Source organism: Providencia sp. PROV130, assembly GCF_028482225.1.
Taxonomy (GTDB): domain Bacteria; phylum Pseudomonadota; class Gammaproteobacteria; order Enterobacterales; family Enterobacteriaceae; genus Providencia; species Providencia rettgeri.
Map to the genome: position 1 here is coordinate 288,358 of NZ_JAMPQC010000005.1, position 57,671 is coordinate 346,028.

Annotated in this window: 50 protein-coding genes and 1 other annotated feature (2 of these 51 only partly in view); of the genes, 18 read left to right on the forward strand and 32 right to left on the reverse strand. The window is 39.9% G+C overall.

The window, feature by feature from the left end:
• On the forward strand, positions 1 to 199 hold the final stretch of the coding sequence (locus PSF28_RS05230) for a GNAT family N-acetyltransferase (RefSeq protein WP_004914659.1). 317 nt of this gene lie to the left of the window's left edge; the window shows 199 of its 516 coding nt (coding positions 318-516); its start codon lies beyond the left edge, outside the window; the stop codon is at positions 197 to 199.
• 322 nt (positions 200 to 521) lie between these two features.
• Here PSF28_RS05230 and yedF read toward each other — a convergent pair whose 3' ends face one another.
• From yedF to exbB, 4 genes are all read right to left on the reverse strand, one after another.
• Positions 522 to 761: a sulfurtransferase-like selenium metabolism protein YedF gene (gene yedF, locus PSF28_RS05235; RefSeq protein WP_004914660.1), complete on the reverse strand. Its 240-nt coding sequence runs from the start codon at positions 759 to 761 to the stop codon at positions 522 to 524.
• A complete protein-coding gene (gene yedE, locus PSF28_RS05240; RefSeq protein ID WP_109911866.1) occupies positions 758 to 1,972 on the reverse strand; it encodes a selenium metabolism membrane protein YedE/FdhT in 1,215 nt (404 codons plus the stop codon). The genes yedF and yedE overlap by 4 nt, the downstream gene beginning before the upstream one ends.
• Before the next feature lie 1,529 nt (positions 1,973 to 3,501).
• Positions 3,502 to 3,927 carry a TonB system transport protein ExbD gene (gene exbD / locus PSF28_RS05245; protein WP_210836655.1) on the reverse strand — a complete coding sequence of 142 codons (426 nt, stop codon included), beginning with the start codon at positions 3,925 to 3,927 and terminating at the stop codon, positions 3,502 to 3,504.
• 5 nt (positions 3,928 to 3,932) lie between these two features.
• Entirely contained in the window at positions 3,933 to 4,874 is a 942-nt protein-coding gene (gene exbB / locus PSF28_RS05250) for a tonB-system energizer ExbB (protein WP_210836653.1), read from the reverse strand.
• Between the two features lie 414 nt (positions 4,875 to 5,288).
• Between exbB and metC the strand changes: the two genes are divergently transcribed.
• Together metC and PSF28_RS05260 are read left to right on the forward strand one after the other, a co-directional pair.
• Positions 5,289 to 6,473 carry a cystathionine beta-lyase gene (gene metC, locus PSF28_RS05255; protein ID WP_272684743.1) on the forward strand — a complete coding sequence of 395 codons (1,185 nt, stop codon included), beginning with the start codon at positions 5,289 to 5,291 and terminating at the stop codon, positions 6,471 to 6,473.
• Between the two features lie 163 nt (positions 6,474 to 6,636).
• Positions 6,637 to 7,314 carry a DedA family protein gene (locus PSF28_RS05260; protein ID WP_210836649.1) on the forward strand — a complete coding sequence of 226 codons (678 nt, stop codon included), beginning with the start codon at positions 6,637 to 6,639 and terminating at the stop codon, positions 7,312 to 7,314.
• A gap of 39 nt (positions 7,315 to 7,353) precedes the next feature.
• On the opposite strand, the gene PSF28_RS05265 is transcribed toward PSF28_RS05260, so the two are convergent.
• From PSF28_RS05265 to ribF, 9 genes are all read right to left on the reverse strand, one after another.
• A complete protein-coding gene (locus tag PSF28_RS05265) occupies positions 7,354 to 8,379 on the reverse strand; it encodes a MerR family transcriptional regulator (protein WP_210836647.1) in 1,026 nt (341 codons plus the stop codon).
• 202 nt (positions 8,380 to 8,581) lie between these two features.
• Complete coding sequence (gene carB / locus PSF28_RS05270) at positions 8,582 to 11,803, reverse strand: carbamoyl-phosphate synthase large subunit (protein WP_210836645.1); 3,222 nt, start codon at positions 11,801 to 11,803, stop codon at positions 8,582 to 8,584.
• A 15-nt stretch (positions 11,804 to 11,818) separates the two neighbouring features.
• On the reverse strand, positions 11,819 to 12,982 hold the full coding sequence (carA, locus tag PSF28_RS05275) for a glutamine-hydrolyzing carbamoyl-phosphate synthase small subunit (RefSeq protein WP_210836643.1): 1,164 nt from the start codon (positions 12,980 to 12,982) through the stop codon (positions 11,819 to 11,821).
• A gap of 445 nt (positions 12,983 to 13,427) precedes the next feature.
• Complete coding sequence (dapB, locus tag PSF28_RS05280) at positions 13,428 to 14,249, reverse strand: 4-hydroxy-tetrahydrodipicolinate reductase (protein WP_272684744.1); 822 nt, start codon at positions 14,247 to 14,249, stop codon at positions 13,428 to 13,430.
• Between the two features lie 290 nt (positions 14,250 to 14,539).
• Positions 14,540 to 15,493 (reverse strand): 4-hydroxy-3-methylbut-2-enyl diphosphate reductase, encoded by a 954-nt coding sequence (ispH, locus tag PSF28_RS05285; protein ID WP_210836637.1) that lies wholly within the window; start codon positions 15,491 to 15,493, stop codon positions 14,540 to 14,542.
• Complete coding sequence (gene fkpB, locus PSF28_RS05290) at positions 15,474 to 15,944, reverse strand: FKBP-type peptidyl-prolyl cis-trans isomerase (protein WP_004905629.1); 471 nt, start codon at positions 15,942 to 15,944, stop codon at positions 15,474 to 15,476. Before fkpB ends, ispH begins: the two co-directional genes overlap by 20 nt.
• Positions 15,945 to 16,026: 82 nt before the next feature.
• Complete coding sequence (lspA, locus tag PSF28_RS05295) at positions 16,027 to 16,530, reverse strand: signal peptidase II (RefSeq protein ID WP_109911860.1); 504 nt, start codon at positions 16,528 to 16,530, stop codon at positions 16,027 to 16,029.
• Positions 16,530 to 19,340, reverse strand: a complete 2,811-nt coding sequence (gene ileS, locus PSF28_RS05300; RefSeq protein WP_272684745.1) for an isoleucine--tRNA ligase — start codon at positions 19,338 to 19,340, stop codon at positions 16,530 to 16,532. Before ileS ends, lspA begins: the two co-directional genes overlap by 1 nt.
• 28 nt (positions 19,341 to 19,368) lie before the next feature.
• Positions 19,369 to 20,307 carry a bifunctional riboflavin kinase/FAD synthetase gene (gene ribF, locus PSF28_RS05305; protein WP_272684746.1) on the reverse strand — a complete coding sequence of 313 codons (939 nt, stop codon included), beginning with the start codon at positions 20,305 to 20,307 and terminating at the stop codon, positions 19,369 to 19,371.
• A 589-nt stretch (positions 20,308 to 20,896) separates the two neighbouring features.
• Between ribF and rpsT the strand changes: the two genes are divergently transcribed.
• A complete protein-coding gene (rpsT, locus tag PSF28_RS05310; RefSeq protein WP_004914688.1) occupies positions 20,897 to 21,157 on the forward strand; it encodes a 30S ribosomal protein S20 in 261 nt (86 codons plus the stop codon).
• Positions 21,158 to 21,211: 54 nt separating this feature from the next.
• On the opposite strand, the gene nhaR is transcribed toward rpsT, so the two are convergent.
• Positions 21,212 to 22,132, reverse strand: a complete 921-nt coding sequence (nhaR, locus tag PSF28_RS05315; RefSeq protein ID WP_004914690.1) for a transcriptional activator NhaR — start codon at positions 22,130 to 22,132, stop codon at positions 21,212 to 21,214.
• A gap of 190 nt (positions 22,133 to 22,322) precedes the next feature.
• Positions 22,323 to 23,498, reverse strand: coding sequence for a Na+/H+ antiporter NhaA (gene nhaA, locus PSF28_RS05320; protein WP_210836629.1), 1,176 nt, complete (start codon positions 23,496 to 23,498; stop codon positions 22,323 to 22,325).
• Between the two features lie 391 nt (positions 23,499 to 23,889).
• On the opposite strand from nhaA, the gene PSF28_RS05325 reads away from it, so the two are divergent.
• A complete protein-coding gene (locus PSF28_RS05325; protein WP_210836626.1) occupies positions 23,890 to 24,738 on the forward strand; it encodes an EamA family transporter in 849 nt (282 codons plus the stop codon).
• Between the two features lie 122 nt (positions 24,739 to 24,860).
• Positions 24,861 to 26,261: an amidohydrolase gene (locus PSF28_RS05330; RefSeq protein WP_210836623.1), complete on the forward strand. Its 1,401-nt coding sequence runs from the start codon at positions 24,861 to 24,863 to the stop codon at positions 26,259 to 26,261.
• A gap of 63 nt (positions 26,262 to 26,324) precedes the next feature.
• Here PSF28_RS05330 and dnaJ read toward each other — a convergent pair whose 3' ends face one another.
• Positions 26,325 to 27,461: a molecular chaperone DnaJ gene (gene dnaJ, locus PSF28_RS05335; protein WP_109911858.1), complete on the reverse strand. Its 1,137-nt coding sequence runs from the start codon at positions 27,459 to 27,461 to the stop codon at positions 26,325 to 26,327.
• Positions 27,462 to 27,571: 110 nt separating this feature from the next.
• Positions 27,572 to 29,488: a molecular chaperone DnaK gene (gene dnaK, locus PSF28_RS05340; protein WP_004914699.1), complete on the reverse strand. Its 1,917-nt coding sequence runs from the start codon at positions 29,486 to 29,488 to the stop codon at positions 27,572 to 27,574.
• Positions 29,489 to 29,823: 335 nt separating this feature from the next.
• Between dnaK and satP the strand changes: the two genes are divergently transcribed.
• Complete coding sequence (satP, locus tag PSF28_RS05345) at positions 29,824 to 30,390, forward strand: acetate uptake transporter (protein WP_004905651.1); 567 nt, start codon at positions 29,824 to 29,826, stop codon at positions 30,388 to 30,390.
• A 79-nt stretch (positions 30,391 to 30,469) separates the two neighbouring features.
• Here satP and mog read toward each other — a convergent pair whose 3' ends face one another.
• On the reverse strand, positions 30,470 to 31,051 hold the full coding sequence (gene mog, locus PSF28_RS05350; protein WP_004914701.1) for a molybdopterin adenylyltransferase: 582 nt from the start codon (positions 31,049 to 31,051) through the stop codon (positions 30,470 to 30,472).
• A 191-nt stretch (positions 31,052 to 31,242) separates the two neighbouring features.
• Positions 31,243 to 32,196, reverse strand: coding sequence for a transaldolase (gene tal, locus PSF28_RS05355; RefSeq protein WP_210836618.1), 954 nt, complete (start codon positions 32,194 to 32,196; stop codon positions 31,243 to 31,245).
• A 384-nt stretch (positions 32,197 to 32,580) separates the two neighbouring features.
• Between tal and yaaA the strand changes: the two genes are divergently transcribed.
• Together yaaA and PSF28_RS05365 are read left to right on the forward strand one after the other, a co-directional pair.
• The gene (gene yaaA / locus PSF28_RS05360; RefSeq protein WP_272684747.1) at positions 32,581 to 33,357 is read left to right on the forward strand and encodes a peroxide stress protein YaaA; all 777 of its coding nucleotides are present in this window, start codon (positions 32,581 to 32,583) and stop codon (positions 33,355 to 33,357) included.
• A gap of 191 nt (positions 33,358 to 33,548) precedes the next feature.
• The gene (locus tag PSF28_RS05365; RefSeq protein ID WP_272684748.1) at positions 33,549 to 34,538 is read left to right on the forward strand and encodes an aldo/keto reductase; all 990 of its coding nucleotides are present in this window, start codon (positions 33,549 to 33,551) and stop codon (positions 34,536 to 34,538) included.
• A gap of 51 nt (positions 34,539 to 34,589) precedes the next feature.
• On the opposite strand, the gene PSF28_RS05370 is transcribed toward PSF28_RS05365, so the two are convergent.
• From PSF28_RS05370 to PSF28_RS05390, 5 genes are read right to left on the reverse strand one after another with little or no spacing between them, the layout of a single operon-like run.
• Positions 34,590 to 35,012, reverse strand: coding sequence for a DUF411 domain-containing protein (locus PSF28_RS05370; RefSeq protein ID WP_210836613.1), 423 nt, complete (start codon positions 35,010 to 35,012; stop codon positions 34,590 to 34,592).
• Between the two features lie 41 nt (positions 35,013 to 35,053).
• Positions 35,054 to 38,191, reverse strand: a complete 3,138-nt coding sequence (locus PSF28_RS05375; protein ID WP_210836612.1) for an efflux RND transporter permease subunit — start codon at positions 38,189 to 38,191, stop codon at positions 35,054 to 35,056.
• 3 nt (positions 38,192 to 38,194) lie between these two features.
• Positions 38,195 to 39,463 carry an efflux RND transporter periplasmic adaptor subunit gene (locus tag PSF28_RS05380; protein ID WP_272684749.1) on the reverse strand — a complete coding sequence of 423 codons (1,269 nt, stop codon included), beginning with the start codon at positions 39,461 to 39,463 and terminating at the stop codon, positions 38,195 to 38,197.
• Between the two features lie 17 nt (positions 39,464 to 39,480).
• Positions 39,481 to 39,822 (reverse strand): copper-binding protein, encoded by a 342-nt coding sequence (locus PSF28_RS05385; RefSeq protein WP_272665630.1) that lies wholly within the window; start codon positions 39,820 to 39,822, stop codon positions 39,481 to 39,483.
• A gap of 8 nt (positions 39,823 to 39,830) precedes the next feature.
• Positions 39,831 to 41,225 (reverse strand): efflux transporter outer membrane subunit, encoded by a 1,395-nt coding sequence (locus tag PSF28_RS05390; RefSeq protein ID WP_210836603.1) that lies wholly within the window; start codon positions 41,223 to 41,225, stop codon positions 39,831 to 39,833.
• A gap of 154 nt (positions 41,226 to 41,379) precedes the next feature.
• Here PSF28_RS05390 and PSF28_RS05395 point away from each other — a divergent pair, with 154 nt between their 5' ends.
• The 5 genes from PSF28_RS05395 to PSF28_RS05415 all read left to right on the forward strand — a co-directional run bounded on the left by PSF28_RS05395 (position 41,380) and on the right by PSF28_RS05415 (position 45,177).
• A complete protein-coding gene (locus PSF28_RS05395; RefSeq protein WP_210836600.1) occupies positions 41,380 to 42,063 on the forward strand; it encodes a heavy metal response regulator transcription factor in 684 nt (227 codons plus the stop codon).
• The gene (locus PSF28_RS05400; RefSeq protein WP_210836596.1) at positions 42,056 to 43,441 is read left to right on the forward strand and encodes a Cu(+)/Ag(+) sensor histidine kinase; all 1,386 of its coding nucleotides are present in this window, start codon (positions 42,056 to 42,058) and stop codon (positions 43,439 to 43,441) included. Before PSF28_RS05395 ends, PSF28_RS05400 begins: the two co-directional genes overlap by 8 nt.
• A gap of 143 nt (positions 43,442 to 43,584) precedes the next feature.
• Positions 43,585 to 44,052: a hypothetical protein gene (locus PSF28_RS05405; RefSeq protein ID WP_272684750.1), complete on the forward strand. Its 468-nt coding sequence runs from the start codon at positions 43,585 to 43,587 to the stop codon at positions 44,050 to 44,052.
• Positions 44,053 to 44,266: 214 nt separating this feature from the next.
• Positions 44,267 to 44,485 carry a hypothetical protein gene (locus PSF28_RS05410; protein WP_272665634.1) on the forward strand — a complete coding sequence of 73 codons (219 nt, stop codon included), beginning with the start codon at positions 44,267 to 44,269 and terminating at the stop codon, positions 44,483 to 44,485.
• 56 nt (positions 44,486 to 44,541) lie between these two features.
• Positions 44,542 to 45,177, forward strand: a complete 636-nt coding sequence (locus PSF28_RS05415) for a hypothetical protein (RefSeq protein ID WP_210840278.1) — start codon at positions 44,542 to 44,544, stop codon at positions 45,175 to 45,177.
• A gap of 126 nt (positions 45,178 to 45,303) precedes the next feature.
• Here the strand turns inward: PSF28_RS05415 and thrC are convergent, their stop codons facing one another.
• The 4 genes from thrC to thrL all read right to left on the reverse strand — a co-directional run bounded on the left by thrC (position 45,304) and on the right by thrL (position 50,148).
• Positions 45,304 to 46,599, reverse strand: a complete 1,296-nt coding sequence (gene thrC / locus PSF28_RS05420) for a threonine synthase (protein WP_210840277.1) — start codon at positions 46,597 to 46,599, stop codon at positions 45,304 to 45,306.
• A gap of 3 nt (positions 46,600 to 46,602) precedes the next feature.
• Entirely contained in the window at positions 46,603 to 47,532 is a 930-nt protein-coding gene (gene thrB / locus PSF28_RS05425; RefSeq protein WP_210840276.1) for a homoserine kinase, read from the reverse strand.
• A 3-nt stretch (positions 47,533 to 47,535) separates the two neighbouring features.
• Positions 47,536 to 49,995: a bifunctional aspartate kinase/homoserine dehydrogenase I gene (gene thrA / locus PSF28_RS05430; RefSeq protein WP_210840275.1), complete on the reverse strand. Its 2,460-nt coding sequence runs from the start codon at positions 49,993 to 49,995 to the stop codon at positions 47,536 to 47,538.
• 24 nt (positions 49,996 to 50,019) lie between these two features.
• Positions 50,020 to 50,141 (reverse strand) — a sequence feature (Thr leader region).
• Positions 50,080 to 50,148 carry a thr operon leader peptide gene (gene thrL, locus PSF28_RS23640; protein ID WP_071548816.1) on the reverse strand — a complete coding sequence of 23 codons (69 nt, stop codon included), beginning with the start codon at positions 50,146 to 50,148 and terminating at the stop codon, positions 50,080 to 50,082. It overlaps the preceding feature by 62 nt.
• A gap of 1,090 nt (positions 50,149 to 51,238) precedes the next feature.
• On the opposite strand from thrL, the gene arcA reads away from it, so the two are divergent.
• A complete protein-coding gene (arcA, locus tag PSF28_RS05435; RefSeq protein WP_004905684.1) occupies positions 51,239 to 51,955 on the forward strand; it encodes a two-component system response regulator ArcA in 717 nt (238 codons plus the stop codon).
• A 159-nt stretch (positions 51,956 to 52,114) separates the two neighbouring features.
• The gene (locus tag PSF28_RS05440; protein ID WP_272684751.1) at positions 52,115 to 52,906 is read left to right on the forward strand and encodes an LEM-3-like GIY-YIG domain-containing protein; all 792 of its coding nucleotides are present in this window, start codon (positions 52,115 to 52,117) and stop codon (positions 52,904 to 52,906) included.
• Positions 52,907 to 52,994: 88 nt separating this feature from the next.
• Here the strand turns inward: PSF28_RS05440 and creA are convergent, their stop codons facing one another.
• A complete protein-coding gene (creA, locus tag PSF28_RS05445; RefSeq protein WP_210838181.1) occupies positions 52,995 to 53,471 on the reverse strand; it encodes a protein CreA in 477 nt (158 codons plus the stop codon).
• A gap of 186 nt (positions 53,472 to 53,657) precedes the next feature.
• On the opposite strand from creA, the gene robA reads away from it, so the two are divergent.
• A complete protein-coding gene (gene robA / locus PSF28_RS05450; protein ID WP_004914738.1) occupies positions 53,658 to 54,572 on the forward strand; it encodes an MDR efflux pump AcrAB transcriptional activator RobA in 915 nt (304 codons plus the stop codon).
• Between the two features lie 42 nt (positions 54,573 to 54,614).
• On the opposite strand, the gene gpmB is transcribed toward robA, so the two are convergent.
• On the reverse strand, positions 54,615 to 55,262 hold the full coding sequence (gpmB, locus tag PSF28_RS05455; RefSeq protein ID WP_102138956.1) for a 2,3-diphosphoglycerate-dependent phosphoglycerate mutase GpmB: 648 nt from the start codon (positions 55,260 to 55,262) through the stop codon (positions 54,615 to 54,617).
• A gap of 52 nt (positions 55,263 to 55,314) precedes the next feature.
• Here gpmB and yjjX point away from each other — a divergent pair, with 52 nt between their 5' ends.
• Positions 55,315 to 55,851 (forward strand): inosine/xanthosine triphosphatase, encoded by a 537-nt coding sequence (gene yjjX, locus PSF28_RS05460; protein ID WP_004914743.1) that lies wholly within the window; start codon positions 55,315 to 55,317, stop codon positions 55,849 to 55,851.
• A 335-nt stretch (positions 55,852 to 56,186) separates the two neighbouring features.
• Here yjjX and trpR read toward each other — a convergent pair whose 3' ends face one another.
• Both trpR and sltY read right to left on the reverse strand, forming a co-directional pair.
• Positions 56,187 to 56,504, reverse strand: coding sequence for a trp operon repressor (gene trpR / locus PSF28_RS05465; protein ID WP_004914745.1), 318 nt, complete (start codon positions 56,502 to 56,504; stop codon positions 56,187 to 56,189).
• A 325-nt stretch (positions 56,505 to 56,829) separates the two neighbouring features.
• Positions 56,830 to 57,671 carry the 3' portion of a murein transglycosylase gene (gene sltY / locus PSF28_RS05470; protein ID WP_210838178.1) on the reverse strand. Its footprint extends 1,072 nt past the window's final position, so 842 of the gene's 1,914 nt are visible here — the last part of the coding sequence; the start codon falls outside the window, past its right edge — the gene reads right to left on this strand; the stop codon is at positions 56,830 to 56,832.

The following is a 57,671-nucleotide window of genomic DNA, read 5'->3' on the forward strand; positions in this document are numbered from 1 at the left end:
TGGCCGAGAAGCTTTAGTTCAAGTCATCCAGTATTTAAAGAGAAAAGGTTATCCTCGCCTTTATAATAGCTGTGGTGAAGGGGAAGAAAGCCCATTTGAGTTCTACAAAAAGCTTGGTTTTGTTCCAACAGGCGCTTATATGGATGACGAATGTGAGTTGGTTCTAGATATTACTAATTGGCAAGAACAAGAAGAGTAACCGAACTACTACCTATACTAACCGTGTTCAATTTCCCGATTTACCGACCGCTTTAATATATGTAGGGTATCACCAAGATACCCTACATTATTTGGGGTGTAGCTAGGCGACAATTGAATAAGCTCTGGGTATCGTGTGACTAGAGCTTGTGAGAGCAGTCAACAACGCTACAGCACGAAGCATGACCAATACCAATACGCTAAATAGTTTGTGCTGTCGCAAGGCGGCAAATGCGTTAGACCCTAGGAGCATACACAAGTATGTGACTAGGGCTAACGCATGAAGCCAACGCCGCGACAGTGCAAAATATGACGCGTATTCGTTATTTTTGGATAAGATAACGAATAGTCGGCCCATCTTGCTGAATATCCAACACAGTATAACCGTAGTTTTTCGCATCCAGAGGAATATTATTGATCGACTGCGGGCAATCACTGACTACCTCTAATATTTCGCCTTTTTTCAGCGATGGCATTGCTTCTAATGTTGCCACCGCTGGGTATGGACAAGGTTCCCCGACCATATCTAACCGGTAATCAGGGATAATGTCTTTCTTACTCATACTACCTCCACGGATACATTAGATGCTTTTTGAGAACGTTTACGAAAAAAATGTTTTTCCCAGACCAACATCAGTACAAATGCGACCGCTAATAACCCATAAGTGACTAGTAATCCACCTTCTGGACCAAAAGTTTCGAGTAGATTAACTTTGTCAAAATCAGTCGCTAGCCAAGGGCCTAAGTCATCCCAGTAGTAAGCCAGTACTGTAGCACCAATAATATTACCAAAGCCTACCCACCAATAATGAACCTGGCCTTCTACGGCACGGTACATCCAGCCCGTTTCACAGCCACCAGCGAGTACAATACCGAAGCCAAACAGCAATCCACCAATAACAGCATTCGGCCCAGCCCATAAAATTTTTGGCGTTGCACCTAACTGCACATAGCTGAAAATACCAATCGCACTGACCGCCATACCAATAATGATAGCTTTCGCCATATGGGTGCGTCCGGTGATCCACAGGTCACGAAATGCAGAGGTAAAACAAATTTGTGCTCTTTCTATCAGTAACCCGAAGCCAATACCACATAAAATGGCAAACCCCATTACTGGGGAGTCTAATAAGGTATAAAAGCCCCAAGCCAGTGCTAAAGTGAAAATCACCATTCCCAGTTTAAAGCGTCTTTTCGCCACATTATGATTTTGTGTTAGCGGCGATGCGGTACTGACTTTTTTCAGTTTCACAGGAATGCGAAACATTGGCATTAGTGTGAATTTCGCACCAAAGTATGACCCTGCCGCAGTAGCAACAGCAAAATACCATGCGTGTAATGAAAATTGAGGGATGCCAGTAAAGAATGCAGCTAAATTACACCCCATCGCCAAACGAGCACCAAATCCAGCGATAATACCGCCTAAAATAGCTTGAAAAATACGTATCCGATGCTGAGGCATTCGTAATTTAATATTATTGGCCCATAATGCAGCGGCAAAACACCCGGCAAACATACCAATAATCATGACACCATCAATGCGATCCAGTGGTGTACCCTCAAAGCCAATAACTTTGAAATAGCCCCATGTCTCTGGCTCAGCACCAAACAACTGCATGATGTGCCCGCCCCAACGCGTAAACTCACCCGTGACAGCCCAGAATGTGCCCGTCAAGCCAAAGTAATAGGTTGATAAGATACCTGCTGCAATAACTGCAGGTAATGGTTTCCAAAAACCGATGAGATAGCGAGATTTAAAATCAGACCAAGTCATTGTTACTTCCAATTCATTCACGCCAGACCTTGGCAGAGAAATTCGCCGTTGTATAATTATCGTTATAAGTATTTATATCGACCCCCACAGCGAAGTGGCAACATCATACTCCGATAAATTTTTTCGTGAAGTTATTTCATCATAAAACGAGAGACAGATTGATCTTGAGCACACTCAGATTTGAAGAAATAGACTGAAATAAAAAAAAAGCGCTATCTTAATGATAACGCTGGAAGTGTAGTCTTATTTTATCTATAGAAGAGTATAATATGAAATTGCCGTATTACGGCGACGCTTGCTATGCGTAGTCTGTAGTCAGCCCATTTGACTCCAGTAATAACACTTATCTCACGGTATAAATACGTTCACTTAGCTGACCTACCTGTTAAGTAATTATATCTATTTTTAATGCAAAGGCCTAAACGTTCACTAACTTTATATTATTCCCAAATTAGCATTGGCCTTATTGATTCCCTAGCATAAGTAAATTATAAAAATAGATAACGCAGTATAATAAAGTATTTAAAAGTGTTTCTAAATGTTATTGATTGCATTATAGCGCAACACTTTTGTTGCGCAAGTGTTTTTTTATTTTCATGATAAGATACAAAAAAATCAAATAAAACAATTAGAATCAAATGGATACATTAAAAAAGTCAAAATAGGGCAAAATATTTAACCTATAGTTAAGATATTACAAACAATTTACATTTTTTATAGAAAATAATTTATTTAAAATTTAAAAGTAAATTTAATATTAATTAATATATATCACATAGCTTTACAAATATATTTTCTGGAATAATAAAATCTTTTGAACATTAATAAAATTTACATATTTTTCAATTATAAATATTAATGATATTTACGTAATTAAAATTTATTAAACTACGAATTAAATATAAAAACAATCAGGGTCATGATAAATAATCACTTTTCTGATGAATCCTTCCCTTACAAAATAACCACCAACTTAATAAGGAATTAGGCCAAATAGGTTAAAAATGATCTCTATACAAACCCTTACTTATAATATGGTTTATTTTTCATTAAGTTTTACATCGCTATTGCATTACTTTTGATAAAATAATCAGCATTAATATGCTATTTAACTCGCATTTAAAAATTAAAAAACCAAGAAAATGAATCAATGTAACTAATAGATAAATAGTAAAAAAGGTAAAATCAATAGACATTACTGTGATAAGAAAAAAAAACAAACAATGATTCATTATAAAAATTAATAAGATGCTTCATTGCTTATAGAAAATACAAGCAAAAATATCCTAAATAGAGTGAAACAATGAGTACAATAGCTACCCCAGCCTACCAAATTACAAATATAAAACGTCAATTAAGAATAAAATTCTTAAAAAGAAATTTAATTAGCAAAATAAATGTGATGAGATAGACAAAAACGGAGTTAACGGGAAATTAGAACGCTACAGACTTACCTTAAGGCACAGTTAGATAATAAAAAAACGCGTTTTACCCTTAATGATAAAACGCGTTTATACGATGTAATTCGCTTATTTTGAGGATGTTGCTTCCATACCCACTAAACCAATCTTCAAGTACCCTGATTGACGCAATGCATTCATTACATCCATCATAGTTTCATAATCAACACTCTTGTCCGCTTGGAAAAAGATTGTCGTTTCCTTATTAGAACTTGTTGCTTGGTCAAGTGTAGAAGCAAGCTGTTCTTTTGTCACAGCTTGGTCACCAATAAAAAGCTGGTTGTCCGATTTCACCGTTAGAAATACGGGTTTTTCTGGACGCGGCTGCGGCTTCGCTGTCGAAGCTGGTAGGTCGACTTTAATATCAACTGTTGCCAATGGTGCCGCAACCATAAAGATAATCAATAAAACCAACATAACATCAATAAAAGGTGTTACGTTAATTTCATGCATTTCACCGCTATCGTCTTGTTCGTCACCTAAACGCATTGCCATAATAATTACCTTGCTTTGCTATTTGCCAGATCAAGATCACGCCCCAGTAACAATGCGGACTGAGCAGCGGCATCCCCTACTTGACCACGATAGTTGTTGATCATACGAGCAAAAATATTATAAATCACAACCGCAGGGATAGCGGCAATAAGACCAATTGCTGTCGCTAATAGTGCTTCTGCAATGCCTGGCGCAACAACAGCAAGGTTAGTTGTTTGTGAGTGGGCAATCCCGATAAAGCTATTCATGATCCCCCAAACAGTTCCAAATAAACCGACGAATGGAGAAATCGCACCAATAGTAGCCAAATAACCATTGCCACGGCCCATATAACGGCTAATAGCAGCAACTGCCCTTTCTAGACGGAATGCAGTACGCTCTTTTGTTCCTGATAAATCAGAGCTATTGGCTGATAACGCCCGCTCAGTAACGGCTTCATTTAATAACATACGAGTAATGCTATTTGCTTTGAAGCCTTCTGCGATACTGACTGCTTCATCGAGTGATTTCACCTCAGCAATCGCTTTCGCTTCTTCTTTTAAGCGACGGCGAGCAACTAAAATCTCTAAACCTTTTGAGAAAAACAGTGCCCATGTAATAACAGAAGCAATCACCAAACCAATCATAACGGTTTTAACCACGTTATCTGCATTTTGGTACATTCCCCAAACAGATAAGTCTTGATCAAAGCCCCCTGTTGGTGCTTCTGTTGCAATTTCAATATTTTCATTAACAACTGTTGTGTTCACTGTTTCACCTTGTACAGGCACAGCGGGTACTGATGCAACTTCAGCACTTGGTGTTGTTGGTGGTGCAGCCGGATTTACTGCCGGTTGTGTTGATGGTGTATTTTGAGACGCAGCTGGTGTTGTTGCAGGTGTGGTTTCAGCTACTGCCGTACCCATCAAGCCGAACGCCAATAGAATAGAAGCTGTTAGTTTACGCATCAGTTGGCCTTTACTCTCTTTTTAGTGTTGTATAATAAAATTCATATCGATGATTGTGCCATTCATCGACTAACCTTTAAAAGCGAAATTTGACTCGCGCTGTCCGTCTCTTTTCAAAAAGACGGTGCTGATGATATCAAACACAGCGCGAATTGATAGTAATTATCATTAGTATTCGCGATTTTTTTATATTTTTTTGCGTTTAGACAAACATGCCCTTCTCTATTATGCGGTTATTTTCCTTAATAATTCATCGCTCAATTAAGTGATCATACGCAACCTGACAAAATGAAACTTACCTATGATTTGAAAGTTGAAGAATACTCAAGTTACATTTCTATCAGGATCATTTAACGTCTTAGTATAAATCACCTCTAAATTTAACCAGCTCACATTCTGTGTAGGGAAAAAATCATGGCAGACATAAAACCTGAAACACAATTAGTCCATATTGGGCGGAACCCTAAGTACACACAAAAAGGGGTAAACCCCGTTATTCAGCGAGCTTCTTCTATTATTTTTGATACGCTTGAAGAGAAACGTCATGCAACTCGCCATCGTGCAAATAACGTACTATTTTATGGACGCCGTGGTACGCAAACACATTTTGCTTTTCAAGAAGCCATGACAGAATTAGAAGCGGGTGCCGGTTGTGTCCTTTACCCTTCTGGCGCTGCCGCAATTACCAATGCCATTTTGTCCTTTATTTCTGCAGGCGAACATATCCTTGTTACCGGTTCAGCTTATGATCCAACCCAAAATTTTTGTGACAATATTCTCACTAAGTTAAATGTTCAAACCACGTATTTTAATCCCCTAATCGGAACGGGAATTGCTGATTTAATCCAATCCAATACGCGTATTGTATTCTTAGAATCCCCTGGCTCCATCACCATGGAAATTCATGATTTACCTGCAATCGTAAAAGCTATACGTGCTAAATCGCCTGAAATTGTAATTATGATTGATAACACTTGGGCTGCCGGCGTCTTACTTAAACCATTATTATTTGATGTTGACGTTTCAATCCAATCAGCAACTAAATATATCAATGGCCATTCCGACGGAATGCTCGGCCTTGCTGTGGCTAACCAACGCTGTATTGAAACATTACGTGAAAATTCCTATCTCTTAGGCCAAACAGCTGACCCAGACACTGTTTATATGGCTAATCGTGGCCTGCATACATTGCCGACTCGATTAAAACAGCATCAAATTAATAGCTTACAAGTTGCTAATTGGCTACAACAACGCCCTGAAGTTGAACAGGTTTTTCACCCAGCACTTGAGAGTTCGCCAGGTCATGAATTCTTTATTCGTGATTTTACAGGCTCAAATGGTCTGTTCTCTTTCCAACTAAAATCACGCTTAACTACGGAGCAATTTACCGCTTTTCTTGATAATTTTAATCAATTTAAAATAGGCTATTCATGGGGCGGTTTTGAATCGCTGATTTTGGGATACCAAAAAGAAGATTTGCTCAGTATGCGGCAGTATGATTTTTCACCAAAAGAAGGCACCTTTTTCCGAGTGCACATCGGTTTAGAGCACACCGATGATTTAATTCACGACTTACAATTAGCTTTTGAGCGAATTTAATTTGTAGCTTAAATCAACATGTTAATTGCAGGATAATCATTAAATATTTCCTGCAATTTATCCACTCAATGATTAATTCATCAAACAAATCAAACTTGAGCCCTTTTTTTCCTGTAATATAGATGATAAAGAAATTCGCTTTTACGCAGATACAGGAATGATTATGGAAGTCCTACGCGAAATCGTACTGGCACTTTGGCACCACGATTTCCTTAAACTCTCCAACCCTGAAGTGCTTTGGGTTATTTATACCGTACTTTTTGTTGTCATTGTTTTAGAAAATGGCGTTCTTCCCGCCGCTTTCCTACCCGGTGATACCTTGTTGATCCTTTCAGGTGCATTAATTGCCAAAGGGGTCCTGCACTTTGTTCCCACAATACTATTGCTGACAACAGCAGCCAGTTTAGGTTGCTGGCTAGGCTTTCTACAAGGCCGATGGTTAAGTGAAACCAAGGTTGTGAAACGCTGGTTAGCGCAAATTCCTGAGGAATATCACACCAAAGCAAATAATATGTTTAATAAGCAAGGATTATACGCCCTACTTATCGGCCGCTTCCTTGCATTTGTCAGAACAATATTACCTTTGCTCGCTGGGTTATCTGAATTAAGTCACCGCCGTTTCCAATTTTTTAACTGGCTAAGTGGCTTGTTATGGGTTGGCTTAATAGTCACCTTGGGGTATGCCTTAAACCAAATTCCTTTTGTGAAAGAACATGAGCAAATTGTCATTAGTGCGCTGATGATTATCCCTGTCATCTTACTAATTAGTGGGCTAATTGGTTCAATTGTAATGTATTGGAAACACCGAAAGGCACTCTCTGGTAACAAAGAAAAACCATAGTATGACCGAGTAATGGCCGCTAATTAGCGGCCATTTGGCTTATTTGTCCATCAAGATACTAATAGCAGAAAACAAGTACTGGCCAATTTCTGCTGTCATCCATGTTCCTTGCGAAATCTTGGGTTCCTCTCGATAAATTGCCCGAATTCTCTCTTGTAGCTCAGGATCTCCCCCCGTAAACTGGTTGAACATCGTTAACCATGTTTTCGCTAATTGTTGTACTTCGGGTGAATCTGGGGATTTATGTGCTTTTAATGCATTATATAAACCCGCAATGAGTTCTGGCCACACCTGGCCTGAAGCAAAATAATGTTGCTGAACAAAAGCAAATTGCTCCGCGGTTAAATGAGGTTTAAACAGTGATAATTGGTACTCACTAAAACCCTCTGCAACAAATTGGATCATTGCAACAGAAATGCCCGATGAATAGGCTAATGTGTTATCCGATAAATGTATTTGATTCAGCCGTGCAAAGAAATCCGGATTGCCCCCAGTATCTCGCTCTAACGCCGTCATCCATTCATGTGCAATTTTTTGCGCCTCGGTAGATTGAGGTATAGCGCCTTGTTCCATCAGCTTGTTTACCGTTGCTACCCGCTGTTGCCACTCTTGATTTTTCAGCGTGTGCGCCGTATAGAGTGGCAATTGTTCCAATTCTTGAGGGGTAAAATATTTATCAAACATCGACATCATCTCCAATACAGAAAACCAATCAGCCTGAGTTAAAGTAGTGCCTGTTTGCATTTGCTTGTGTAATTGCTCTAATCGATAACGCAATGTTGCCATTCGCTCCATTTGTTCCGTTAATAATGCAATTCGTTCTTGCAACAAACTCGTCATATCCCCACTCTGGCCATCTAGTAATTCACCGATGTTTTTTAGTTTGACTCCAACCTGCCGTAGCAATTGAATTTGCGTTAAACGCTCTATGCATTGCATGTTGTAAAGCCGATAACCCGCATCGGTTCTTGCAGTTGGTACCAATAAGCCAATTTCTTCATAATGATGTAGTGTACGGATGGTTAATCCTGTTTTTTCCGCAATCTCACCAACTTGAAATAGCATAGGTTCCTCCTGTAATTGCGACCAAGGTTAGTGCCTCACGTTACGTGAGAGTCAATCTCAATTTTGCATTTTTTATTGGAATTATATTTTACCCACAATATCACCAGACAATTATTTTCTCGCTAGCGATAATTTAAAAGTAGCCATAAAAAAGCCCCAGTAAATTGAATACTGAGGCTTATATAAGTAATTTATTAAATAATTACTTTATTAATGCATGCATTTCTTGTACGGAGATTACCGTATCTGTTGGATCCGCACTGAGCGACATCGTGGTCGCAAAACCGCCATTCAACGTCGTGTCATAGTGAACCTTGTAACGCAATGCACTGCGGCGAATTAATTTTGAATCTTCAATGGCTTGACGACCTGCGGTGGTATTCACAATGTAATCATATTCACCATTCTTAATTCTATCTTGAATGTGTGGACGACCTTCATGAACTTTGTTGACAAGGCGCGGGTTAATCCCAGCCTCTCCTAACACAATCGCCGTACCGTGAGTGGCATCTAATTCAAAGCCGTGTTTTAACAGCTTAGCGGCTAAATCAACCACACGTGTTTTATCCCCTTCACGCACGGATAACAGTGCACGGCCTGATTTTTTCATCGTCGAGCTACTGCCTAACATCGCTTTAGCAAATGCTTCTGCAAATGTCCGGCCGACTCCCATTACTTCACCTGTTGAGCGCATTTCAGGTCCAAGAATTGGGTCAACCCCAGGGAATTTATTAAATGGTAATACGACCTCTTTTACAGAGTAGTATGGTGGAATAACTTCTTCCGTTACTCCTTGCTGTGTCAAAGTTTGCCCCACCATCACTCGCGCTGCAACTTTCGCTAATGGCACCCCGGTTGCTTTAGAGACAAAAGGCACAGTCCTTGCGGCACGTGGATTGACTTCAATTAAATAAACTTCGTTATTTTTGACGGCAAACTGCACGTTCATCAAGCCACGTACACGTAACTCGAAGGCAAGGTTGCGGACTTGTTCGCGCATCACATCTTGGATTTCTTGGCTAAGTGTATATGCAGGTAGTGAACATGCAGAGTCACCAGAGTGCACACCAGCTTGCTCAATATGCTCCATGATACCGCCAATCAGCACCATCTCACCGTCACAAATCGCATCTACGTCAACTTCAACTGCGTCGTCTAAGAAACGGTCAAGTAGCACTGGCGCATCGTTAGAAACGCTCACCGCAGTTTGGAAATAGCGACGCAAATCGATTTCGTCATACACGATTTCCATTGCTCGACCACCTAACACATAGGATGGGCGAACAACCAGTGGATAACCAATAACAGCTGCTTTTTCAACTGCTTGCTCAATAGCAGTGACAGTTGCATTCTGTGGCTGCTTTAAGTTCAAGCGATTAACGGCCTGTTGGAAACGTTCACGATCTTCTGCGCGGTCAATGGCATCAGGACTCGTACCAATAACAGGAACACCTGCAGCTTCCAACGCTCTAGCTAATTTTAATGGTGTTTGACCACCATACTGCACAATCACACCTTTTGGCTGCTCGATACGTACAATTTCCAGCACATCTTCAAGAGTGACAGGTTCGAAATAGAGGCGGTCTGACGTGTCGTAATCGGTTGAAACAGTTTCTGGGTTACAATTCACCATAATGGTTTCATAGCCGTCTTCACGTAACGCTAAAGATGCATGTACACAGCAATAGTCAAATTCAATCCCTTGCCCAATTCGGTTTGGCCCACCGCCTAACACCATCACCTTCGGTTTAGCATTATTTGGGTTGGACTCACACTCATCTTCATAAGTGGAATACATATAAGCCGTATCTGTTGCAAACTCTGCCGCACAAGTATCAACACGTTTATAAACAGGATGTAAATCATAGCTTTGACGTAGTTTGCGTAGCTCTGCTTCAGAAACACCGACTAAACTTGCCAGACGTGCATCTGCAAAACCTTTACGCTTAAGTACGCGTAAGAAGTCCTTAGTTAGGCCATTGATGCCTAATTCAGCCACTTCTTCTTCTAAACGTACCAGTTCTTCGATTTGCACTAAGAACCAGCGGTCAATATTGGTTAAATTGAAAACACCATCAACAGAAAGACCGGCACGGAATGCATCCGCGATAAACCAGATACGTTCTCCACCTGCATCTTTTAATTCACGACGGATGCGAGTTAGTGCTTCAGGGTCTTCTTGGGCCACTTTCGGGTCGAAGCCTGTTGCGCCTACTTCTAAGCCACGTAATGCTTTTTGCATTGATTCTTGGAATGTGCGACCAATAGCCATCACTTCGCCGACAGATTTCATTTGCGTTGTTAGTCGGTCATTCGTGCCCGCAAATTTTTCAAAGTTAAAACGTGGAATTTTTGTCACAACATAGTCAATGGAAGGCTCAAATGATGCCGGAGTACGGCCACCAGTGATGTCATTCATTAACTCATCAAGGGTATAACCCACCGCTAATTTTGCCGCAATTTTTGCAATTGGGAAGCCAGTCGCTTTAGAAGCAAGTGCTGATGAGCGCGAAACCCGCGGGTTCATTTCAATAACAATTAAACGCCCATCTTTAGGGTTTACCGCAAATTGAACGTTAGAGCCGCCCGTTTCAACACCGATTTCACGCAATACTGCCATCGATGCATCACGCATGATTTGATATTCTTTATCGGTCAATGTCTGAGCAGGAGCTACAGTGATAGAATCACCCGTGTGGATCCCCATGGCATCGAAATTTTCAATTGAACAAACAATAATACAGTTGTCTTTTTTATCGCGGACAACTTCCATTTCGTATTCTTTCCAGCCAATTAACGATTCATCAATCAATAATTCATTAGTGGGGGACAAATCTAAACCGCGAGTACAGATTTCTTCAAACTCTTCACGGTTATAGGCAATACCACCACCGGTGCCTCCCATCGTAAATGATGGGCGAATAATACAGGGAAAGCCGACCGCATCTGCAACGGCATATGCCTCTTCCATATTATGTGCAATACCTGAGCGTGCAGTGCCCAAGCCGATTTTTTTCATTGCTTTATCAAAACGTTGGCGATCTTCTGCTTTATCTATTGCATCTGCCGTTGCCCCAATCATAGTGACACCGAACTCGGCTAAAACGCCTTTACGCTCTAATTCAAGCGCACAGTTCAGTGCGGTTTGGCCACCCATGGTTGGTAATACTGCATCTGGGCGCTCTTTTTCAATGATTTTACGCACAACTTCCCAGTGAATCGGCTCGATGTAAGTTGCATCTGCCATTTCTGGGTCAGTCATTATTGTCGCAGGGTTCGAGTTAACTAAGATTACGCGGTAGCCTTCTTCACGCAGTGCTTTACATGCTTGAGCACCTGAGTAGTCAAATTCACATGCTTGGCCAATCACAATCGGGCCGGCACCTAAAATCAGAATGCTTTTTATATCAGTACGTTTTGCCATTTCTTTTGCTCCCGATTATTGTGCGTTTTGACGAGGTGTGTTCTGACGGTATTCATTAATTAATTCAATAAAATGGTCGAATAAATTTGCCGCATCATGTGGCCCTGAACTTGCTTCTGGGTGGCCTTGAAAACTGAATGCTGGTTTATCCGTACGGTGAATACCTTGCAATGTTCCATCAAACAGCGACTTGTGAGTCACTCGCAGTGTGTCGGGAAGTGTCGATTCGTCAACAGCAAAACCATGGTTTTGCGCCGTGATCATCACCACATCTTTATCTAAATCTTTAACTGGATGGTTAGCACCATGATGGCCAAACTTCATTTTTATGGTATTAGCGCCACTTGCCAGGGCAAGTAACTGGTGCCCTAAACAGATACCAAATACTGGAATTTCTGTGGTTAAAAATGTTTCAATGGCCTTGATGGCGTAATCGCATGGGGCTGGGTCACCAGGGCCATTTGATAAGAAAATACCATCAGGATTCATCGCCAATACAGTTTCTGCGGGTGTTGTTGCTGGTACCACGGTTAAACGGCAGCCACGGTCAACTAACATACGTAAGATATTGCGCTTCGCACCGAAGTCATAAGCGACAACATGTAAAGGGAGTTCATCCGCAGTTTTTGCGCCTTGCTGGCCATTTTCCAGCGTCCATGAACCTTGGGACCAGTTATAAATCTCTTTAGTGCAGACTTCTTTTGCTAAATCCAACCCATTCAAACCTGAAAAACTACGCGCTTTTTCCAATGCCAGTGCAACATCCGGGTTATCACCCGCAATGATACAACCGTTTTGAGCGCCTTTTTCTCTCAGTAAACGTGTCAATTTACGTGTATCGATATCTGCAATCGCCACCACATTATGGCGTTTTAGATATTCAGATAACCCTTCTTGCCCGCGGAAGTTACTGTATACCAATGGTAAGTCACGAATGATTAAGCCTTGTGCATGAACATTTGGAGATTCTTCGTCATCAGCATTAGTGCCGACATTACCAATATGGGGATAAGTGAGAGTAACAATTTGGCGGGAATAGGAAGGGTCTGTAATTATTTCTTGATATCCGGTCATCGACGTGTTGAAAACGACTTCTCCAACAGCAGCGCCTTCTGCACCGATAGCACGCCCGTGGAATTGGGTTCCGTCTTCCAGAACCAATATAGCTGACTTAATCAAAACACCCTCCGGAGAATAATAAATCACGTTTTTTGCATATTAATTCAGATTTTGCGATCTAAATCAATGCCAAAATGAGTTTTTAAGCAAATTTTTGGCAAATTGCGCGCATTCTAATGATGAGATAGGGTCTTGTCTAGAAAAAAATGCATTTTTTTCACTTTTATCTTACTTTTTTACTCAACTACCTCACTTTTAGTTGGATGAGTAGTATAAATCATAGTAAAAATGAATTAGTAAACGGTTGCAAAGCAAGATAACTAGTTTATTGATAATAACCCAGCTAAAAGAAGGAGGAAAGGATAATTAACGAGCAAAATTAGAGGTAAAAACAACGAAAATATAAATTAATGTTGATTTGAATATAAATATTTCAAATCAACATCAAATAAATATTTATTGAATGTAACCAGATAATTTATAATAAAAAAAACAAATAAAAACACTACAAATCATCAAGACTTAATACATCTTTCATATCATATAACCCACTATTTCTAGCACAAACCCAACCTGATGCCTTAATTGCACCATTTGCAAAGGTCATGCGGCTAGAGGCTTTGTGAGTAATTTCAACTCGCTCCCCGATATCCGCAAACATGGCGGTATGTTCACCCACAATATCCCCAGCTCGGATAGTTGCAAAACCAATGGTTCCAGGTTCTCGCTCTCCAGTGTAGCCTTCACGGGTGTATACGGCACACTCTTTTAAATTTTTGCCCAGCGCGCTAGCAATAGATTCCCCCATGGCTAAAGCAGTACCTGATGGCGCATCCACTTTATGGCGGTGATGAGCTTCAACAATTTCAATATCTGTGTAATTTCCCATTACTTTTGCTGCTTTTTCCAGTAATTTCAGTACTACATTGACGCCAACACTGAAATTTGCTGCAAAGACAATAGGAATAGATTTCGCAGCTTCAGCAATGGCTCCCTTCCCTTGCTCATCAAACCCTGTCGTACCAATGACCATGGCTTTTTGGTTGGCTTTACAAAATGCTAAGTAATGCAATGTGCCTTCTGGACGCGTAAAATCAATAACCACATCAAAATCATTAACAACCTGGTCAAGTGAATCAACAATAGAGATACCTAACTTACCGATACCTGCGAGTTCACCTGCATCGGTTCCGATAAGTGACGAGCCTTCACGCTCAATCGCTGCCCCCAGTTGAATTCCATCTTGTTGTTGTGCGGCTTGGATTAGCTGGCGTCCCATACGTCCACCTGCACCAACTATTGCGACACGTACCACTGAATTTGCCATGGTTTATCCTTTTTTAATTAATGCAAATATATAAATTTGAACTGTTGTTTAGGATAAAAAGGCTATTTTTACCCACAGTTTAGAAATGATTGTGATACAGATTAACTATCCTGACTGTATTCTGCTAGCAAAAATGCAGAGTTATTAACAAAAGCGTAGAAAGCATAAAGATTATCAGTAAAAGTTTTAATTGAGAGAAAATGCGAAGGGAACAACTTGAATAAAAAGGTTAAAACAGCCGCAAAGATAGGAATGATAAAGCGGCTGTTCCTGTAATTAAAACCAAATGATTAATTAATCTCTTTGACCTCAACTCTTAATTCTTTAGGGACTTCAAAGACGATATTTTCTTCACGCCCTTGCAATTCAACAACCGAGTCGGCTCCTAACTCTTTAAGTCGATCAATGACTTGCCTAACTAAGATGTCTGGTGCTGATGCCCCCGCAGTTAAGCCAATAATATTTTTATCTGCTAACCATTCCGTTTTAATATCTTCTGCACCATCAATTAAAAATGCAGGTTTTTGCATGCGCGAAGCTAATTCCGCTAGACGATTTGAGTTTGATGAGTTTTTAGAACCGACGACTAAAACAATATCAGCGCGTTCTGCAAGTTCTCTCGCTGCCTCTTGGCGGTTAGTCGTTGCATAGCAAATATCGTCTTTACGAGGCCCTACAATGCTTGGAAAGCGAGAGGTCAGTGCATCAATAACATCAGAGGTATCATCAACAGAAAGCGTTGTTTGTGTCATGAAAGAGAGATTATTTTCATCTTTCACTTTTAATTTCCAAACATCTTCAGGGCTTTCAACAAGATACATCCCGCCTTCAGGGTTACTGTATTGACCCATCGTGCCTTCGACTTCTGGATGCCCTGCATGCCCAATTAAAATGGCTTCTTTGCCTTTACGGCTCGCTCGTGCAACTTCCATATGAACTTTCGTCACCAAAGGACAAGTGGCATCAAATAACATCGTTAGATCGCGAGAACGCGCTTCTTGGCGAATGGCTTGAGAAACGCCATGCGCAGAAAAAATCAAGATTGACCCATCAGGTACTTCTGAGATTTCTTCAATAAAAATAGCACCACGTTGACGTAAATCATCAACAACATAACGGTTATGAACCACTTCGTGACGAACGTAAATCGGAGCACCATATAGTTCTAATGCCCTTTCTACGATGCTAATTGCGCGGTCTACGCCAGCACAAAACCCACGAGGGTTAGCCATTAATATTTGCATTGTGATTCTCCAATTGCGGATCTACTTCAAGCACTTCGATATCAAAACTAATCTGCTGCTCAGCGAGAGGGTGGTTAAAATCAATAGTAATCGACTCACCTTCAATTGATTTTACTACACCTGGCATTTCACTGCCATTCATCGCGGTAAATAGCATTATCGTACCAATTTCAGGAATGCCTGTTTCTATAAAGTCACGCAATGAAAAATATTGAACTAAGTCAGGATTATGTTTCCCAAAAACAGTGTCTCCGGGCAGCGAAAAACTTTTCTTTTCACCTTCATTAAGGCCAATCAATTGAGCTTCAAGTTCTGGCGATAAGGAGTCATTCCCTAAAACAAACAACGCAGGCTTTCCTTGTGCATGCGAGGAATCAGCCGTAGAGCCATCTTCCAATTTCAGTGTGAAATGCAGTAAAACAGAGCTCTGCGCCTGTATTTGAGTAGACATAAACCAAACCTATTTATCATAAAATTCAGCCCAGAAAATCTGGGCTGTGAGTTATTATATTCTAACCTAGTGCGCTGCCATTTTATTTGGCTTTTTCTTGCTTTGATTTATCTGGTAGGAAACCTTCTAAAATCACAAGAGCTGCACCAATACATATCGCCATATCCGCTAGGTTAAATGTCGGCCAATGCCAATTACCAACGTAAAAATCAAGGTAATCGATAACGAAGCCATGGACTAAACGGTCGCTTAAATTACCGATAGCACCACCAATAATCAATGCATATGCAATGTTAGATAGGCGTTTTTGTGCACTTTGGCGATACATCATAACCATTAAGATAACGGAGATCCCAATTGCAATACCTGCAAAGAACCAACGTTGCCACCCGCCTTCATCAGCCAAGAAACTAAATGCCGCGCCAAAATTTTGCGCATACATTATGTTAAAAAATGGCATTATCGGATGCGGTTCATACAAATTTAGGTCACTAAGCACTAATTGCTTAATGCCTAAATCCGCAACGATGATCACAATGGTTAACCATAACCAACGCAAACCGGTAGAACAAACTGGCGTCTTCATTAAGCAAACTTACGTGTTTCGCCGTTACCGGCTACGTTAGTGACACAGCGACCACAGATTTCTGGTTGCTCGCTTGAAGAACCGATATCACTTGCATAATGCCAGCAACGTGGGCATTTTTCACCCGCTGCTTTACTGAAAGCAATTTTCAGGCCTTTCAATTCACTTTCTTGTGCATCTGCTGGAGCTGTTGCAATATCAGCCACATGAGCTTGTGATGTCAGTAAAACAAAGCGTAATTCATCACCCAGGCTTTGCAGTTTTTCTGCCAAAGTTTTATCTGCATACAATGTCACTGCAGCTTCTAATGAGCCCCCAATGAGCTTATCAGTACGCGCTTGTTCTAAGACCTTATTCACTTCACCACGAACCGCCAATAGCTCAGTCCAGAAGTTGTTGTTCATTTCATTTGATTCATCTAAACCAAATAAACCGTCATACCACTCTTCGGTAAGAACAAATTGAGCGCGTTTTCCTGGTAACTCATTCCAAATTTCATCGGAAGTGAAGGACAGAACCGGAGCCATCCAACGCACTAACGCTTCAACAATATGGAATAACGCAGTCTGGCAGCTACGACGCGCTAAACTATCACTTTTCGCCGTATATTGACGGTCTTTGATGATATCCAGATAGAATGACCCCATTTCAATGGAGCAGAAATGCATTAATCTCTGGATAACAGACAAGAAGTCATATTCATCATAGGCTTTAGCAATTTCTTGCTGAGCTTCTAACGCACGACTTACCGCCCAACGGTCTAAAACCACCATATCTTCTGGTTTCACCATGTCGGTTTCAGGATTGAAACCACTCAGGTTAGCCAGTAAGAAACGTGCAGTATTACGAATACGGCGATATGAATCAGCAGCACGTTTTAAAATTTCATCTGAAACTGCGATTTCGCCAGTATAATCCGTTGATGCAACCCATAAACGTAAGATATCTGCACCCAGTTTATTCATTACATCTTGTGGGCTTACTGTGTTGCCTAAAGATTTAGACATTTTGCGGCCTTGGCCATCAACAGTAAAACCATGTGTCAACACTTGGCGATAAGGTGCTTTCCCTTTCATTGCTGTTGATAACATCAATGATGACATAAACCAGCCACGATGTTGATCCGACCCTTCAAGATACATATCCGCTGAATTACCATGGAATTCAGGACGAGCATCCACAACCGCAAAGTGCGTTGAGCCAGAATCAAACCACACGTCTAAGGTATCAGGTACTTTACGATATATTTCAGCTTCATCACCCAACAGCTCAGCAGGGTCAAGATCCCACCATGCTTGGATGCCATCCACTTCAACACGCTTAGCCACTTCTTCCATTAATTCTAATGTGCGAGGATGTAGCTCTTCAGTGTCTTTATGAACAAACAACGACATTGGGGTACCCCAAGTACGTTGACGAGAAATACACCAGTCAGGGCGGTTTTCAACCATAGATTCAATTCGTGCACGTCCCCAGCCTGGGATCCATTGAACAATATCAATTTCTTTCAGAGATTGTTCACGTAAGCCGTTTTTATCCATGCCGATAAACCACTGTGGCGTAGCACGGAAGATAACTGGAGTCTTATGGCGCCAACAACATGGGTAGCTGTGTTGAATCGCTTGTTTGTACAGTAACGCGCCTTTTTCGTTCAATAATTCAACGATAAGGTCGTTAGCTTTAAAAATAAATACGCCATCTAATGTTGGGTAAGTATTTGGTAAGAAGCAGCCATCTGGGCCCACAGGGTTAGCCGTTTCTAAGCCATATTTCTGGCCGACAATATAGTCTTCAGGACCGTGGCCTGGTGCGGTATGAACAGCCCCCGTACCTGCGTCTAATGTCACATGATCGCCCAAAATAGCAGGAACATCAAAGCCCATAAATGGGTGCTGGAAGCGCAACAATTCTAATGCTGAACCTTCGCATTCACCAAGAACTTCCCATACGGAGATACCCGCAGTTTTCATCACGTCTTCAACGAGGTCTGCGGCTAAAATGACTAACTCGCCATTTGCATCGACCAAGTTATATTTGAATTCAGGATTTAATGAAATTGCGCGGTTTGCTGGCAATGTCCAAGGTGTCGTTGTCCAAATAACCAGCGACGGAGTTTTGTCACTTACCACACCAAATTTTTCACACACGGCCTCGCTATCTACAGCTGGAAAGCGAACGTAGATAGACGGTGATGTTTTGTCGTAGTATTCAACTTCAGCTTCCGCTAATGAAGAACCGCAAGCTGTACACCAGTGAACAGGCTTTGCTCCTTTCACTAAATGGCCGTTTGCAATAGTTTTCGCCAACGCTCGAATAATGTGAGCCTCGGTTTTAAAATCCATTGTTAGATAAGGTTTATCCCACTCACCTAAAACACCAAGACGCATGAAATCAGCTTTTTGGCCTTCAATTTGCTCTTTAGCGTATTGGCGGCATTGTGCACGAAATTCAGCGGCGGAAACTTTTTCCCCTGGCTTACCAACGATTTGTTCAACTTTATGTTCAATCGGTAATCCATGGCAGTCCCAACCTGGGATGTATGGGGAATCATAACCCGCCAACCCTTTGGACTTAATAATAATATCTTTGAGAATTTTGTTAACTGAGTGACCAATATGAATACTGCCGTTAGCGTACGGAGGACCATCGTGCAGAATAAAGGTTTTCTTGCCCGATTTTGCTTTACGGATTGCCTGATACAAACCTTCTTTGTACCAGCGCTCTAACATCTGTGGTTCGCGTTTAGCGAGATCGCCACGCATTGGGAACCCTGTTTCTGGTAGATTCAGGGTATTTTTATAGTCACTCATCGATTCTCAGTTCCAATTTTCCGCTAAATTATCTGATTCCTATTGCAGTAAGATACTCTCTCGCTGCAATTACATCATTAGCAATTTGCTCCTTAAGCGCTTCCAACGAAGCAAACCGCTGCTCATCACGTAATTTCTTACGTAACACTACATCGATATGACGCCCATATAAATCTATATTTGCATCAATCAGATGAACTTCTAACTGTGTTCCTTTTCCAGATACAGTCGGACGTGTGCCAATATTTGCCACACCAGGTAGAGGCTTATCACCTAAACCGTAAACTTCTACAGCATACACACCAGTAACTGGTGTGACTAAACGTTTTAATGGTAGGTTTGCTGTTGGAAAACCTATTGTTCTGCCAAGTTGATTACCATGAACCACTCGCCCGCTAATACGATAAGAATGCCCTAATAGGCTTTCAGCTAATTCAAGATTGTTTTCTTGAATCGCTTTTCGTATCGCTGTACTGCTAATACGAAGCCCTGAATCACAGAAGCTTTCTGTATCTGCAACTTCAAAACCAAATTCATCACCTGCTTGCTGTAAAAAAGCAAAGTCCCCCATGCGATTTTTCCCAAAGCGGAAATCATCGCCAATAGCGAGATACTTTACCCCAAGCTTACTGACAAGTAAGTCAGCAACAAACTCAGCGGGTGTTAATGATGCAAAGTGCTGGTTAAATTCAACACATAAGAGGTAATCAATACCACTGTCTGCAAGATATTTAACTTTGTCTCGCAAACGCGTCAAACGCGCAGGCGCTTTGTCACCAATAAAAAATTCAAGGGGCTGAGGTTCAAATATCATCACGACAGTTGGTAACCCTAACTGCGCTCCCTTAAGTTTCAAATTTTGAAGTAAAACCTGATGCCCACGATGGACACCATCAAAATTACCGATAGTCAGCACGCTACCATGATGGCACGCCCGGATATTCTGTATACCGCGAATTAGCTCCATAACAGGCTCAATACCGAGGAAATTGTAGGATTATACCTTGTACGACGCATAAGGTTAACCTTAGTTCGCAAAAGGTTTCATTAAACCCTATTTTTTTGATCTCTACACGATTTATTAACCACTATTTTTATGTAATTAGTGGGTTATTACGCTCCCCAAACAGAGCAATTGGATTCGAACATCAAAAACTTTGGGGTAACCAATGGATTATCAATACAACAAATTTGTTCCAAGGTCTCTAAAAATATTATATTTTTATGTTTTATACTTCAATGGTTATAACCAAACGGTCAAAAAGAACAAAAAACAGCCATAACATGCTTGATTTTCATACTACCCACTGATTGATAGACTAAAAAACATTTTTCATCTTAATTCTTTTTAAATTTCTGCCATCAATTACGCATTTTTTCACGCTAAGATCTGTATTCTTCTTATATTTGCTGATAGAATCTTGCACCATTCACAGCGCATGAGCATCGAAGTACACGATGTTTATTTGCACAAATCCATTGACAAATGAAGGGCGAAAGGGCATATTCCTCGACCTTTGAATTGTCCTCAATAGAATACATTTGGGAGTTGGACCTTGGCTAATATCAAATCAGCTAAGAAACGTGCCGTTCAGTCAGAGAAACGTCGTCAGCATAACGCTAGCCGTCGCTCTATGGTACGTACTTTTATCAAGAAAGTTTACCTTGCTATCGCTGCAGGCGATAAAGAAGCTGCTCAGAAAGCATTCAATGACATGCAACCTATTGTTGATCGCCATGCTACTAAAGGCCTGATCCACAAAAATAAAGCAGCACGTCATAAAGCTAACTTAGTTGCTCAAATCAAAGCAATGTAATTTTGCTTCTTGATTAGCTTAAAAAACCGGCTTATGCCGGTTTTTTATTTGTCGCTATTTTTTATCTAAGCTATCAAGCGGCACTGAAAATAAATCTGAAAAATCTTTATTACACACTCGCTGTACTGCTGGGTGCTGGATCATTCTCTCTGCAAAAATAACGTAATACTCTTCTTTTACGCTCTCTAAACGGCCTAACTCTACAATATCTTCGCCACCTAGAAGATCAGGTGTATACTGCGATGGAGCTACAAAAATCGCGTTATAATGCATACCAAATGCTTTCATAAGTGCCGCATCATCAAACTCACCTAACACTTCAACTTGTAGATTTTTATTTCGTATCCAAGCTAAGATATGCCTACCTAACAAATATCGCCGCCCAGGAATTAATAAACGACGTTCCTCTAAACACTCAGGAAATGGCTTTTTAGGGATCGGCTGACGGCAAAAGAAACTCATATTACACTCGCCCAATTTCACCGAAAACAAACCTTCTTGCTGCGATGAGTCAACTGGGCAGTCAGACAAAATCATGTCTAATTTATGTTGGCTGAGCTGTTCTAATAGCAATTCATGTGTTGATTCAAAACAACGCAAATGAATTTGTTCATGCTCTACAACTGTAGTTTCTAATATTTTACTAACTAACTGTTTTGATAGCGTATCCGCAACCCCGACATCAAACAGTAGATTGGATTCGCGGCTATAATTAACAATATCTAGCATTTCTTGGCTAAGCATGAACATTTTATCTGCATAGCGAAAAATTAATTGCCCAAGCTCAGATGGCACCAGACCTCGCCCCTGCCTTTTGAATAATTTTCCACCTAATCGTTCTTCCAATGCTTTTATTTGCCCTGTAATTGTCTGAGGAGTCAGGTAAAGCGCTTCTGCTGCTCCAACGACAGAGCCTTCTTTACATACATGCCAGAAGTAGTAAAGATGGTTAAAATTAAGATGTGAAACCCGCATATCGATTCCTTTTGTACCACCACTAGCTAGACAAACGACTATTGACCATACACATTTACCCGCAGCTCATATTTCTCAGAGCCTTTAAAATGAATACCGTAGTGTATTTAAAAACACACTACGGTATATCATAGATTATTAGTTCGGAAATTCTTACTAATAATTTACAAAATTAAATATTGAGCTGGTACTAAGTCAGTTCTTTTTGTTTCGGTAACACAACTCTTAACATAAAGTAACCTAAAAATGCAGCTAACGTAGAGCCAAGCAAAATACCTAGGCGTGAATAGGTACTATACACCTCATCGAGTCCATCAAATGCGAGGCCGGTTATAAAAATAGACATAGTAAAACCGATCCCACACAATACAGAAACGGCAAAAACTTGTTTTAAGTTAATCGACTCAGGCAACTTTGCAAACCCAAGTTTTACCGAAATCCAACTAAACAGAAAAATCCCAATGGGTTTACCCAAAATTAGCCCTGCGGCAACGCCTAATGGCAGTGGGCTTAATAAACCTTCTAATGTTACACCTTGAAGCTGTACACCCGAATTAGCAAACGCAAAAATAGGTAGAATTAAGTAAACAACCCATGGGTGTAAGACGTGTTCCAATTCTTCTGAAGGCTTGGTCTGGTTAGTACCATGTAAAGGAATCAAGAAGCCAACAATGACCCCAGCTAATGTGGCATGAACCCCAGATTTCAAAATACACACCCATAATATTAACCCAATAACTAAGTAAGCAGCTGTATTCTCTACTCTACGCCAATTCATCATACAGAGAATAGCAATACACAATGCTGAAAGCCCCAATGCAACCAAAGAAACAGAACTTGTATAGAAAAAGGCAATAATCACGATAACACCAAGGTCATCAATAATAGCCAATGCTAATAAGAACACCTTAAGCTCTGTTGGCACCCGCTTACCTAATAAAGCCATCACACCTAAAGCAAATGCAATATCTGTCGCTGCTGGTATTGCCCAGCCTTGCTGAGTAACTGCATCTCCTCCGTTGAATAACAGATAAATTAGTGCAGGGGCAATCATTCCCCCTAATGCCGCAATTGCTGGAAATATCGCTTTATCACGCCCCGCAAGGGATCCTTCCAGTAACTCACGTTTTACTTCAAGGCCGACCACCAAAAAGAAAATCGCCATTAAGAAGTCATTAATCCATAATATCAGAGGTTTATCTAAACCAAATTCTGATATCTTAATTGATACAGGAATATCTAAAAATTGCTGATAAGCCCCTTGTAATGGCGAGTTAGCCATCATTAAAGCGACTATGGCAGCAATAATCAGGAGTAAGCCCCCTGCTGCTTCTAACCTTAAAAATTTACGAATAATTGCTGTCATATAGTTAACCCCAATATATTTTTGAATGTTAATACTATGCTAATCATTAATTCGTAAAAAGTCGTTTATTCATCAGAAACGAATCGGAATTATCGAGTAATTTAAGTTAAGCGTCACAGAGAATGATAAAGAAACGTTAATTTTACTATAGACAACTTTTATAAAAACAAATAACAAATTTTGTTAAAAATGGACTTTATAATTTCAATTTTTTATTACAGTACCCAACCTACATTTTTCAAATATCACAAAATAATTATGCATCTTCTTTTCTCGATACCTTTCATGAAGATTTTAAATGTGGGAGACTACTTGCAAGATATTTGCAAAGCGCTTCGCAGAAAAAATGCGATTAGATTGCCAATAAAAAACTCAAGATTACAATTCACTAATGACAACTCACGTACTCTTTGCCGTACTTTTTGCCGCTTTTTGCCATGCAAACTGGAATGCCATTGTTAAATTTGGCAATGACCGCTTTTTCGGTTTAGTCATGATTTCTGTTTTTTCTGGCATCTTAACGCTACCAGCAATATTTTGGTTAGGCCTGCCATCACCAGAAGCCATCCATTGGCTAGCTTTATCGGTATTATTTCATATTGGCTATACCTATTTTTTAAGCCAGGCTTATACACATGGTGATTTAAGCCAGATATATCCCATATCACGAGGGTCTGCGCCATTAATGACTGCACTACTCGGTGCTTTGCTATTTAGTGAGCTAATTCCATTAATGGGCCTTATTGGTGTTTTATTTATCATTTCTGGCGTAGTGCTTATTGCCTTTGCAGGGAAGAAATTCACTTTAAATATCAAAGGAAAAGCTCTGGCTTTTGCCATATCAACTGCCTTTTTTACTGCCTGCTATACCTTATCTGATGGCTATGGTGCCAGAGCAAGTGAAGACCCTGTGGTGTATACACTTTGGTTATTTCTATTGAATGGGATTGTGTTAGCTGTACCTGGCTTTATCAAATATCGTGGTACCCTAGTTGTTGGAATTCAACAATACTGGCGCTCTGGGTTACTTGGTGGGTTAATGCAACTGATTAGCTATGGTATTGCCATATGGGCGATGAGCCAAGCACCCATTGTCATGGTCGCTGCAATTAGAGAAACTAGTGTGCTATTCGCTATGTTCCTATCTATTGCTTTTCTTAAAGAAAAATTCAACGTCATGCGAGTCGTTGCCTGTGTTGTTATTGTTTTTGGTGTTTTATTAGCAAAATTAAGTCATTAATAAAATTATTATTATTTAAATGTTCAGTTACCAAGCAATCAATTTTGTTTTAATTAAAAATAGTATTATTTCTTTTTATTTACCTATAGTTTTTATATTTTCTCACCAGATATGAGGCCAAAATGTCGCTTTTAAAATCTTTACTAGCTATTTCCATTATTAGTGCTTCTTTTTCTAGCTTTGCAGCTACACCCGCTGACATCATAATTGTAGATGGCACCATCTTAACAATGAATGCTCAAAAACAGGTTATTGACCATGGTACGGTTGTCATCAAAGGCAATAAAATTATTGCCGTTGGTGGCCCTGAGCTTACTCAACGTTACCAAGCACCTAATGTACTAAATGTTGATGGTGATATTGTCATGCCAGGGCTAATTAATACGCATACACATGCATCTATGACCGTATTTCGTTCTTTAGCCGATGACGTACCAGACCGTTTGCACCGTTATATCTTCCCATTAGAAAATAAAATGGTCTCCCGTGAAATGGTTCGAATTGGGGCAAACCTTGCTAATGTAGAAATGATTAAAGGGGGTGTCACAACTTACGTTGATATGTATTATTTTGAAGATGAAGTGGCTAAAACCGTTGATAAAATTGGCTTAAGAGCTGTCCTTGGTGAATCTGTTATTCAATTTCCTGTCGCTGATGCGAAAAATGCGGATGAAGGCATCAATTATGCTGTAAACTTTATTAATCAATACAAAGATCACCCACGTATCACTCCTGCTTTTGCTCCCCATGCACCCTATACCAACACAACAGAGCATTTACAAAAAATAGCAAAATTATCTCAAGAACTTGATGTTCCCGTGATGATCCATCTAGCGGAAACCGATCGTGAGCAAGAAGAGATCGCCAAACGCACTGGTGGCAAAAGCCCCGTACAATATATGGCAGACATAGGTGCACTGAACAATAAAGTAATAGCTGCCCATGCCATTATGGTTGATGAAAAAGATATGGATTTGCTCAAACAATATGATGTTGGTGTTGCACATAATATCAGTGCGAATACTAAGTCCGCTAAGGGTGTTGCCCCTGTGACAACCATGCTTGAAAAAGGGATCCGTGTTGGCTTGGGAACTGACGGACCAATGTCGAGTAATACGTTGACGACGTTAAATGAGCTGAATTTAGTGGGTAAGATTCACAAACTGGCAAATAAAGATAGAGCAGCGATGCCACCAATCACTGTTGTTGATATGGCGACAATGGGCTCTGCGCGTGTGTTACACATGGAAGATAAACTGGGCTCTCTCGAACCTGGGAAATTAGCTGATCTTATTGTTATTGATACTAAATCACCTAATATGGTTCCTATGTATAGCCCATATGCTGCGCTGGTATATGGGGCTAATGGAGCCAATGTCCGCCATACCATAGTTGATGGCAACATATTGATGCAAGACCGTAAAATACTGACTGCTGATGAAAATTCAATTATCAAAGAAGCTCAAAATTTTGCCAATAAAGTCCGCGAAACCGTGGTTGCTAGCGGTGAAGTTGTAAAATAAGATAAAAAAATGGCTGACTTGGCAATATGCTCAGTCAGCCATTCTCGTTTAATTAGCCACTCATTATTTATTTGTTAAATCATCGAAGAATTTTTTCACACCATCTAAAAAGCTTTTAGAGCGTGGGCTGTTTTTCTCACCGCTCTTTCCACCTAATGATTCACCAAATTCTTTGAGTAACTCTTTTTGTTTCTCATTCAGCTTAACGGGTGTTTCAACAACAATATGGCACATTAAATCACCTTGCAGACCACCACGTACCGATTTCACACCTTTCCCTTTCATGCGGAAAATTTTACCAGTTTGAGTTTCTGCTGGGATTTTCAGTTTTACACGCCCATCGAGGGTTGGCACTTCAATTTCGCCGCCCAGTGCTGCATCAGCAAAGTTAATCGGCACCTCACAGTGCAGGTTATTACCATCACGCTCAAAAATATTATGAGGTAACACATGAACCTGAACGAATAAATCTCCTGCTGGTGCTCCGTTTTCTCCGGCCTCACCTTCCCCTGATAAACGAACACGGTCCCCCGTATCGACACCCGCTGGAATTTTAACTGACAGTGTTTTATATCTTTCAACACGGCCATGACCATGACATTTGTTGCATGGATCTTTGATTACTTTACCGCGACCATGGCAAGTTGGACAAGGCTGTTGTACAGAGAAAAAGCCTTGGCGCATATGGACTTGGCCCATACCGTGACAGGTTGAGCATGTATCCGCACTGGTTCCCGGTTTCGCACCATTACCATGACAAACGTCACAGGTTTCTAAGGTCGGAATACGGATTTCTTTGGTCACTCCACGGACAGCCTCTTCAAGAGTCAGTTCCATGTTGTACTGTAGGTCAGAACCACGGCTTGGGCGCTGCTGTCTGCGGCCGCCTCCAAAAATATCACCGAAGACGTCACCAAAGATATCACTAAAGTCAGCGCCACCACCAAAGCCGCCGCCTCCGCCCATTCCGCCTTGCTCAAACGCTGCATGACCATATTGGTCATAAGCGGCGCGTTTTTGCTCGTCAGAAAGAACTTCGTAAGCTTCTTTAATTTCTTTAAATTTACCTTCTGATTCTTTATCCCCCTGATTACGGTCGGGGTGATGCTTCATCGCTAAGCGCTTATAAGCTCGCTTAATATCTTTATCTGAAGCATTTCTTTCGAGGCCTAGCACCTCATAAAAATCTCTTTTCGCCATTCTATTTACCCTTAACATGCGGAACGGGCGTAGAGTTCCCTCGACGCCCGTATCCGGTATCAGTAACCATTAACTAGCATTTGCTACAGCTACTGCGCCCGCTAAGGGCATTATTTTTTATCTTTGTCGTTAACTTCTTCGAATTCAGCATCAACAACGTCATCATCTTTCTTCGCTTCTGCGCCAGCAGCACCACCCGCTTGCGCTTGAGCTTGTTGCTGTGCGATTTCCAGAAGTTTTGCAGATGCAGTGACTAAAGCTTGGATTTTCGCTTCAATATCCGCTTTATCTTCACCTTTTGCTGCCGCTTCTAATTCAGAAGTTGCTTTTTCAATATTCGCTTTATCTTCAGCTGGTAATTTATCACCGGCTTCTTCAATTTGTTTACGAGTACCGTGAACTAATTGGTCAGCTTGGTTACGAACCTGAACTAACTCTTCAAATTTACGGTCAGCTTCAGCGTTTGCTTCTGCGTCACGTACCATTTTTTCGATTTCCTCGTCATTCAGACCTGAAGAAGCCTTAATGGTGATGTTTTGCTCACGTCCGCTATTTTTATCTTTCGCAGAAACATGCAAGATACCATCAGCATCGATATCAAAAGTCACTTCAATTTGTGGCATACCGCGTGGGGCAGGTTGAATACCATCTAAGTTAAACTGACCCAGTGATTTGTTGTCACTTGCACGTTTACGCTCACCTTGCAGAACATGGATAGTTACCGCTGCTTGGTTATCTTCCGCTGTTGAGAATACTTGGCTATGTTTCGTTGGGATAGTGGTGTTCTTCGAGATTAACGAAGTCATCACACCACCCATGGTTTCGATACCTAAAGACAGAGGAGTTACGTCAAGTAACAGAACGTCTTTAACATCACCCGCTAAAACACCACCTTGTACTGCCGCACCCATTGCAACTGCTTCGTCAGGGTTCACGTCTTTACGTGGTTCTTTACCAAAGAAATCAGCAACAACTTTTTGAACCATTGGCATACGTGTTTGGCCACCAACTAAAATAACGTCGTTGATTTCGCTCACGCTTAAGCCCGCATCTTGCAGTGCAACTTTAACTGGCTCCATAGAACGCTTAACTAAATCTTCTACCAGTGACTCTAATTTCGCACGAGTCACTTTAATATTCATATGTTTAGGACCTGTTGCATCCGCTGTAATGTACGGCAGGTTAACGTCTGTTTGTTGTGCAGAAGACAGCTCAATTTTTGCTTTTTCTGCAGCTTCTTTCAGACGTTGCATCGCTAACGGGTCGTTACGTAGGTCAACACCTTGTTCTTTCTTAAACTCTTCAACTAAGTAGTTGATTAAACGAGTATCGAAGTCTTCACCACCTAAGTGAGTATCACCATTGGTTGCCAAAACTTCATAGGTTTTTTCGCCATCAACTTCATCAATTTCGATGATTGATAAGTCAAATGTACCACCACCTAAGTCATAAACCGCAATAGTACGGTTACCCACTTCTCTATCTAAACCATATGCTAATGCCGCAGCTGTTGGTTCGTTAATGATACGTTTTACTTCTAAACCAGCGATACGACCAGCATCTTTAGTCGCTTGACGCTGAGCATCGTTAAAGTAAGCAGGTACAGTAATAACTGCTTCTGTTACAGGCTCACCTAAATAGTCTTCAGCTGTTTTCTTCATTTTTTTCAGAACTTCAGCTGAAACTTGTGGCGGAGCCATTTTTTGGCCTTTCACATCTAACCAAGCATCGCCGTTATCAGCCGCAATGATTTTATATGGCATGATAGAAACGTCGCGCTGAACTTCTTCGTCTTGGAAACGACGACCAATCAAACGTTTGATTGCAAATAAAGTATTTTCTGGGTTAGTCACAGCCTGACGTTTTGCTGGCTGACCTACTAAAATTTCACCATCTTGAGTGTACGCAATGATGGAAGGAGTCGTTCTATCACCTTCGCTGTTCTCCAGAACACGAGCTGTAGTACCATCCATAATTGCAACGCATGAGTTAGTTGTACCCAAGTCGATACCAATGATTTTACCCATCTAAAACGCCTCCAAAGGAATTCTTTTCACTATGATTTCGATATCAATCTATATGAGGCTCAATATTTCATTTTCAAGGGAGTTTTCACTCTGAGCCTAAATTATTTTTCAATACGCAATAATTTGGATTGATATCAGTTGATGCTTTTAAGATGGGGTCACAAATTCATTCATCAAGGGGGAGAATCAAAAAAATTTGCATTTATTGCAAAAAAACCTGTCTTGTGATCATGGTTTAAACAATCAAAACTGCGTATGATGCGCCGCCGCTGTCACTTTGGCAAAACTTTCTATTTTTTATCTATTTGAATTTTATATATTTTACCAGAGGTTATATGCAGTCTAGCTCTCTTGCAAATCCAGGCCCACTTGGTTTACTAGGCTTTGGTATGACAACCATCCTGCTAAACATTCATAACGCAGGTTTTTTCCCTCTTTCATCCGTTATTTTAAGTATGGGCATTTTTTATGGTGGTATTGCTCAATTTATTGCGGGCCTGATTGAATACAAAAAAGGCAATACATTCGGTGCAACCGCATTTACTTCTTACGGGATGTTTTGGATTGCATTAGTTGGTCTATTATTTTTACCTTCAATGGGATTAGCTGAAGCAACTTCACCTGAGTTTTTAGGTGTTTTCCTCGCTATTTGGGGAATTTTTACCTTTTTTATGTTCTTGGGAACATTCAAAGCTAATTTTGTTTTGCAATTTGTCTTTGGTAGCTTAACTGTATTATTCGCTTTATTAGCGATTGGTAATATTACGGGAAATGCGGCATTACTAAAATTTGCAGGTTTTGAAGGAATTATCTGTGGTGCTAGCGCATTTTATTTAGCGGTTGCGGAAATATTAAATGAGCAATATGGCAAAACGGTATTACCGATTGGTCAACGTGGTTAAGTTTGACTAACGTATGTGATTTTATGCATTAAATATTATTAATCAGGTGAGTCAATGCTCACCTGATTATATTGAAATACTACTCAGAACGAATTGCTGATTTAGGTCTAAATGCCTTCACAACCGTAGGGTCTGTTTCCACATATGGGCCATCAAGCAATTGAATACAATAAGGAACACTGGCGAAAATACCAGAAACGACTACATTCCCTTCTTTGTCCTTTAAGCCTTCCAGAGTTTCCGCAATTGCTTTAGGCTGCCCTGGTAAATTTAAAATCAGAGCCTGATTGCGTATTACTCCAACTTGGCGTGATAATATCGCAGTAGGCACGAACTTTAGGCTAATTTGCCGCATTTGTTCGCCAAACCCCGGCATCTCACGGTCTGCAATCGCGAGGGTTGCGTCAGGTGTAACATCGCGACGAGCGGGGCCTGTGCCCCCAGTAGTTAGGACTAAATGGCAAGCAAATTCATCCACCAGCTCACATAATGTTTGCTCTATCATGATTTGCTCATCAGGGATCAGGCGAGTTTCGATGCGAAAAGGTGTTGTCAGCGTTTTGGCTAACCACTCCTCTAATGCAGGAATGCCTTTATCTTCATAAATACCGCTCGAAGCACGATCAGAAACAGAAACCAGACCTATGCGCAATTCATCCATACAAACCTCAAAGAAATTATTCAATCAAAAACTGTTCACTTAAGAATAAACAGGAGCGATATCATATCATGATGAATGATTGCATGCAGTGCCGAGGTGTTTTTATCTTTAAATTGAGAACTAACTCAATGAAAAATGGATATAAAAAAACCCAACCAACCGGCTGGGTTTTAACGAAAAAAAGAAATAAATTACAGTAAATCTGCAATCATTTTTTCCAGTTTCTCTTGGTCTACTGCAAACTTACGAATACCGTCAGACAGTTTATCAACCGCCATTGGATCTTGATTGTGCTGCCAGTAGAACTCTGCTTCTGTCAACTTAGCGCCTGGCTCTTGAGTTTTACCTGCATCTGTCAGTTTACGTACTAATTCACCCTGTGATTCTGACAGCTCTTTCAATAACCCTGGAGAGATAGTTAAGCGGTCACAACCTGCTAGTTCAATGATTTCACCCACGTTACGGAAGCTTGCGCCCATAACCACCGTTTTATAACCGTGAGCTTTGTAGTAGTTGTAGATTTCAGTAACAGAAACCACACCTGGATCTTCATGTGGCGCGAATTCTTTTTTATCTGTATTCGCTTTGTACCAGTCAAGAATACGGCCCACAAATGGAGAAATCAGGTATACACCCGCTTCCGCACAAGCACGTGCTTGAGCAAAAGAGAATAATAAAGTCAGGTTACAGTTAATGCCTTCTTTTTCCAGTTTCTCAGCAGCACGGATACCCTGCCAAGTCGAAGCCAGTTTAATCAGAATACGGTCATTACTGATGCCTGCATCGTTGTACATTTTGATTAAGTGACGCGCTTTAGCAATACAAGCTTCTTCATCATAAGAAAGGCGCGCATCAACTTCAGTAGAAATACGACCCGGAACTAATTTCAGAATTTCCAGACCGATATTAACAGCCAGCTTGTCACAAGCATCAACAATTTGTTGCTCGCGATTATTGCTTTGCTTACGTGCCCATTCTACCGCTTCATCAATTAATTTACGGTACTCAGGAATTTGTGCAGCATTTAAGATCAGCGATGGATTTGTGGTCGCGTCTTGTGGCTTGTAAAGCTTCATCGCTTCGATGTCGCCAGTATCAGCAACAACAGTTGTCAGACTACGTAATGAGGTTAGTTTATCGGTCATTTCTTTAATCTCGTTGTTATACCCGTCATATTTCAAGTTGTAGCGGTGTTGGCTACCTACAATTATTGCGAATGTAGTTGCGTTGGCTAACAAACTGCAACTTGAATTACTTTGCGTATTATAAAGGAATTGTGGCTATCGCCGCACCGTCTACAGATAATATCATGCATCCACATTGCTGCAAGCAAGTAAATCTAGTCAAAAGCAACTATTTGATTGGCAATCGATTTCGCTAACTAATTAGAAACTGAATCCTTTTAGCAAGTTATATTGTGCTGTTATTGTAATAAAGAATAATATTGGTTTGGCTTATCGTATCAATTAGCCAATTAGGCTGAATTTTTGCTAAAGTAAGCAGTATCATTCTTTATTAAGGGTCAAGTCATGCTTATTACAATTTCACCTGCAAAAACATTAGACTACGAAAGCCCACTTGCAACACAACAATATACTCAGCCTGAGTTACTCTCTGAGTCTCAAAAATTAATTAATGTCTGTCGTAAGTTAACCCCCGCGGATATCGCCAGTTTAATGAAAATTAGTGACAAACTTGCGGGGCTCAATGCCGCTCGTTTTGCAGAATGGCACGCGGACTTTACCCCAGAAAATGCACGCCAAGCGATCCTCGCCTTCAAAGGGGATGTATATACTGGTATGCAGGCAGAAACGTTTTCTAAAGATGATTTTAAATTTGCCCAGTCCCATTTACGCATATTATCTGGCCTTTATGGTGTTTTAAGACCGCTAGATTTAATGCAGCCTTATCGCTTAGAAATGGGAATTCGTTTAAAAAATACCCGTGGAAAAGATTTGTATGAGTTTTGGGGAGACATTATCACCAAGCAATTAAATCATGCATTAGCGGAGCAAAAAGACCAAATATTAGTCAATCTTGCCTCAGATGAATATTTCAAATCAGTGAATACAAAAAAATTAGATGGGCAGATTATTAAGCCTGTTTTTCTTGATGAGAAAAACGGCAAATACAAAGTTATCAGCTTTTATGCGAAGAAAGCGCGTGGCTTAATGAGCCGCTTTATCATCCAAAACAAATTAACGAAAACAGACCAACTAGCTGATTTTAATTTAGAAGGCTATCAATTTAATGAAAGCCAATCTAAAGGTAGCGAGTTAGTATTTACACGCCCAGAACAAGCTTAATGCACAAAACGTGGGAACTGACACACAACAGACACCCACGTATTTCAAAATACTTCATTCTTTTTTCGGGCTCAATCACAATTTACTCATAAACCTTCTCACTAAGCACGAATTAGCATTGATTCCTCAGCCTACTTTTTAGCTTTATGACAGTATAAATTGCGTTTTACCCACTATTTTGGAGGTGAAGTATGCCTTATGTCGCATCATCAAAACGCTATACTGAAATGGAATATCGTTTATGTGGCCGTAGCGGATTGCGCTTACCACTGATTTCATTAGGGTTATGGCACAACTTTGGCGATAACAAACCCTTTGATAATTGCCAAGCCATGCTTCGCCGTGCTTTTGACCTTGGGATCACCCATTTCGATCTTGCGAATAATTATGGGCCACCGCCAGGATCTGCCGAAAGTACATTTGGTAGGATCATGCAACAGGATTTTCTGCCTTATCGAGATGAAATGATCATTTCATCAAAAGCTGGTTTCACTATGTGGGATGGCCCTTATGGCGACTGGGGAAGTAAAAAATACTTGGTTGCAAGCCTAAATCAAAGTTTAAAACGCATGGGTTTAGATTATGTGGATATCTTTTATCATCATCGACCTGACCCCAGTACTCCATTAGAAGAAACCATGGGAGCACTAGATCTCATTGTTCGCCAAGGAAAAGCTCTGTATGTGGGAATTTCTAATTACCCAACAAATTTAGCTAAAGAAGCCATTAATATTCTCAATGAATTAGGAACCCCTTGCCTGATTCACCAACCTAGATATTCCATGCTAGAACGCACTCCTGAAGAAGATTTACTCGATTTACTGGAAGAAGAAGGTGTCGGCTCTATCGCATACTCTCCGTTAGCAGGTGGGATTTTAACTGATCGCTATCTTAATGGTATTCCTGCGGATTCACGCGCTGCGGGTAACCCTTCTTTACCGCCAGAAAGACTCACATCCAACGTTTTATCAAAGATTAAACAGCTGAACGAACTGGCGGTAAAAAGAGGACAGAAGCTAAATCAAATGGCCTTAGCATGGTTACTGAGACATGATAGGATCACTTCAGTGCTCATCGGCGCAAGCCGTATCAGCCAAATTGATGATGCGATGGGGATCCTAAAAAATCGTAATTTTACGCAAGAAGAGCTCAAAGCTATCGAATTAATATTAGAAAGCTAATGAAATACATAAGTTGCAGGAAATCCTGCAACTTAATGAAATACATCTTAATTAACGATATTCACCATTTGCTTTAAACTGCACCACAGAATAAGGCTGAGTACGGCCATCTGGCTGCTCCATACCTAAGCTACCAATTGGCATACCCGGAACAGAAATTCCCACCACATCTGCCGGTAAAGCATCAATCGCATCAAGGCTACTCACAGGAACATGTCCAACAATCACTTTGCCTTTGTATTTAGCTATGTGGCAGCTGCGTAAGTTATAAGGGACCTTCAATTCATCATTGAGTTGATTTAATTCATCATAACTGATTTCGTTCACTTCAACGTTATATCCCGCTTTTTTGATCCCTTCGCCCCACAATTCACAGCAACCACAGTTTGCATCTTTATACAATTGCACGCTCTGGTTTTGAGAAAATGCAGAGAATGACAGTAATAACATTCCACTCAACATTAATTTTTTCATCTTTAATTTACCTTCAAAATAGTCATGGTGAATATTCATCATTATTTATTATGACGTAACTGGCAGATTAATTTATAAGCTGCAGGAATAATAAATAGGGATAATAACGGTGCGGTGATCATGCCGCCAATCATCGGTGCCGCGATACGGCTCATCACTTCCGAACCAACGCCTGTTCCAAGTAATATGGGTAATAAACCCGCTAAAATTACAGCAACCGTCATGGCTTTAGGACGAACACGCAAAACAGCCCCTTCATATAATGCACGGTCTAAATCTTTATCTGATAAGCTGCTTATTCCTTGCTGTTTTTCTTTATCTTCGATTGCATGGCGTAAATAAATCAACATAACCACACCAAATTCAGCTGCTACACCTGCTAATGCAATAAATCCAGTTCCTGTCGCAACCGATAAATTAAAGTTCATCCAGTAAAGGAACCAAATAGCCCCAACCAAAGCAAAAGGTAAGCTTAATAAAATCAGCAAAGCCTCACTAAATCGTCTGAATGCTAAATAAAGCAATACAAAAATAATCATGATGGTAGCGGGAACCATTAACATTAACTTTTGATTAGCCCTTTCAAGTAATTCAAATTGCCCTGTAAAGGAATAGCTAAGACCCGGCTTCATTTGGATGTTATCTTTTATTGCTGCATCAATATCTTTAATAACAGAGACCATATCGCGATCGCGTGCATCAATATAAATCCAGCTAGTCGGTCTTGCATTCTCCGTTTTCAACATTGGGGTGCCCATATTCACGGATACATCCGCAACATCACTAAGTACAATTTGCTGTTTACTCGGCGTTAAAATTGGCAACAATTTCATCGCAGATACGTTATTTCGGTAATCTTGAGGATATCTTATGCTAATTGGATAACGCTCAATCCCTTCAACTGTTTCCCCAATCATTTCCCCGCCAGTCGCCATTGAAATATAAACTTGTACGTCACTGATGCTCATACCAAAACGCGCGGCTTTTTCTCTATCGATTTTGACATCAATATAGCGCCCACCAACTAATCGCTCGGCTAAAACAGAAACAACCCCGGGCACCGATTTTGTAACTTTTTCAATTTCTTGGGCTAATGCATCAATTTCTTCGAGATCTCTGCCCGATACTTTGATACCTATAGGGCTTTTAACTCCCGTAGACAACATATCAATACGATTGCGAATAGGTGGAACCCATAAGTTTGCAACCCCAGGTAAACGCACAGTTTCATCCAGCTCATCAATAATTTGTTCGAGAGTCATGCCGTCTCGCCACTGTGCTTGCGGCTTCAAACGTATCGTTGTTTCAATCATTTCCATCGGAGCTGAATCCGTAGCTGTTTCAGCTTTACCGACTTTTCCAAATACCGTATCCACCTCAGGAATAGTTTTGATTAACTTATCTGTATTTTGTAGTAAAAATGCCGCTTGTGCAGGAGAAACCCCCGGTAGCGTTGAAGGCATATAAAGTAAGTCACCTTCATTAATCGCAGGAAGAAATTCACCACCTAAATGTTTTAATGGCCATATCACGGTAAATAAAGATAAGAAACCAATTAACAAGGTTGTTTTTGGCCATGCCAATACCTTCGTTAAAATAGGGCTGTAGAGTGAAATCAACCAACGATTCAGTGGATTTTTATTTTCATTTGGAATATTACCGCGGATCCAATACCCCATTAGAATTGGAATAACAATTAATGCTAGCGCTGCAGCCCCCGCCATGGCATAGGTTTTTGTAAATGCGAGTGGACCGAATAAACGACCTTCTTGCCCCTCCAACGTAAAGATAGGAATAAAAGACAATGTGATAATTAATAAGCTGATAAATAATGCGGGTCCAACCTCAACAGCAGAGTCCGTAATAACTTTCCAACGCTGGGCATTATCAATGACTTTACCTTCATTTTCATACTGCCACTTTTCTAATTTTTTATGCGCATTTTCTATCATAACAATGGCGGCATCCACCATGGCCCCAATCGCAATTGCAATGCCCCCTAATGACATTATATTTGCATTTATTCCTTGGTAGCGCATGACGATAAAGGCAATAAATAATCCAAGAGGCAAGGAAATAATAGCCACTAACGCAGAACGGAAATGCCATAAAAAAACAGCACATACTAATGCGACAACAATAAATTCTTCCAGTAACTTATAACTCAAATTATCAATCGCGTTATCAATAAGAATACTTCTATCATAAGTAGTGATAATTTCGATGCCTTCCGGCAAGCTAGCACTTAAATCTTCAAGCTTTTGTTTTACATCATGAATCACATTACGTGCATTTTCACCTGAACGAAGCAAAATAATACCACCCACAACCTCGCCTTCTCCATTTAGCTCAGCAACCCCACGGCGCATTTCGGGGCCTTCCTGTATTCGAGCAACATCTTGCAGGTAAATGGGTACGCCATTTTCTGGTGTTTTTAGGTAGATTTTATTAAAGTCATCAATAGATTGAAGGTAACCACTTGCTCTAACCATATATTCAGCTTCAGCAATTTCAATCGATGAACCACCCGCTTCTTGGTTAGCCATTTCAACTGCCTGTTTTATTTCAGGTAATGTCACTGAAAATTGGCTAAGTTTGAGTGGGTCAACTAAGATTTGGTAGGATTTAACCACACCACCGACGGTTGCAACTTCTGAAACGTTTGGCAACGCCTTCAATTCATATTTCAAAAACCAATCTTGTAACGAACGCAGTTCCGCTAAATTATGCTTTCCCGTTTTATCCACTAAAGCATATTCAAAAATCCAACCAACACCTGTTGCATCAGGCCCAATGGATGCCACTGCACCTTTAGGTAATTGGTTTTGAACTTGGTTTAAATATTCTAAAACTCGTGAACGAGCCCAGTATAAATCGGTATTATCTTCAAAAATAACATAAACATATGAGTCACCAAAGGCAGAGAAACCACGCACCGTTTTTGCTCCCGGCACAGATAACATTGTCGTCGTTATCGGGTATGTGACTTGGTTTTCAACTAGTTGTGGCGCTTGCCCTGGATAAGTGGTTTTGATGATCACTTGTACATCAGATAAGTCAGGTAATGCATCAACAGGTGTACTTCGAATGCTCCAAATACCTGCAATAACTAAAAATACGACTCCCATTAGCACTAAAAACCGGTTAGCAACTGAGCGTCTTATAATCCATTCCAACATACTCTACTCCTGAGATTTATGTGATGAATGATTAGATGACACCGATGGTTCGGGAAGCGCTTCCATCTTGGCTAATGCCCCGGCAATATTCGCTTCAGAATCAATTAGGAAAATCCCCTGAGTCACTATATGCTCGCCCACTTGTAAACCTTCCGATATTGCCGTTATTTGTTGGGATTCACTCAGCACTCGCACCCTTTTCGGAATAAATTCACCATTCTCACCAACAGCAATAACATGCTGTTCTTTCCCTGAATCCACAATGGCTTGTGTAGGGATCAATAAACTTTCCGTACCTTCTGCAATTAGATTTAAATACGCCGTCATGCCCGGTTTTAATAAATGGTTGGGATCCGCCATTTCCGTGCGAATATTAATGGTGCGGCTTGCTTGATCTGCACTGGGTAATATCAACCAATTTTTGACAGTGAATGACTGCGAAGGATAGGCAGGAATGGAAACTGTAAATTGTGTTTGTTGATTAAGTAATTCAGCGACAGACTGAGGAACTGATGCATTAATCCATAATGGATCAGTTCCTTGAATTTGTGCAATAACGACTTCTTTGGATACATTCATCCCTAAACGCAGATTAAGTGCAGTAATTACTCCTGAAATAGGGGCTTGAATAGTAAAACGTGTTTGCACTTTTCCTGTTTTAATAAACTGAGAAAGCGCACCTTCCGGCATGCCATTTAAACGTAAACGCTCAATGACGCTATTAAGATCTTGTTGGCTCGCATTCATTTGCTTAAGTGCAAGGTATTCACTTTGCGCTTCAACCCATGCTGGGATCGTTAGCTCAGCAATAGGAACGCCTTTTTGGATCATCTCACCGACTGTGTATGGATAAGCTTTTTCAACAAAACCATTTTCTCGTGCTTGTACGATAGCAAATTGGTGATCATTAAACGCAATTTCGGCTGGAAATGTTAAGTCATAGTTTAATTTCCCCCACTTTACACCCACCGTTTTAAGCCCTAAATTTTGTGTCTGTGTTGGGTTAATTGTTATCCCTTTGCTATCCGCTGAAGCCAAGTTTTCATCCGCATATTTAGGGACAAGATCCATGTCCATAAAAGGAGATTTTCCTGGTTGATCAAATTTAGTATTGGGATACATTGGGTCATACCAATACAATACGGTGCGTTCTTGTTTTTCAACTGATTGGCTATTATTTTCTACAACGAAAAAATAACGATAAAATAAAATTGAAATAACGCTCGATAAAATAATTACCAATAGCAATTTGGTCAGGTTAACTAATGACATAACATCTCTCTATCTATTTAGTTTATCTTTTCGACGGATTTCAACATTGAAAGATTACCTTGTTGTACAAATGAAAATTTTAATTCATCATTTTCTTGTAAACCGTTGATCATATTTTCATTTTCATAAGTAAAACGCATCGTCATTGGTGGCCAGCCAATGCTTTCAATTTCTTTATGATTTATCGTTAATTTCTTGTTCTCTTTATCAATCGAAATGAGCTTTCCTTCTGTATTAATTGTCGGTTCTGCGACTTTTTCTGGATAAATAGAGTGGTTATGTTCAGCGCCGTTTGCATAGCCAGTTGCTGTTAACATCGCCATTGAAATTGCAAAAAATACTGTATTTAATTTTTTCATTTTTACCTTCATGATTTTATTAATCCACCACCTAGTGCAGAGAATAAATTTATTTCATTCTTCTGCTGTTCTATTTTCAACATCAATAAATTTTGCTGTTCAGTAAATAAGCTACGCTGTGCTTCAAGAACATCGAGATAACTCAAACCACCATATCGATAACTGGCTTGTTTCTGTATTAAGACGTTTTGCAGCGTGTTGACATATTGCTCTTGGGATATAAGTTGTTTTTCTAAACTCGATTTGATCACTAAGGCATCTTTCACTTCACGAAACGCCACCTGAATACTTTTTTCATAATTAACAATCGCTTTATTTTTTCTAATATTTGCCAACTCTAAATTTTGGCTATTTGAGCCTCCAGTAAAAATAGGTAACGTGATTTTAGGAATAAAATTCCAAATACCATTTGAAGAATCAAATAGCCCAGTTAAGGACTCGTTATTATTTGCGATACCCGTATTAAAGGAAATTGAAGGAAAAAAAGCGGCTCTCGCTACACCAATATTGGCATTCTCAGAAATAATATTTTGTTCCGCAGCCATAATATCTGGGCGTTTTAATAATATTTCAGAAGGAATATTTGAAGGTGTTGTAATCAAGGGATAGTTCGGTTCGTAGTGCCCTAACTCTGAGTTTATCTTTGTTACATAATCATTCGCCAAAAAATTCAATAAATTTTCATTTTTAGCAATTTCACTTTCAATTTTTTCGATATTAATAGAAATAGACTGCACTTGTCCTTTAGCTTGTTCTAAATCTGATAACCCCGCTTTTCCAGCCACCACTTTTTGCATTACTATCGATTGGCTATTGAGGTAACTTTGTTTCGTCTCTTGTGCAATTAATAATAGTTTTTGGTTATACACCACATCTAAATACGCTTCTGCTACCGTTTTGATTGTTATAATTTGTGTCGCGCGGTTCATCTCTTGGGAAGCGATAAATTTTGCTTTATCTGCATCAGATAAATTTTTAATACGTCCAAAAAAATCCAGTTCATAGCTGATATCAATACCCGCACTATATTTCTTATTGAACGATGTGCCAGACTCTAATGATTGGCTATAGTCACCACTCATTGATGAATTAACTTGAGGATATTTTTCAGCTTCCGCTAACCCAAAACGCACACGAGCTTCTTCTACATCTAACGCAGCAAGATATAAATCACTGTTTTTCTCAAGCGCAATTTCTATCGCTCTTTTCATTTGTGGATCTTGAATAAATTGGTCCCAACTAGGAATCGATAATTCTATTTGAGCCTGCTTTACTGCATCAGAAATATTGCTACTGAATTGATGAGGCACATTAAGATTAGGACGTTGATATTCAGGGGCAAGCGAAACACAACCCGTCAAAATTAAGGCATAAGCTATAATTAATATTTTTGGGGAATACATGGTATAGCCATGCCTCTAGTGATTAAAATTGAGACTATAGTAAAAAAGAACAGCTGTTAGATTCATGACATGAAAATGACAAATTTGTCATTTTACATTTCGTTATGGTAGTGCTTAGAATGGCAGTATTGTTTACCTGTCTGCTAGGTCTAAGATGAAATTACTTATTGTTGAAGATGAACATAAAACGAGAGAATACTTATCTAAAGGCTTAAGTGAGTCCGGGTTTATTGTTGATGCTATCGAAAATGGCATTACAGGCCTGCATATGGCCACAACTGAAGACTATGATTTAATTATTCTTGATGTGATGTTGCCGGATATTAACGGCTGGGAGATTGCAAAAAATTTGCGGAGTGCAGGAAAAAATACACCAATACTCATGCTTACTGCTTTAGGTAATGTTGAACATCGAGTCAAAGGGTTAGAGTTAGGTGCTGATGATTATCTCGTTAAACCATTTGATTTTTCTGAGCTACTTGCCCGAGTGAGAACGTTATTGCGCAGAGGCAATAACAGCATCCAAAAAACACAATTTACCATCGCTAATTTGCATGTTGATCTGATCAAACGGCGCGTTACCCGTGAAAATGATAAAATTATACTCACCAGTAAAGAGTTTTCTTTATTGGAATTTTTTATTCTTCATCAAGGTGAAGTTCTTTCTCGTTCTCTGATAGCCTCGAAAGTTTGGGACATGAATTTTGATAGTGATACCAATGTCATTGATGTTGCAGTTAAAAGGCTGAGGGCAAAAATAGATCAAGGCTATGAACCTAAATTGATTCATACCATTAGAGGAATGGGCTATTTACTTGAGATCCCTGAAAATGATTAAGTTATTTCGATCTCCTGTCTCTATTTCAATTCGTCTTATTGTTTTGATCAGTATTACCCTCTCCCTTGCTTTATTATTATTTAGCTCGATCATGATCAACTCAGTTATGTTACATTTCAAGCAACAAGATGAATATACACTTAACCAGTTGAACTTAACGATCCGTAGCTTGTTAAATGACAATGCAGATTCACAAAGTGAACAATATGCACGTATTAAAACCATTATTAATGAGCATCAAGATATCACTATTTATCTCATTGACAATCAAGGCAATGAATTAATATCACCCAATGCAACAGATAAGCTCATTACATACTTAAAAAATTATGATTCTCATAAAAATAGCCAAAAAGCAGAGCTTAAAAATTATCGCCTATCTGAAAGCTTCATTCGAGTCAGTTCCACTACAGAGCCTAAACAATATCGGTTAGTGACAGCACTATCATTGAATTTTCATCATGATTATCTGAGTTCATTAATAAATAATTTAATTGTTAGTGCTATTATATTGTGTTTATTTACTATTCTTGTCGTTTATTTCCTTGTAATTAAAGGATTAAAACCCCTTAAAGATGTCAGCGATGAAATCAAAAATGTGACTTCTGAAAACTTAAGCGTTCGTTTAAATCCTGACTCTGTGCCGAATGAATTAAAGCAATTAACCAAATCATTTAATCAGATGTTAGTAAAAATTGAAGATGTTTTCGTAAGGCAAACGAATTTCTCAGCAGATATTGCCCATGAAATGCGTACGCCAATCACTAATTTAATGACTGAAACTCAAATATCTCTGAGTAAAAACCGCAGTAAAGAAGAGCTAGTTGAAGTGTTATATTCTAATTTGGAAGAATATAACCGTTTATCACGAATGATATCTGATATGCTTTTTCTTGCTCAAGCAGATGATAATAGGCTGATTCCAGAGAAAAAAATGATGAATATTAAAGCTGAAATAGAGCTTATATTTGATTATTTTGAATATCTCGCAGAAGAGAATGAAATAAAACTCAAACTAATTGGTGAAACAACCTCTATTATGGCCGATAAAGACATGTTAAGGAGAGCGATTACTAACTTAATCTCAAATGCTATCCGCTATACCCCAAAAGGCGATTCTGTCAGTATTAATATTTCGAATGTAAAAGAGGGAATTGAATTAATCATCAGCAACCCTGGTATAAAAATACCAGAAGAACATTTAGCTAAACTTTTTGATAGGTTTTATCGTGTGGATAAATCAAGACAACGAAAAAATGAAGGAAGCGGTATCGGATTAGCTATCGTCAAATCGATTATATCAGCACATAAAGGAAGGATCACTGTAACATCAGATGATTTTTCAACACGTTTCACTGTATTTTTACCTATAAAATAAAATAAAATAAAATAAAATTAAATTAAATTAAATTAAAATTTCACTATAAATGGCAATTTTGTCATTTTATAGTCAGTATTCAGACAGCAAGAAAGCCTTATTATAGTTATAAGATAAATTATTTAACTTAATAAGAGTTCACAATGAAAAAAATTATTTTTGCTTTAGCGATTTCTGCTGTAACAACACATGTAACAGCAGCTCAAACAGAAAAAGAAATTCATTATAATGCAGCAACTGCTCTCAGTTTCACTGAAAATAATACCTCTTATTCCAATCTAAAATCGGTTAGTAGCCATTTGAAGCAAACGGGTATTTCGGTTAATAATATAATTAACTCACCTCAGTCATTCCTTCAATTAGATGAACATACTCAAGCTGCTACTGCATTGAATTTTACTCAAAACAATACATCTCCAGCAATGCTGAATATGATCAGCCGCCATCAAAATCAATCACCTAACTATAAAAAATCGGTAGTAAAAACAGCTAAATTATTTTCCGATATGAATGAAAATGAGAAGGCTATTACTATGCTAAGCTTCAATAAAAATAGCTCTTCGGCACCAATTCAAAATGAAATTATGAAAATAGTAAAAGATAAAAACTAATTAATTTTAAATAAAATTATTTAGTTTAATTAAATAAAACCAAAGTCTATTTTAATCAGAAAATCATTATAGTAAGTTTAAAGATTATTATAATGATTAACCCTATTACATTTTTTATTATCTAAATAAATAGATCCTTTATTGATTATTCGAATCTGTGAATTACAATTCACTTGCAGTTCACATTCATTTAAACTTTTCAATGAGGTTTTTTATGTATAAAACATCTATTATTATTGCATCGTTGCTATTTCCAATATTAGCATCAGCAACTTCTTTTGAATCTAAATTATTATCGATTTCTTCTATTGAATATTCATTACACTTACATAATGGCGGCAATGGTGGCAACGGAGGTAATGGTGGTAACGGGGGGAATGGTGGTAACGGTGGTAACGGAGGTCATGGTGGAAACGGTGGTAACGGGCATTAATTTATCTCAATATTAAATTTCTCCCCCTTCTTTTTGGAGGGGGAAAGGAGAAATATATGAATCATAAGGTTTGCATTTCATTAAGTCTGTTATTAATTAGTTCTTATTCCATCTCAAGTTATTCTCATTCCTTATTTAATACCTCATCTAAATGCTTATTAAAAAATGAACTCAATATTAATGAAATTAATAATAAAATATGTTCAATACTAAATGGCCAATATTATTTTTCTAAAATTTCTAGCTTTGTAAGCCATGGGCAAAACGGAAACCATGGCCAAGATGGAAGTCATGGTCAAGGTGGCCAAGCTGGGCAAGGTGGTGATGGACAAAATGGGGGGAATGGCGGAACAGGCTCAAATAATGGCAATGGTAGCGATGGTGGGGATGCAGAAGCAGGAAGTAACGGTAATGGAGGTAATGGCGGAAATGGTAGCGTTACTGGTGGTGATGGTGGCCATGGGGGAAATGGCGATGGTGTGGGCAATGGCGGAAATGGTGGTAACGGCACCATGAATGGCAATGGAGGAAATGGCGGACACGGCGGTAATGGCGGTAATGGGGGCAATGGCGGAAATGGTTCCGGAGGTGGAAATGGCGGTAATGGTGGTAATGGCAGCCAAGGCGGTAAAGGGGGACGCGGTGGTTCAGATGGTGGTAGAGATGGCCTCGATGGCATTAGTACACTCTAATAGGCAAATTCATTAGCTGTGAATAAGTGATGTGGCAATATGAAACCATATAATTACCTTAACAACAAATGGTCTTATCATTAAAAACGGAAGCTTCTGCTTCCGTTTTTCGTATCCACATATTCTTTATTGCTTAGGTGCTAATTTCATTAAAAATGTGCGTAATTGGGTAAAGTCAGATGGTAAAAAGTGTGAAAGTAGCGGTAGCTCCGCACGCTCAGCTAACTCTTTTGGTAAAGGTATGGCCTTATTAAGAATCTCTTCAACACTTTCCTTAAATTTAGCTGGATGTGCCGTACCTAAAAACAGCCCGTATTCGCCTTCTTGTAACTGGTCACGCAGCACACGATAAGCAACCGCAGCATGTGGCTCAGATAAATATCCTTTTTTATCTAATTCACGTACAGTTTCTTTAGTCACTTCATCACTCACAACCCCATGGCCTAATTCATCAAGGGACCAACCTTTACGGCGGAATAACTCCTCAATACGAGGCCAGTTGTTCGGTTGACTAACATCCATGGCATTCGATAATGTAGCCACAGTTTGCTTTGGTTTCCATTGCCCATCAACAAGGTAACGCGGCACAGTATCATTTACGTTAGTCGCTGCAATAAAGCGTTTGACAGGTAAGCCCAATGATTTAGCTAATAAACCTGCAGTGAGATCCCCAAAGTTCCCACTCGGAACTGAGATCACTAGTTGATCGCGTTTTTCTGCTGGGATCTGCGCGACCGCTTCAAAGTAATAGCAAATCTGAGCAAGTAAGCGACTGATATTAATCGAGTTCGCTGAGTTTAAGTATAACGCCTTTTTCAACTCTTCATCATCAAATGACTGTTTCACTAATGCCTGACACGCATCGAAGTCATCTTTAATCGCAACCGTATGAATATTTTCACCCAGTGTACAAAAAAGTTTTTCTTGCAGTGGACTGATTTTCCCTTCTGGATAGAGAATAACAACTTGCACATTATTAAGACGATAGAATGCATGAGCGACTGCCGCTCCGGTATCCCCTGAAGTTGCCGTCAAAATGGTCACAGGTTGCTCACCAGCGACTTGACCTAACGCCTGAGCCATAAAGCGGCCACCGAAGTCTTTAAATGCGAGCGTTGGCCCATGATATAGCTCCAACGTTGCGACATCATCTTCAACTTTAGAAACTGGCGCAGGGAAAGCAAAAGCGGCTTTAACTCTCGCTGCTAGCTCTTCTGATGGAATTTCATCACCAATAAAAGCACTTAAAATACGGCTGCTACGTGTGACAAAATCTAATTTTAATAATTCGTCAATTTCAGCCGCACTAAATTCAGGCAGATCTTGGGGAAAGAATAGGCCTTGTTGCTTCCCTAACCCTTGCTTAACCGCTTGCGCAAAAGTTACTTGTTCATTGTTATCTTTTAAATTATACAGTTTCATTATTTACCCTATTGTCCTTGCCCCGGCCAGATCCAAACGGCAGATATGCACAAAGCCTTCATCATTCTGAATATAATGTTGTTGCAAGTAGCTCGCCATGTTTTCAGCGATATGTTTCTCATCACAAATAGCAAACAGTGTTGGCCCTGAGCCAGAGATACCACACGCCAATGCACCTATTTCTTTTGCATTCTGGCGTGCTGCCGCAAAACCCGGTAATAGTTGTGTACGATAAGGCTCAGCAACAACATCTTGGATCATCGTTGCTGCAAGTAACGGCTGGTTTGTATGACATGCATGAATGAACCCTGATAAGTATCGACCATGGTTTACAATGTCGTGACGTGGGTAGCTATCAGGCAGGATTGCACGCGCTTCCGCGGTTGATACTTTAATTCCTGGATAGGCCATTACCCAATACCAATTTTCAAATGCAGGTACAGGCTGTGAAATAATACCATTTTGCTCGATAATCAGTTGTAAGCCGCCTAAAAAACACGGTGCAACGTTATCGTAATGCACACTACCAGAAATACGCCCTTCCAATTCCCCCATCATGCCAAGCAGTTGGGTATCATCAAATGGTTTCTCTGCAAATTCGTTTAGCGCCATTAATGCGGCGACAACAGAGCAGGCACTAGAACCAAGCCCTGAACCAATTGGCATATTTTTTTCAAGCGTCATCGCAACATTTAATGGCTGACCAAGACGCTCACAAAACAGCTGCCAACATTGGTAAACAATATTATGTTCATTTTTTTTCGGCAGCTTAGCAACGAATTTTCCTTGATTCGTCAGGGAAAAAGTATCCGCCGCTTCAACTGTTACACAATCACCTAATAATGAACCGTCTGCAGGTGAAACTGCTGCCCCTAGGACATCAAACCCGACGCTCACATTACCAATTGAAGCCGGTGCATAAACTTTAATCACTTATTAAACTCCCAATTTCCATGAAAGGGTACGCAGCATATCCGCAAATACACCAGCCGCAGTAACATCATTACCTGCGCCATAACCTCTTAATACTAAAGGAATTGGTTGGTAATAGCGTGTATAGAAAGCCAGTGCATTTTCACCATTTTTAACCTTGAAGAGTGGGTCATTGCCATCTACGGCAACGATTTTCACTTGGCAGCGCCCTTCTTCAATCAACCCAACATAGCGTAACACTTTTTCTTCCGCTTCTGCGGCTTTTATGCGCTGTGCAAATTGTGCATCCAGTTGTGGTAAACGTGCCATAAACTCAGGAACAGAACCATTGCTATCAAAATCAACAGGTAAAACAGGTTCAATTTCAATATCTTGTAATTCTAAATTATAACCCGCTTCACGCGCTAAAATTAATAATTTACGCGCCACATCCATACCGGATAAATCATCACGAGGGTCTGGTTCCGTAAAACCTTTTTCTTTAGCGAGTGTTGTAGCTTCGGATAAAGACATGCCTTCGTCTAACTTACCAAAGATGAATGATAAAGAACCGGATAAAATTCCGCTGAAATGAACCAGTTCATCTCCTGCATTCAATAAATTTTGCAGGTTCTCAATAACCGGCAAGCCCGCGCCTACGTTAGTGTCATAGAGGAATTTACGTTTCGATGTTTCACTTGCTACACGTAACTGATGGTAGTAATCCATCGACAAAGTATTGGCTTTTTTATTCGGTGTGACCACATTAAAACCATCTTTCAAGAAATTGACATACTGCTCTGCAATTTCCTGATTTGATGTGCAGTCAATAATGACCGGGTTCAAGAAATGGTATTCACGCTCTAAGCGAATTAAACGGCTTAAACTAAATGGCTCTTTCGCTTCCGCTAGCTCCGCTTTCCAGTTATCTAAATCAATCCCTTGCATATCCGTTAACATTGCCCGCGAATTAGCAATACCACATACACGTAAATCAATATGCTTTTGTTTTAACCATTGTTGCTGGCGGTGAATTTGCTCAATTAATGCATTACCAACGCCACCAACACCAATGATAAAGGCTTCAATAACCTGTTCAGCATTAAATAGCATTTGGTGACATAAGCGTACCGCTGTTGTCGCAGACTCATTGGCAATAACGGCGGAAATAGAGCGTTCAGAAGACCCCTGTGCGATAGCGACAATGTTAATGTTACCGCGAGTTAAAGCGGAGAAGAAACGCGCTGAAATGCCTTTCAGCGTGCGCATACCGTCACCCACAACTGAAATAATCGCCAACTGCTCCATCACATCCAGAGGATCAAGTACGCCATCTTTCAGCTCTAGGTAAAACTCTTCTTCCAGTGCGGCACGTGCTCTCACTAATTCATTTTGCGGGACACAAAAGCTAATACTATATTCTGATGAAGACTGTGTGATCAGGACGACCGAGATCCCTTTACGAGACATGACTGAAAAAATGCGTGCAGCCATACCCACCATTCCCTTCATACCGGGGCCAGATACGTTAATCATCGCCATGTTATTCAGGTTAGTGATCCCTTTCACTGGTGTGCTATCGTCAGTTTGGCCATCACCAATTAAAGTCCCCGGAGCGCTTAAGTTAGTGGTATTTTTTATCAGGCAAGGGATTTGGAATTGAGCAATTGGGGCGATGGTGCGGGGGTGGAGAACTTTGGCACCAAAGTAGGATAACTCCATAGCCTCCTGATATGACATACCTTTCAACAAACGTGCATCGGGTACTAAACGCGGGTCACAAGTATAAACCCCATCAACATCAGTCCAGATTTCACAACAATCAGCCCGTAAGCACGCCGCTAAAACTGCAGCTGAATAATCAGACCCATTACGACCTAATACTACTAATTCACCTTTGTCATTACCTGCGGTGAAGCCCGCCATTAAGACAAAATGATCTTTCGGTATATTTAAATCAGCAATGCGTTTTGTTGACTCATTTATATCAACGGTAGACTCAAGGTAATGACCTTTCGCGAGTAAGCTCTCTACTGGGTTAATTACAGTCACATTATGGCCACGTGCTTTTAGCACCGATTCCATAATGGCGATAGAAAGTTTCTCGCCACGGCAAATAATTGCTGCGTTAATGCTGTCCGGACATTGTCCGAGAAGAGTAATACCATGCAGGACTTGTTTGATTTGTGCGAATTCTTGCTCTGTCAGTTTTTTTAACCGGTCATATTCAAAACCGGGTTGTTTTTCTTTTAATCCTTTTAAAAGGTTAGCAAAAATCATTTCAGCATCATTAACATGCGTGATGACATCTTGTCCTGCAACCGTTTTTTCAATCATAGCAACCAGATGGTTAGTGATTTTTGCTGGCGCGGATAACACCAAAGCCACTTGTCCATCTGCTAGTTTACTTTCAGCGATGTCAGCAACATTCAGTACTCGTTCGTCATTTGCAACCGAAGTACCGCCAAATTTAAGCACACGCATGGTATTTCTCTCCTGAATTAACACCAAAAAAAAGCCCGCATCGGTTAAGTATGCGGGCTTTTTCATTTTTATTTTTTGGATGCGTCAGCCCGCCCCGTTTCCTGTGGTTACGGTGGTGGTGGTAATAATAATAGTCAGGCTGATATTACGCATAGATTCTGTCTGTCTCTTAGATTCTTTTAAGTTTCTCCCTATACGGTTAAAGCAATTGGTATATTTTGTCAAATTTATTTGCAAAACATCCCTTTTAAAACTCTTTTTTTATTTGATAAATTATCTATCAGCGCGAAAAACACATTCACAAAAAGATACCTATCACCCCAATAATGGTGTTAAAAACCAAAAAAACTTAAATTTTAAGTTAAATAATTTTTTACCTAATAAGAAATGAAATTGCCTATTAAATAGACAAGGCAGATAGCCTTTAGCTATTTCTTGTGAAGAAAATCAAAATGAAAAAATGAACAACAATGACCCACTTAATCGATGCATTTAGCAGCTATATTTTTTATCATTTACCCCATGTTCATCAATACATGAGCACCAATGACAACAGATTACACAAGTAAGTATTGATACTTAATTTTATGATTTTTTCATTCGTTTAAATTACAAACAAATGCTATGGAATTGTTAAAATACAGTCACATCAAAACAAAATAAGTATTTCTCCTAACTAAATGAAACAAAAAATTACAAATTAAATATTTACACTCCGTTATCTCTAGCAAGATAAATTTTTAACCTTTTTCTGTAGCAAAATAACATTTCAAAATTGGAGGTAAGTCACAAATTAAACATTATTTATAATGATATATTTAACTCATTGAAGACTATATTCATTGATACCAAGCCGAAGCATACCCTATGCATCAACTACTCCCCTTTTTTAGACGCTATCTGATTCCTAAACACCGCATTAATTTATATAATTATCTACCTAACAATTTTTGTTAACGTGCTACAATTGATTTTGATATGTATCAACAAAAGTTAGTTTTTTAGGTGGTAAATGCAGTATTAGCTGTTATATTGCTGTTAACAGTACAATATTGGGAAAGTGCTTATATTTTGACTCGCAGTTAAAGTCTTTTGCCTAAAATGGCAACATAATGTCACTGTTGAATTTCATAACAAATTTATACTCATAAACGTTTTTTTCCAGAGAACAATATCAATAACCACCTAACTGGAAACGGCTTGTGAGTTCAGTATTTTTATTTTAATACTTTAGGTAGCAACTATGCAGACCCCACACATTTTGATTGTTGAAGATGAAATTGTCACACGCAATACGCTTAAAAGCATCTTTGAAGCGGAAGGCTATGTGGTTCATGAGGCAACTGATGGCGAAGAGATGAATAACGTTCTCTCTGAGCACGACATCAATTTAGTCATCATGGATATTAATTTACCAGGAAAAAACGGTTTATTACTTGCTCGTGAGCTTCGTGAGCAAGAAAGCATTGCGTTAATGTTCCTAACAGGACGTGATAACGAAGTCGATAAAATCCTTGGCCTTGAAATTGGTGCTGATGACTATATCACTAAACCATTTAACCCACGCGAACTGACTATTCGTGCACGCAATTTACTGTCCCGCACAATGAATTTAGCGGGTGGTACAGAAGAGCGTCGTTTAGTGGAAAGCTATAAGTTTAATGGTTGGGAATTAGACATCAACAGCCGTTCATTAGTCAGCCCTGCGGGTGAGCACTACAAATTACCCCGTAGTGAATTCCGTGCGATGCTGCATTTCTGTGAAAACCCAGGAAAAATTCAGACTCGTGCAGACCTGCTGAAAAAAATGACTGGCCGTGAATTAAAACCACACGACAGAACTGTTGACGTCACGATCCGTCGTATTCGTAAACATTTTGAATCGACACCTGACACACCAGAAATTATCGCTACCATCCACGGTGAAGGCTATCGTTTCTGTGGTGACTTAGACGAATAATTAATTTTGAATTGATGTTCAATAAAACCGGCTCAATTTAGCCGGTTTTTTTATAGTTAAAATTTACCCGCCATATAGACATCCATGTATTACTAATAAATTCTAGAAATTAGCCGATACCTATAACAATCAATACATTAACAGTTATAGTGGAATTCAATGAATAACTTTAACCAATATAAAAATACATTAAGCAAGCTAAAGTTTTATGTTTATGCCTTGTGTGAAGTCAACGGAAATACAAGAATTCCTTTCTATATAGGGAAAGGAAAAGGCTCTCGCTGCCTAACCCACATTACTGATGCCCTATCTGGTGTTGATGAAAATCTCTCTTCCGAAGACAGTAAAAATAAAAAATTCGAAACCATCCGAGATCTTGATAAAAACAATCGATTAGGTATTGATATTCTATGTCATGGCTTAGAATCAGAAATGGCTTTTACCGTTGAAACTACCTGCATTGACCTAGTGGGAATGGAAGGTTTAACGAATAAAGTTAAAGGAAAAACAACCAGTAAAGATGAAGAGATATTAAGGCAGGGGCGATTAACTCTTGAAGAAGCTGCCTCTATATATTCTCAACAGGATACAACAATATCAGCTAAGCATGCAGGACTCGCTTTCATCTTAAATAAATTATACAGATTCAATATGAGTGAACTTGAATTATTCGAAGCCACTCGCGGCGTCTGGCGCAACCCTCCTCACAAAGACGAATCACTCAGGTATGCTTACGCTATTTATAACAATATTATTAAAGAAGTTTATGAAATTCACAGCTGGATCCCTGCTGGTACTCAACAATACTTTACTCGCAATGTAGCCCATGCTAGCGGACGCTGGGAATTTGTTGGTAGAAAGGCTGATGAGGAAATTCGCCGACTTTACGTTGGAAAAACGATAAACAGGGACAGAAGTTATGGAACTCCTTTTGTTAAAGTTGGCGTTTAACGATTACCAAATCATTTAACAGTGAATTCAATAAAACCGTCACTAACTTGCCCCGTAACTAATGACGGTTTTTTTGTCTTTAAATTGATCACCAAGGCATAATCGGTACTGCACTTAGCGCATTCTTTGGTGAACCATCGATCATCTTATCTGAATAAGTCAAATAAATTAATGCATTACGTTTTGGATCGTAAAAGCGTACAACTTGCAATTTCTTGAAAACTAAAGATGTTCGTTTTTGAAAAACAACCTGCCCTTTCGTTGGTTTGCGTTTGACACGGTCATTTAACTCAATCGGCCCAACTTGCTGGCAGGAAATTGCAGCATCAGAGGTATCTTCTGCTAAACCTAAGCCACCTTTGATTCCCCCTGTTTTTGAACGACTTAAATAACAAGTCACATTCTCAACATCGGGGTCATCAAATGCTTCAACAACAATTTTATGGTCAGGGCCGAAAATTTTAAAAACAGTATCGACTGAACCGATTTCTTCAGCAAATGTGATGCTCGGCAACGCTGATAATAATGCTGCAAGTACGATATTTTTTAATCTGGAACGACGCATACTGAATTTCCTATTCAACTAAAAACCGGTAAAAATTCGTAGTAAAAGCGAGACTTATTATTCACTTTCTTAACTAATTATCAAATACAACTCATTTACTATAAACGAAAAAGATAACTTGATATAGAATAGCAATTCATTGATAGATTATATCTGTTCTATAAGTCGCATTGGCTGGGGATATACATGGATCAAACTAATATTATTCGCGACTTGCTTCGCTGGATAGATGACAACCTAGACAAACCACTCTCACTGGATAATGTTGCTGCAAAAGCTGGCTACTCTAAATGGCATTTACAACGAATGTTCAAAGAGGTGACTGACCAAGCGATTGGTGCTTATATTCGAGCCAGAAGGCTTTCTCGTGCAGCTGTGGCATTGCGGCTAACCAGCCGACCAATTCTTGATATTGCGTTACAGTATCGTTTTGATTCGCAACAAACTTTTACTCGAGCCTTTAAAAAGCAATTTAACCTAACCCCTGCTTTTTACCGCCGAAGTGAAGAATGGTGTGCAGCAGGAATTTGCCCACCGATTATTTTAGATAATCACACGAATATTGAACATGAATTCCTGCAAATGCCAGCGCAAGAGCTGGTTGGCTTGGAACAAAGTTGTTCTTATGCGTTAGAAGAGTGGTCAACGGCCTGTTCCCAAATGCGCCAAACATTTTGGCACTACTATTTGGATAATACGACGACTATTGCGTCAGAAGTTTTTGGCTTGCACCATGCCATTCATAATCCAGAAAAAGAAGATGAACAAACGGTGTTTTATACCACTGCGGTAAGACCCGAAGATGCAAGTTTTAACACTGACCAATACACGAGTTTAACGTTGCCAAGTGGTCATTATGTTAAATTTTCGTTCAATGGAACACCAACTCGAGATGCATTGCAAGAGTTTTTATACCAAATTTATGGTGTATATCTGCCTAAGCTGAATTTAACACGTCGTCCTGGTTATGACATCGAACATTATCGATTAAAAAATATCGATTTACGTCATATCACCCCAGAAAATGATGACCCAAAAACACATATCGATACCTTTGATTATTATGTCCCAATCAAAACAGGTTCGACCGCAACACCTTAAAGTAGAGGAGTTTCAGTTTGTGAAACTCCTTTTTCTAAATCGTTAACCTTGCTGTTCATCGAGAGCAGGCTGCGACAAGTGTGTCACCTCACCAGCTGTTTCAACTATCCAGCCATTCGCTAACCATGGGCTGTTTTGGTAATCAACACGAGATAGTGAACAATTACGTAAACGTAAGCGACGTTCTGAATAGGCAGGAACCCCCATAATACGGCTAATTAACGTACTTAACGCAATGCCATGACTAACAATCAGTGGGCGACTCCCTTCAGGCAAATCTAAACAACTGTTTAGTGCTGCAAACATGCGTGTATATAGCTCCTCCATCGATTCACCCTCTGGAATTCGTCCTCCACGAGTGCCATCAATTAAGCTTTTACGCCACTGTTCTTCCTCTGGCGTTAACGACTCTATTGCTCTTTGCTCAAGAACGCCCATATTTAGTTCACGTAGACGCGGTTCTGTGGTAATTTCACACCCGCATACACTTGCAATTATTTGTGCAGTTTCCAGTGTGCGTCCCATATCACTAGTGATAATATGGGTAATGCCTTCTGACTTTATCCTCTCAGCCACCTGCCTTGCTTGCAGTCGTCCAGTGGCGGTCAGAGGGCTATCGGATTGTCCCTGGATGCGACGAGCTAAATTCCATTCAGTTTCGCCATGGCGAACAAGATAAACCTGTAACATAGATGTGTTCCGTTATTACTTTTCGAAGTATGTGTTCAAAGGAAAATAATTAATGTACCAAGTTATAGCTGCAACGACTAATCCTGCCAAAATTAAAGCGATCCATCTTGCTTTCGATGCTGTTTTTGGGGCTGGCAGTTATCAAATTGAAGATATTAATGTCGATAGCAGCGTTCCACAGCAACCTATCGGTAATAATGAAACCCGTACTGGGGCTAGACAGCGCGTCATGGCCTCTCGACAAGTTCGCCCTGAAGCGGATTTTTGGGTTGGTATTGAAGCGGGTATCGAAGACGATATGACATTTGCTTGGATAGTGATTGAGCATAAGCAAATACGCGGTGAATCTCGCTCTGCCAGTATTATGATCCCAGAAAAAATTCTAGCGGGTATTCGTGAAGGCCGTGAACTCGGTGATGAAATGGCCTTTTTAACAGGCATCGATAATATCAAACAACAAGGTGGTGCCATTGGTTTTTTCACTGACGGGGTATTAACTCGCACCAGTGTTTACCAACAAGCCTTGATATTGGCCTTGGTTCCCATTAAGCATGAAATTTATAAAGAGCTAAACCAAGTAGAAGATTAATTATACTTAAAATAATTAAAATTGCATGTGCGATTAAACACCACTCTTTTCACACTAAAGTATGGGAAACCATACTTTTTTTGTGCCTATCAATTCAAAATATGACAAATGCCAATACGCGAAATAGTTCGAATTGTAGTTAGCCGGCAAGTGACTAGGGCTTCCTCATGAAGACAACACCGCGACAGTACAAAATATGATGCGTATTTATATTCTAAATAATTCGTGCTGTGACTAGGCGACCAACGAGGATAGCTCGGGGAGCATACATAAGTATGTGACCCGAGTAGCCTAGAGCAGTCAACAACGTCACAGTACGAAGTATGACGAATATTTTAGAGGAGTTGTTGCTCCAACCACTCCTTCACAGGAATAGGCGCTGATTTCAAACTATTCGAACCTCGAGTGATAGTCGCAATTCCCACGCCGAGCTCATTTTTCAGTTCTCTTTGGCTCATTTCGCCACGCATCAGTTCTTGCACAATTTTAACGCGAGTCGCTAACGCTGTACGCTCATCTGGCGTGAGTAATAACTGAAGAACTGGCAGATGAATATCTTGTTCAAATGCCAATTGTAATAAATTCACAAAGCGCAGCCAGTCAGCGTTCTCATCGGCTGTTAGAGCCGGATCTTGGTGTTGATTTGCTGTCATCGTTTATCCACCCATACTATTTAACTAGTACAAATAATAACACACTCTTATTAGAAATCATCAACCAAACGCTTTTCAAGCTTCAATAATACAAAAAATAACCAAATTTCATTTAGTTAGCTAATAACGCTTTAGATAGTTTGAATAATATCTAATCGACCGATGTGGAAAGTTAGAAATAAACATTTCCCATACCCACCAACACGCTAAAGCATTCGTGCTGTAGCAAGGCGGCAAAAGAGCTAGGCCCTAGGAGCATACATAAGTATGTGACTAGGGCTAGCGAGTGCAGCCAACACCGCTACAGTGCGAAGGATGACGCGAATTAGTATTTCATATTCCATTCATTAGGAAGTAGCACCTTACTATTTTTCTGCCCCATAAAGTGCCGATAGAATAAGTCATATGACAACACGTTTTTCACATAGCCGCGAGTTTCTGAGAACGGGATACTTTCCACAAATGCGACTGCATCAATACGCCCACCACTATTGCCTAACCAACGAGTCACACGAGATGGGCCTGCATTATAAGCTGCACTAGCTAAAATGCGGTTATTACCAAACTGCTGATAAACATCTTCCAGATATGCTGTCCCCAGCTCAATATTGGTCGTAGGATTAGTTAATTGACTAGCAATTACGTAGTTAATACCTTGTTTTTGCGCGGTATGTTTTGCTGTTGCTGGCATCAATTGCATCAAACCTGTTGCTCCGACAGGTGAACGAGCTTGTGGATTCCACGCACTTTCTTGGCGAGCGATTGCCATTGCATAGCTCTTTTGAATATCTTTCGATTTGGTATATAAATTGAATTCTTTATCCCACGCTAATGGGAAACGTTCTTCTAGGTGATCCCAAAGTTTAGCGGTGATAGTCGCCTGCACGCTGAGATCAGCCCACTGATTATCAAACGCATAACGCGCTAATTGCTCTTGCTGGTTGGCAGGTAGCGATGCCACTAAACTCACCCATTCCGAACGAGCAAGGTTGTCTAGCTCCCAATACATTAACTCTCTAACACGCTGAACTTCTGGGAGTTGACTGACACTTGAGTCTGGCTTAACCGCCGCTTTAACATACACAGGGTAATCAACTTCTAAGACCTGTGCTGCAACCATTGGGTAGAAACCGCGTTTTTCTGTTAATTGGCGAAGTAACGCCTCAC

What these genes read in the sequence shown, in the direction of transcription:
- yedF (WP_004914660.1), bottom strand. Translation starts at nt 761, where the DNA reads ATGAGTAAGAAAGACATTATCCCTGATTACCGGTTAGATATGGTCGGG.
- yedE (WP_109911866.1), bottom strand. Translation starts at nt 1,972, where the DNA reads ATGACTTGGTCTGATTTTAAATCTCGCTATCTCATCGGTTTTTGGAAA.
- exbD (WP_210836655.1), bottom strand. Translation starts at nt 3,927, where the DNA reads ATGGCAATGCGTTTAGGTGACGAACAAGACGATAGCGGTGAAATGCAT.
- exbB (WP_210836653.1), bottom strand. Translation starts at nt 4,874, where the DNA reads ATGCGTAAACTAACAGCTTCTATTCTATTGGCGTTCGGCTTGATGGGT.
- metC (WP_272684743.1), top strand. Translation starts at nt 5,289, where the DNA reads ATGGCAGACATAAAACCTGAAACACAATTAGTCCATATTGGGCGGAAC.
- PSF28_RS05260 (WP_210836649.1), top strand. Translation starts at nt 6,637, where the DNA reads ATGGAAGTCCTACGCGAAATCGTACTGGCACTTTGGCACCACGATTTC.
- PSF28_RS05265 (WP_210836647.1), bottom strand. Translation starts at nt 8,379, where the DNA reads ATGCTATTTCAAGTTGGTGAGATTGCGGAAAAAACAGGATTAACCATC.
- carB (WP_210836645.1), bottom strand. Translation starts at nt 11,803, where the DNA reads ATGGCAAAACGTACTGATATAAAAAGCATTCTGATTTTAGGTGCCGGC.
- dapB (WP_272684744.1), bottom strand. Translation starts at nt 14,249, where the DNA reads ATGGCAAATTCAGTGGTACGTGTCGCAATAGTTGGTGCAGGTGGACGT.
- ispH (WP_210836637.1), bottom strand. Translation starts at nt 15,493, where the DNA reads ATGCAAATATTAATGGCTAACCCTCGTGGGTTTTGTGCTGGCGTAGAC.
- fkpB (WP_004905629.1), bottom strand. Translation starts at nt 15,944, where the DNA reads ATGTCTACTCAAATACAGGCGCAGAGCTCTGTTTTACTGCATTTCACA.
- lspA (WP_109911860.1), bottom strand. Translation starts at nt 16,530, where the DNA reads ATGAAGACGCCAGTTTGTTCTACCGGTTTGCGTTGGTTATGGTTAACC.
- ileS (WP_272684745.1), bottom strand. Translation starts at nt 19,340, where the DNA reads ATGAGTGACTATAAAAATACCCTGAATCTACCAGAAACAGGGTTCCCA.
- ribF (WP_272684746.1), bottom strand. Translation starts at nt 20,307, where the DNA reads ATGGAGCTAATTCGCGGTATACAGAATATCCGGGCGTGCCATCATGGT.
- nhaR (WP_004914690.1), bottom strand. Translation starts at nt 22,132, where the DNA reads ATGCGGGTTTCACATCTTAATTTTAACCATCTTTACTACTTCTGGCAT.
- nhaA (WP_210836629.1), bottom strand. Translation starts at nt 23,498, where the DNA reads ATGACAGCAATTATTCGTAAATTTTTAAGGTTAGAAGCAGCAGGGGGC.
- PSF28_RS05325 (WP_210836626.1), top strand. Translation starts at nt 23,890, where the DNA reads ATGACAACTCACGTACTCTTTGCCGTACTTTTTGCCGCTTTTTGCCAT.
- PSF28_RS05330 (WP_210836623.1), top strand. Translation starts at nt 24,861, where the DNA reads ATGTCGCTTTTAAAATCTTTACTAGCTATTTCCATTATTAGTGCTTCT.
- dnaJ (WP_109911858.1), bottom strand. Translation starts at nt 27,461, where the DNA reads ATGGCGAAAAGAGATTTTTATGAGGTGCTAGGCCTCGAAAGAAATGCT.
- dnaK (WP_004914699.1), bottom strand. Translation starts at nt 29,488, where the DNA reads ATGGGTAAAATCATTGGTATCGACTTGGGTACAACTAACTCATGCGTT.
- satP (WP_004905651.1), top strand. Translation starts at nt 29,824, where the DNA reads ATGCAGTCTAGCTCTCTTGCAAATCCAGGCCCACTTGGTTTACTAGGC.
- mog (WP_004914701.1), bottom strand. Translation starts at nt 31,051, where the DNA reads ATGGATGAATTGCGCATAGGTCTGGTTTCTGTTTCTGATCGTGCTTCG.
- tal (WP_210836618.1), bottom strand. Translation starts at nt 32,196, where the DNA reads ATGACCGATAAACTAACCTCATTACGTAGTCTGACAACTGTTGTTGCT.
- yaaA (WP_272684747.1), top strand. Translation starts at nt 32,581, where the DNA reads ATGCTTATTACAATTTCACCTGCAAAAACATTAGACTACGAAAGCCCA.
- PSF28_RS05365 (WP_272684748.1), top strand. Translation starts at nt 33,549, where the DNA reads ATGCCTTATGTCGCATCATCAAAACGCTATACTGAAATGGAATATCGT.
- PSF28_RS05370 (WP_210836613.1), bottom strand. Translation starts at nt 35,012, where the DNA reads ATGAAAAAATTAATGTTGAGTGGAATGTTATTACTGTCATTCTCTGCA.
- PSF28_RS05375 (WP_210836612.1), bottom strand. Translation starts at nt 38,191, where the DNA reads ATGTTGGAATGGATTATAAGACGCTCAGTTGCTAACCGGTTTTTAGTG.
- PSF28_RS05380 (WP_272684749.1), bottom strand. Translation starts at nt 39,463, where the DNA reads ATGTCATTAGTTAACCTGACCAAATTGCTATTGGTAATTATTTTATCG.
- PSF28_RS05385 (WP_272665630.1), bottom strand. Translation starts at nt 39,822, where the DNA reads ATGAAAAAATTAAATACAGTATTTTTTGCAATTTCAATGGCGATGTTA.
- PSF28_RS05390 (WP_210836603.1), bottom strand. Translation starts at nt 41,225, where the DNA reads ATGTATTCCCCAAAAATATTAATTATAGCTTATGCCTTAATTTTGACG.
- PSF28_RS05395 (WP_210836600.1), top strand. Translation starts at nt 41,380, where the DNA reads ATGAAATTACTTATTGTTGAAGATGAACATAAAACGAGAGAATACTTA.
- PSF28_RS05400 (WP_210836596.1), top strand. Translation starts at nt 42,056, where the DNA reads ATGATTAAGTTATTTCGATCTCCTGTCTCTATTTCAATTCGTCTTATT.
- PSF28_RS05405 (WP_272684750.1), top strand. Translation starts at nt 43,585, where the DNA reads ATGAAAAAAATTATTTTTGCTTTAGCGATTTCTGCTGTAACAACACAT.
- PSF28_RS05410 (WP_272665634.1), top strand. Translation starts at nt 44,267, where the DNA reads ATGTATAAAACATCTATTATTATTGCATCGTTGCTATTTCCAATATTA.
- PSF28_RS05415 (WP_210840278.1), top strand. Translation starts at nt 44,542, where the DNA reads ATGAATCATAAGGTTTGCATTTCATTAAGTCTGTTATTAATTAGTTCT.
- thrC (WP_210840277.1), bottom strand. Translation starts at nt 46,599, where the DNA reads ATGAAACTGTATAATTTAAAAGATAACAATGAACAAGTAACTTTTGCG.
- thrA (WP_210840275.1), bottom strand. Translation starts at nt 49,995, where the DNA reads ATGCGTGTGCTTAAATTTGGCGGTACTTCGGTTGCAAATGACGAACGA.
- arcA (WP_004905684.1), top strand. Translation starts at nt 51,239, where the DNA reads ATGCAGACCCCACACATTTTGATTGTTGAAGATGAAATTGTCACACGC.
- PSF28_RS05440 (WP_272684751.1), top strand. Translation starts at nt 52,115, where the DNA reads ATGAATAACTTTAACCAATATAAAAATACATTAAGCAAGCTAAAGTTT.
- creA (WP_210838181.1), bottom strand. Translation starts at nt 53,471, where the DNA reads ATGCGTCGTTCCAGATTAAAAAATATCGTACTTGCAGCATTATTATCA.
- robA (WP_004914738.1), top strand. Translation starts at nt 53,658, where the DNA reads ATGGATCAAACTAATATTATTCGCGACTTGCTTCGCTGGATAGATGAC.
- gpmB (WP_102138956.1), bottom strand. Translation starts at nt 55,262, where the DNA reads ATGTTACAGGTTTATCTTGTTCGCCATGGCGAAACTGAATGGAATTTA.
- yjjX (WP_004914743.1), top strand. Translation starts at nt 55,315, where the DNA reads ATGTACCAAGTTATAGCTGCAACGACTAATCCTGCCAAAATTAAAGCG.
- trpR (WP_004914745.1), bottom strand. Translation starts at nt 56,504, where the DNA reads ATGACAGCAAATCAACACCAAGATCCGGCTCTAACAGCCGATGAGAAC.